Origin of the sequence: Paraburkholderia ultramafica, from assembly GCF_902859915.1 — a bacterium.
GTDB classification, from domain to species: Bacteria; Pseudomonadota; Gammaproteobacteria; order Burkholderiales; family Burkholderiaceae; genus Paraburkholderia; species Paraburkholderia ultramafica.
On sequence record NZ_CADIKK010000003.1, the window covers coordinates 287,412 to 341,358 of the forward strand.

Consider the following 53,947-nt stretch of genomic DNA (forward strand, 5'->3'; position numbering starts at 1 on the left):
CGAAGAAGCGAACCGCGTGCGTCTGCGCATTCACGAACACTTCCAGGGCCCGTTCGGTTTCGGCAGCCCCGACGACGCCGAAGCCTGGGAGCGCGTGCAGCGCGGCTCGCACGCCGGCCCCGATCTGCCGATCCTCGTGAACCGCGGCCTGAATCGCGAGAGCACCGCGCCGAACGGCGAGAAGACCGCCCACGCCACCGACGAAACCGGCATGCGTGAAGCGTACGCGCAATGGCGCACGATGATGGAGCAAGCATGATGGACGACCGCAACACACTGTTCTCTCAGAAGACCTTTGCCGACGCGATCGAACTCATCTGCGTTGAGTTTGCCACTGCCGATCGAGGGTTCACCGCTGAAGGCGGGTTTGCAGATCATCGGACGCAAGGGGCAGGACGAACAGGTGTGCGCGATCGCGGCGCGCTTCGAAGCCGCCCTCGCCGCTTAGACAAGCTTGGGTCTTTGGCAACATCGGGCAACCCCAGGCAACGCATGCAGCCGCGTCCGTAGCGGCCGCTTGCCGCTTTCTCACGGAGTTGAAGTCATGCAGAAAAGAGTCGTACTCGTCACCGGCGCGGCGCGCGGCCTGGGCGCTGCGATTGCCGCGCGCTTTCATGCGGCGGGTTACGCGGTCGCCATCGGCGACATCGCGTTCGATGCCGCGCAAGCGCTCGCGCGCGATCTGAGCGCCGACGGGTCCAGCGCATTCGCGCTGAATCTCGACGTCACCGCGAAAACCGCGTTCGAAACCGCACGCGATGCGATCCTTAAGCGTTGGGGGCGCGTGGACGCGCTGGTCAACAACGCGGGCGCATCCAAAGTCATACCCGTGATGGAGATTACCGCCGAGCAGTTCGATCAGGTCATCAATGTCAATCTGCGCAGCATTTCGCGGGCGGTCAGCGACTCGATCCGCTTGCGCAGCTCGCGCTGCTTCTGGCCGGCAACATGCCGTTGCGCGGCGAGCTTCAACGCACGCTGCACGCGATCGAGCATCTGCTGCGAGTTATACGGCTTCTCGACAAAATCGATCGCGCCGTTCTGCAATGCACGCACGGACATCGGAATATCGCCGTGTCCGCTGACGAAAAGGATCGGCAAGGTTGCGCCACGCTGGTTCAATTCCGCTTGCGCGATGCGCTCGCGAGTCTGCAAGGCGAGATCGTCGATCTGAAGGAAGTCGGCTCGCACTCGGTGATGTTCGTGAAGACCACCCACATCGGCGTGCGTACCGATGGCGATGAGCTGATCTACTTCGACCGCAATTTCCATCGCATCAAGCGGGTCGCGTCGTGCTGAACGCGGGGAATGAGCAACCGGGCCCCTCGGCGCAAATTCCGTCAAACGCCCCGCATTAACGCTCCTTCTGCATCTGAAGCCAGCTATACCACGCGTCCATCCCTTCCCCGCTTTGCGCCGATACCTGGAGGATCCGCATCTGGGGATTGACAAGCTTCGCGTAGCCGATGCACCGATCGACGTCGAACCGCAAATAGGGCAGCAAGTCGATCTTGTTCAGCAACAACAAAGAGCAAGCCCTGAACATATGTGGATACTTGATCGGCTTGTCCTCGCCCTCGGTCACCGACAGAATCAGCACCTTGGCCGCTTCACCGAGATCGAATAGCGCCGGACACACCAGGTTGCCGACGTTCTCGATCATCACCACCGAATGCAGCGGCGGATCGAGTTGCGTCAGCGCCCGCGACGCCATCTCCGCGTCCAGATGACATCCGGTGCCGGTATTGATCTGCACCACCCGCGCGCCGGTCGCGCGAATTCGCTCGGCGTCGTTGAGCGTGGCCTGATCGCCTTCGATCACCGTCAGCGGCAACGTCTCGCCCAGATCGCGGATCGTGCGTTCGAGCAACGTGGTCTTGCCCGCGCCTGGCGAACTCATCAGGTTCAGCGCGAGGATCGAGCGGCCGGCCAGCCAGCCGCGATTGCGTTCGGCCAGTAGCTGGTTTTTTGCGAGGATGTCCCGTTCCAATGTGATCGACGTGCCTGATGTTTCGTGGCCGCTGTCGTGGCGATGGTCATGTCCGTGGTCGTGCTGGTGCGCGTGATCGGCTGCATGCAAGTGCGAGTGCGGATGCGAATGGCCATGCGAGTGCGTGTGAAAATGCGCGTGGTCGTGCGCATGCTCAGCCACTCGCCGATACGCGGTCTCCCGCGAGCCCACTGCTCCCGCGTCCTGCGACTGCCCCTCCTGCGCATCCGGATCGACCACCGCCGCGCTCCGCTTATTCCCGCATCCGCATGTCGTGCACATCACCCCACCTCCATCTGCCGGATCTTCAACTGCTGCCCGGAAATCAGTTCGAGATTCTCGCTGCCGCAAGCGCATTGCCCGAACGGCACCGCGACGTCGAGCGTCGCGCCGCAAGCGAGGCAGCGTGCCTGCCCGGGCATCTCGACGATCTCCAGCGCCGCGCCCTCCACGACCGTATCCTTCGCGCACACGTCGAAGCAGAAACGGATCGCCTCCGGCATCACCGCCGACAACTGGCCGATCTCCAGCGTCACGCGTCGCACGCGCGCGCCGTGCGCCTGCTCCGCGCAAATCTCGACGACGCTATTGGCAATACTCAGCTCATGCATCGCGCGCCTCTGTCGTCCACCTAGCAGATCCGTGGCAATTGCTCGCCCACCAGCATATCGACGATGCGCTCGCCGCCGAACACCGTCTGCATCACCACGAGCCCGCCAGCGTCGCCCGGTTCGACCGTGCCGATCGCCGCCGCCTCGCGTCCCGCCGGATGCGCGCGCATCACCGCGAGCACGCGTTCGGCGGCGTCGGCGGGCACGACGGCCACCAGCTTGCCCTCATTGGCCAGATACAGCGGATCGAGGCCGAGAATCTCGCACGCGCCCTGCACCTGCTCGCGCAACGGCAGCGCCGCTTCGCGCAGCCGTATCGTCACGTTCGAACTCTGCGCGAACTCGTTGAGCACGGTCGCGACGCCGCCGCGCGTCGCATCGCGCAGACAGTGAATCCGCGGACACGCGTCGAGCATCGCGGCGATCAGGCCGTTGAGCGGACCGCAATCGCTCTCGATATCGGCTTCGAGTGCAAGCTGCTGACGTGCGACCAGAATCGCCGCGCCGTGATCGCCGAGATAGCCGTTCACGATCACCACGTCGCCAGCACGCGCGTTGCGCGCCGCAATCGCAACGCCGCTGCGCACCACGCCGATGCCGGCGGTGTTGATGAACAGCTTGTCGGCACAGCCGCGCTCCACCACCTTGGTGTCACCAGTGACGATCGCAACGCCGGCTTCGCGCGCGATCCGCTGCATACTCGCCGCGACGCGTCGCAAGAGGTCGACCGCCAGCCCCTCCTCGATCACCACCGCGCACGACAGATACAGCGGCGTCGCCCCGCAAACGGCCAGATCGTTGACCGTACCCGACACCGCCAGCGTGCCGATGTCGCCGCCGGGAAAGAACAGCGGGTCGACCACATAGCTGTCGGTGGTAAAAGCCAGACGGTCGCCGTGCGCGGCAAGATCGGCGAGCCCGAACACGGCCTGATCTTCGAGCGCTGCGAGCGTGGGGTTGTCGAAGGCCGGGACGAACACGTCTTCGATCAGATCGCGCATCGCCCGGCCGCCGCTGCCGTGCGCGAGATTGACTGAAGCATCGCGCACGCGGCCCACGCGTGGCGGCACACCGGGTTCTTCGATCGGAGAGGGAGCGCGGTCGTTCATGTAACGCCTCGCGCGGTGGATGCGGCAACGGTATTGGCGATCAAAGGTGGCGCAGCGGCCGTTGCACCAGCGGCCCCCAGACATCCCGCAACAGCCTCGGCGTTCGCCGCACCGGCCGCTTGCCGCGCGCTGCGCCGCGCGTCGATCCGCGACGTGTCGATGCGCCCATAGTGGTAGTACGCGGCGCACGCGCCTTCGCTCGACACCATCAGCGAACCGAGCGGCGACTCCGGCGTGCAGGCGGTGCCGAACACCTTGCATTGATGCGGCTTGATCACCCCCTTGAGCACCTCGCCGCACTGACACGCCTTCGGGTCCGCGATCTTCACGTTCGGCACCGCGAACTTGCGCTCCGCATCGAACGCGGCAAACGCCTCGCGCACCCGCACGCCCGAATGATCGATCGAGCCTAGCCCGCGCCATTCGAAGAACTCGCGCATCTCGAACACCCGCGTCACCGCCGACAAGGCCTGCGCATTGCCGTCCTCGGGCACGATCCGGCCATACTGATTCTCGACTTCACAGCGGCCCTCGGCGATCTGCCGCAACACCATCCACATTGATTGCAGCACGTCGAGCGGCTCGAAGCCGGCCACCGTGACCGGTTTGCGATAATGCCGCGCGATGAAGTCATAAGGCCGCGTGCCGATCACCATGCTCACATGCCCCGGCCCGAGAAAGCCGTCGAGGTGCAGGTCCGGTGAATCGAGAATCGCCTTGATGGTCGGAATGATCGTGATGTGATTGCAGAACAGCGAGAAATTCCCGACGTTCTGCGCGCGCGCCTGCAACACCGTCATCGCGGTGCTCGGCATGGTGGTCTCGAAGCCGAGCCCGAAGAAGATCACCTCGCGATCCGGATTGAGTCGGGCGATTTTCAGCGCGTCGAGCGGCGAGTAAACCATTCGCACGTCGGCGCCATCGGCTTTCGCTTTGAGCAGGCTCTTCTTCGAGCCGGGCACGCGCATCGCGTCGCCGAACGTCGTGAAGATCACGTCGTCCCGCTCGGCGAGCGCCACGCAATCGTCGACGCGGCCCATCGGCAGCACGCATACCGGGCACCCTGGCCCGTGCACGAACTCCACCGCATCGGGCAGCAACTGCTGGATACCGTAGCGGAAAATCGTATGCGTGTGGCCGCCACACACTTCCATGATTTGCAGCGGCCGCTGTTTCGCGCGTTCGATGCGCGACACCAACTGGCGAATTTCCTTCGCCAGCGTTTGCGCTTTCTCCGGGTCGCGGAATTCGTCGACGTATTTCATTGCTCGTCGGCCCCGGACAAGCCGCCGCGATCGTCGGCGAGCAGCGTGTGCACGAGGTCCCACAGGATGTGATAGATCGCGACGTGGGTCTCCTGCACGCGATGGATGCTGTCGCTCCTCACCACGAGGCAATGGTCGACCGTCGCGCTCGCGGCCATGCGTCCGCCATCGTGACCGGACAGGCCGATGGTGAGCAGGCCCAGCTCTTTCGCTTTCGCAAAAGCGCTCAGCAGGTTCTCCGAATTGCCGCTCGTCGACACGCCGATCAGCGCGTCGCCATGCCGGGCCTGCGCAACGAGTTGCCGCACGAAAACATGATTGAAGCCGACGTCGTTGCCGACCGCCGTCAGCATCGCCATGTCGGCCACCAGATTGAGCGCGGTCAGCGCGGGGCGTCCGGTGGTCACGGGGTGCAGGAACTCGACGGCGATATGCGCGGCGTCGCAACTCGAACCGCCGTTGCCCATCGTGAAGAGCCGGCCGTCGCGGCGATAGACGTCGGCGAGCGCATGCGCGACCCGTACGAGAGCGGCAGCGTTTTCGTCGAAGAAACGCGCTTTGACGTCGACGCTGTCGCGCGCCTTGAGCTGTACCGATTCGAGTAAGGCCGCGTCGAGCCGGTCCGCGTCCTGGCGGGCGCCATGCAGGAACGGATATAGCGTCTGTAGCGGTTCATCTTCGGGCATGGCGGTCTCCGTTGGTTTCCGGGCGCGCGTTCACGGCGCGCTGCGCAGTGCATCGCGCGGCTGAGCGTGCGGCTTTTCGGGCCACGGTTCGTCGCGCATTTCGGCCATCTCGCCCTGCGCGACGCCCAGCTCATGCAGCAACGCGAGCGTGCGCGCCGCTTCCTGTTCGTCGAGCCGGCTCATCGCGAAGCCCACATGCACCAGCACCCATTCGCCGACGCACGCACTCGTCGGCCGTGTCGCGTCGATCACGAAGGCGATGTTGATCACGCGCCGCACACCGCCCACGTTCACGAGCGCAAGATCGTTCGCCGCGTCCGTGATTTCGACGATCTGCCCTGGGATGCCCAGACACATGCTGCTCTCCCCTTTATCCCTGTTACCCCGGTTACCCGGTTATGTGTTGCATGGCGCGGCTATCGGATCGGCCGCTCACACGGCGTCGCTCCGCTGCGCTGCCGCCACAACCGCCTGTCCAATCGACAAACCGCCGTCATTGGCCGGCACCTGACGATGCGTCAGCACACGAAAGCCCACCAACTCCAGCCGGGTCACAACCTGTTCGAACAGCACGCGGTTCTGAAACACGCCGCCCGAGAGCGCGACACTGCGCGCGTCGGCAGGCTCCGTCAGCAGATCGGCAAGGCACTCGACCATGCGTACGATCGCGATCGCGAGCCCCTTGTGAAAGCGCGCCGCGACCACGGGCACCGAGGTGCCGCGCAACAGATCGTCGAGCAACGCTTCCCACATTGGCCGCGGTTCGATCGAGCGCAAACCGTCGGGCATCACGCTGGTAATTTCAAACGGGTACGCGTGGGCGTCGCTATCGTCGCGCAGCGTGTGCGGATCGACCAGCGCTTCCAGTTCGATCGCGGCCTGTCCCTCGTACAGCACGCGCTCGCGGCACACGTCGAGCGTGGCCGCGACGGCGTCGAACAGACGGCCCGCGGAACTTGTGAGCGGACTGTTCACGCGCTGCGCGATCATCGTGTCGAGCGTCGCGCGCGGTCGGCTCTTCAAAAAATGCTGCACGTCGAGGCCGCCGTAATGCCGCGTGAACGCGTGCCAGTCGAATGCCGCGCGCAGCTGCGCGTACGCGTTGCGCCACGGTTCGTCGATCGCGCGCGTGCCGCCCGGCATCGCCACTGGCTTGAACCGGCCGAGCCGCGTATAGCCGCGATAATCGGCGAGCATGAATTCGCCGCCCCACAAGGTGCCGTCGACGCCGTAGCCGAGCCCGTCGAGCGCGACGCCGAGCATTGGCGGCGCGTCGAATGCGACGCCGTTTTCGGCCATGCAGGCCGCCAGATGCGCGTGATGATGCTGTACCTCGACCACCGGAATCTGCATGCTTTGCGCGAGGTCGTAGCCGATCTTGCGCGACAGGTACTCGGGATGGAAGTCGAGCGCGACGAGCTGCGGTTCATGTTCGAACAGACGCAGATACTGCGCCACCGCGCGGCGATAGTCCGCATAAGTCAATGCGTCTTCGAGATCACCGATGTGATGAGACACGATCGCCTGAGCGTCGCGGGCAATGCAGAACGTGTTCTTGAGTTCGCCGCCCATCGCCAGCACCGCCGGGGTGTCGGCGAAACCCTCGGGCAACAGCAGCGGCGCGGGCGCATAGCCGCGCGCGCGCCTCACCATGCGCGCGTCGTCCTGCACCACGCGCATCACCGAGTCGTCGACCCGGCGCGCGATGTCGCGATCGTGCATCAGAAAGACATCGGCGATCCGGCCAAGACGCGCACGCGCATCCGTGTTGTCGATGCACGGCGGTTCGTTGCTCGTGTTGCCGCTCGTCACGACGAGCGCGGAGTCGATCGATTCGATCAACAGACGATGCAGCGGCGTGGACGGCAGCATGAAGCCGAGCGTGCCGACACCCGGCGCCACGCTCGCCGCGACGCATTCAGGGCCGTCGGCGCGCAGGATCAAGATCGGTCCGCCCGCGCTCGCGAGCAGCGCGCATTCGGCTTCGTTGGGCGCGCAATAGCGGCGCAGCGCTTGCAGATCGCGCGCCATCAGCGCGAAGGGTTTGCGCTCACGCCGCTTCAGACGCCGCAAGCGCGCGACCGCGACTTCGTCGCCGGCATCGCAGGCGAGCTGAAACCCGCCCACCCCTTTGAGCGCGACGATCGCACCGTGCTGCAACAACAGGCTTGCCGCGCGGCACGGGTCGTCGCCTGCGACGCGCGCGCCATCGCGGCTTTCCAGCCAGACGCGCGGGCCGCATGCGGGGCATGCGACGGGTTGCGCGTGAAAGCGCCGGTCAGCGGGATCGTCGTACTCGGCGCGGCACGCGTCGCACATCGAGAACTCGGCCATCGTCGTGTTCTCGCGATCGTACGGAATTGCTCGGACGATCGACAGACGCGGTCCGCAATGCGTGCAGTTCGTGAACGGATAACGATAGCGGCGATTCGCCGGATCGGCGATCTCGGCGGCGCACTCGGCGCAGATCACCGCATCGGGCGTGACGCCCGTCTGCACCGGGCCGCTCACGCTCGGCACGATACGAAAGTCGCTCCCCTCGGCCGCCTCGTTCAGTTGATGCCGCTCGATCGCGTCGATACGCGCAAGCGGCGGACACTCGGCGCTCAAACTGTCGATGAAGTGCTGCAGCGTCCACGCGTCGCCCCACGCATGAATCAGCACACCGTCGCTGTCGTTGCGCACGTCGCCGATCACGCCCCACTCATGTGCAACCCGCCACACGGTCGGCCGGAAGCCGACGCCCTGCACCAGTCCGCGCACGCGGATTTCCTCGCCGACCGCTCCCGGCACGACCGGATGCGAGGTCGAACCCGGCCCCGCAGGCTGTGAATGGATGCCCATCGCCCCCTCCCTCGCAGCGCTCGCCTACATGTTGCGAATGCGGATATAGCGCTTGATGTCCTTCATATTTGCCAATACACCGACCACCAGCACGGGCACGAACAGGAACTTCAGCAATCCTTTCATGACGTCTCCCACTTCTGTCATTTCACCGGAACCGCCCGGTCTTCCACGCGTGTCTTCTGTCGGCATGACTGATCAAAAACGCCAGGCATGTCAGGCCGACAATGCGGAGAGCCGCTCCAACCTGGCGGTCACGAGCCGCACCACCACGTCTGCCGCCGGCTCCACGGCGGCTTCCACCGCACGGCTCAAACCCATCCGCCCTTCGTTGCCGTCCTCGCAACCGAAATCCTGCGGCTCGCAGCCGAGCACGACCACGTTCTCACAACCGCCGCCGAGCATCCGCAGCGTTTGCAACACCTTGAGCGGATCCATCTCATGCGGCGACATCAGGACCGGCACCGCATAGGGATCGTTTTGCTCCGCGCCGGCCGGCTCTTGCAGCGACGGCTCGATCACGTACAGCGTGCCGGGCGCGCCACCGCGCTGCGTCGCGTCGATCAGGATCGCGCTGTCCACGCCGTCGAGGAGCGCGTAGCACAGGTCGATGCCGCGAATGCCGAAGTCCGCGATGCTCACGCCCGCGGCGAGCGCCGGCAATTCGCCCGCCGCGAGCCGTGTTTGCAAACGACGCACTACTTCGACGCCGAAGCCGTCGTCGCCGAGAAACACATTGCCGATGCCAGCCACGAGAATCGTGTTCATTGCAGGCCTCGCCGACTGCGGGCAGGCCGATCGAGCGGCTCGATCTCGTCCGGTCCGAAAAAGAAGCGATGACCGGGCATGCGCTGCATGCCGAAGTCCTTGCCGGGATCGTCGTCGATCGTCACGGCAACGTGCACGTGGTCGTCGAAATCGCGTTCGATCGATTCGATCGTCGCGATCATGCCGCTCAGCGCGATGTCGAAGATGTCCGCGCGTCCGCGTGGGTGCAAGCGCACCTGATCGCCGACCCGGATCTCCACGCCCGCCACCCGCACGCATGCAAGATGCGGCCGCGCATCGAGTTCGGCCCACGGCGAAACGGGCCGCGCGGCTTGGTCCGGCGATGCCGATGTGAACGTGGACGCGCCCGCAGCGGCCGCGTCGAACCCGCGCCCCTGCCGCAACGTGCCGTGCAGCTTGCCCATCTGCTCGGCGCCGAGCCCCTCGGTGCGCGCGAGCAACGCACGGGCGCGCTCGTCGATGGCGATCATTTCGCGCTTCTCGTCGTCGGTCATCGTCAGAATGCGCAGCGTGAGGATCTCGTCGATCTCGGTCGCGTCGAACAGATCGCCGGCGCTTTCCGGCGCGATCTGCGGAAAATCGTAGAGGATGATCGGCGACGCGAGCATCGTGTCGGGCCGCTGTTCGTCGCCGACCAGCACCGGCCACACGCCGATATTGCGGCACGCGGCACAGGCCGCCGCCAGTTCGTCGGGCGGATCGATCGACGAGAGCCACGTGCCGCGCTCGATGGTCAGCACCGTATGGCACGACACCAACGCATACAGCGATGCGGCATCGCGCGTCAGGCTGCGCGCATGGTCGAGCGGCGTCTCGTTGACGATGCGCGTTTTCAGCCGGTAGACGCCACTTGCCACGCTCGCCGCGCTGATTTCGACCCGCCCTTGCAGCGCGGCGCGAGTCCGGCGCAGTGCGCCGCGCAGCGTGCCGAGCCGGTCCGCGAGCGGTTCGAGTTCGCTGCCGGCGTCGAATGAAAATGCAATCTCGCGCGGCGCTTGCAGCAATTCACCCAGCACCAGCACGGGCAACGCGATGTGCCGCTCGGCCGCTTCCTGCCACGGCGTATAGCGCCGTTCGTCGATGTCGAGCACCGGCACGCTGCGCCACGCGGGTTCGCCCGACTCGGGCCGCACCGCGGCGTCCGGCGCGACATCCAGCACCAGCCGCTCGATCACTTGCAGAAAGCCGGGCCGCACCGCCACGCGCGTGCGCTCGTCGCCGCGCAGCAGACATTCACTCTGCGTGACCCACGGGTCGCTGCCGGACGCCTCCGCATAGGCGCGCGGATAAACGCCGCCGAAGGTCCAGCGTTGCCGGTTCTTCACCGAAGTCGGCCGGTACGGATACAGCATGTAGCCCTCGTACAGCACCGCCTGCACCACCCTCTCGACCGGGTTCACGATGTATCCTCCTCGAGGCCGTCGAGCAGGCTCGTCACCGCCTGCTCCCAACTCGTGAGACCGCGCCGGGTCTTGAAACGCGCGAGGCGGTCGAGCACGTCCCGCTGCAGACAGAGCCACGAGCCGTTCGGATAGTAGCGAGCCATCATGTCGCGCCACAGCGCCACCGGCAGACGGTACGCCGCTTCGTTGTGCCACGGAATCGGCGCGACCTGCAACGCGTGATCGGCGTCGCGATAGAACGCCGTGCCGCTGAATTGCAGCATCAGCGGAATCTCGCCTTCTTCCAGGCCATGGAAATATTTGGTGGCGGCCACGTTGAAGTCGTAGCAGCACGGCACCGGCAGATTGAGCCGGCATTCGCCGGCAAACGGTGGCGCGACCGCCGACGCATGCGTCCACAGCATCGTGCGCAACGTTTCGCCCCAGCGTGGCGGCACGCCGAACAGGTCTTCGAGCCGGTATTGCTCGGCGGGCGCGTAGCGGCGTTGCGTGGCTTCGATCTGAATCTGGCATTGCAGCGTGATGCTCGCAATCTCCTCCTGCGCCGGGGTGTTCACGATGCGCAGTTTGAACATCAGCAGCGGCGCGGCGGCGAACGGCACCACCTCCACCGATTCGACAGTGAACGCGAGATCAGGCATGGAGCAGGCCCTCCGGCACACGGCCCTGTGTCTTCAATGCGGCGAAGAAGCGATGAATCGAATCCCACGCCTGCCGTCCGCCCGACACGCCGCGCCAACGCGCGCGAATCACGCCGGTCAGCGCATAGCATTGATCGATCGGCACGCGGAAATACTCACGCGCGCCTTCGCTGCGATTGACGAGCAGCGCTTCGACGTCGGGCGCTAGGTGCGTGAGCCACGGATTGTCGGCGACGAGTTCGTCCCACGCGTGCAGGTCGAGCAGCGATTGCGTGCCGCCGGCCGGTCCGGGATACAGCGCGACGACGCGTTGCGCGGCGCTGTCATAAAAGAAGAACGCAATGTCGATCGGAAGCGCCAGCGCGTCCCACTGCGCGTCGCTCATCCGGAAGCCGTCGAGATAATGCGCATCGCGCGGCACCGGGCGATAGCGCGCGTTCTGCTGACTACCGAACAGCAGCGCACACGCACGGCAGCAGCAATACAACTGCCGCTTCGCGGTTTCGAACAGATGCGGATGATCGGACAGCAGCGTCGCGCCGCACAACTCGCAATGCGTGTCGTCGGCCTGGCGCACGAAATGGCGCACGCTCGCGACCCAGCCGCGCGTGCTGGTAGCGGCGGCGGTCATTGCGCGCCGGCCTCGGTCCGGCTGGCTATCTCGGTGTGATGCGGCACAAAGCGCAATTCGTGCACGTTGACGTCGGCGAGACCCGCGATGTCGATGCGCATCGCTTCCGGCGCGGCGTCAAAGATGGCGCGCTCGATTTCCTGCTGCAGTTCGCTCACCGAGTTGTGCTTGCCCTGCAAGCGGCCGGCCACCCGCACGCGCACCGCTTCCTCGGCGGCGTCGAGCAATTCGATCCGAATGCCCTGCACACCGAGCAGCGGCCGCAGTATCTCGACCGCACGCGACACGCGCGTCGCCAGGTCTTGCGGATGCAGACCGTGCAGCAGCAGCAAGGCCGACACGCCGGCGTCGCGCTCGAACGCTTCGATCAGCGCGTCGTCCATCGCACCGGACGCCGCGACGATCTCCATCAGACGCGTGAGCCCATTCGTATGCAGATCGAGCACGACCTGCAGCAACTGCTGGGCGCTCTCGCGCGCATGCGGATCGTCGAGCGCTTCCAGCGCCGCGATCAGTTCGTCGATGCGGCGTTGCTGGGCGTCGACCGCGCGTTGGTCGCTGCCTTGTGCGCTCACGTGTGCGCTCCCTGCATCACCCCGAAGGTCGGCGAATGCGATACATCAATGGTCTTGCCGTCGCCGACATACATGTGCACGCCGCACGGCAGGCACGGATCGAAGCTGCGCACCGCGCGCATGATGTCGATGCCCTTGAACTTGTCGGGTCCGTTGTCTTCGAAGATCGGCGTGTTCTGCACCGCGTCCTCATAGGGTCCGGGCGTGCCGTAGATATCGCGCGGATTGGCGTTCCAGGGCGTGGGCGGATATGGGTGATAGTTGGCGATCTTGCCGTCGCGAATCACGAGGTGATGCGAGAGCACGCCGCGTACCGCTTCATGGAAGCCGCAGCCGATGCCTTCTTCCGGCACCGTGAAGTCGCTGAACGTGCGGGTGCGGCCCGCGTGCAATTCGGCGAGCGCCTGCTCGGCGAAGTACAAGGCCGCCGCCGCCGAATACGCCTGAAAATACGTGCGCGCGCGATCGCGTTCAAGCGCATTGCTCCACTTCGGAATCTTCCATTCGAATTCGACTTCGGGCTTGAGCGCGGTCTTCGGCAGATAGATCTTCACGCTGTGACCGGTCGCCTTGATATAGCCGATATCGACGAGCCCCGCCAGCGCCGTGGTCCACAGGCGCGCAATCGGACCACCGCCGGTATCGAGCGCGAGGTGGTCGCCGCTGCGCTTGTCGAGCCAGCGCGGCGACATCACCCACGTGTAGTTGCCGTCGAATTTGCGCTTCTGCGGATGCGGCAGCGTGGTCTGATTCCACGGATGCTTGCGGTCCACCGGATTGCCGAGCGGATCATTCTTGACGAAGGTTTCTTCGTGATCCCAATCATCGTAATAGGAACTGCCGAGCAGAATGCGAATGTTCAGGTTGATGTCGACCAGATCGGTCGTCACCAGTTCGCCGTCCACCACCACACCCGGCGTGACGAACATGCCGCGGCCCCATTGCGACATTGTGTTGTAGTTGTAGTCGCATACGTTCGGATCCTGGAACGAGCCCCAGCAGCCGAGCAGAACGCGGCGCCGACCCACTTCCTCGTAACCGGGCAGCGCTTCGTAGAAGAAGTCGAACAGATCGTCGTGCAGCGGCACGACCTTCTTCATGAACTCGACATACTTCATCAACCGCGTGAGGTAGTCGGTGAAAAGCTGAATGGTCGGCACCGTGCCCACGCCGCCGGGATACAAGGTCGACGGATGCACGTGGCGCCCTTCCATCAGGCAGAACATTTCGCGCGTATAGCGGCTCACCATCAGCGTCTCGCGGTAGAACTCGCCGGTAAACGGATTGAGCGCGGTCATGATGTCCGCGATGGTTTTATAGCCGTGTTTGTCCGCGTGCGGCGCGGCTGTTTTCTGCGCCTTCGCCCACACGCCGGGGTTGGTCTCCTTGACCATCGTCTCGCAGAAATCCACGCCGACCAGATTGTCCTGGAAGATGTTGTGATCGAACATGTACTCGGCCGCTTCGCCGAGGTTGACGATCCACTCGGCGATCGCCGGCGGCTTCACGCCGTAGGCCATGTTCTGCGCGTAGACCGAACAGGTCGCGTGATTGTCGCCACAGATGCCGCAGATGCGGCTCGTGATGAAATGCGCGTCGCGCGGGTCCTTGCCCTTCATGAAAATGCTGTAGCCGCGAAAGATCGACGACGTGCTATAGCACTCCGCGACACGCCGGTTCGCGAAATCGATCTTCGTGTAAATCCCCAGACTGCCGACGATCCGCGTAATCGGATCCCAGTTCATTTCCACCAGCTTGCCGGGCGTTGCCTCGGTGCGGGTGGTCGCTTCAGGTGCGGTGCTGACGGCCATGACCTTCTCCTGCTGACGATACTGACGATGCCGACGATAGCGATAACGCGCGGCTAACGCGCATGCCGCCCGCTCAACGACGGTAACCGGTGGTGAGTTCCGAACGGTTGTGACGCCATTTGGGCTCGTCGTTGAGCGTGTTGTTGGTCAGCTTGCGCAGGCCGCGAATCAGCGGGCCATAGCTCTTGATCAGATTCGACGACAGCACCGCACCGGGCGGCTCGTCCATGAACGGCATGAACTTGTCCGGAAAGCCCGGCATCGTGCAGCCGATGCAGATGCCGCCCACATTCGGACAGCCGCCGACGCCCGCGATCCAGCCGCGCTTCGGCACGTTGCATTGCACGACCGGCCCCCAGCAGCCGAGCTTGACGATGCAGTTCGGGCTGCCGTATTCGGTCGCGAAGATCGCCTGCTCATACGAGCCCGCCCGGTCGCAACCGTCGTGCACGGTGCGCGTAAAGAGCCACTTCGGACGTAGCGCGTCGTCGAGCGGAATCATCGGCGCGAGGCCCGCGAGTTGATACAGCAGGTACAGCAGCGTCTCCATGAAATTGTCCGGCTGCACCGGACACCCAGGCACGTTGACGATCGGCAGGCCCGCTTTCGACTTCCAGTCCCAGCCGAGATAATCGGCGAGACCCATGCAGCCGGTCGGATTGCCTTGCATCGCGTGGATGCCGCCGTAGGTCGCGCACGTGCCCGCGCCGATCACCGCGAGCGCGTGCGGCGTGAGCCGGTCGAGCCATTGCGGAATCGTAATCGGCTCCTGCGTATCGGGGTCGGTGCCGAGCGCGGCCCAATAGCCTTCGCGATTGATACGCTCGTTGGGAATCGAGCCTTCCATCACCAGCACGAAGTTGTCCAGTTCGCCGCGCGCGGCCTGATGAAACGGCCTGAGAAACTCGTCGCCGTTTTCATACGCGAGTACGGGATTATGCAAATGCACCTTCGGCAAGCCGGGAATCGCGCCGAGAACCACGTCCTCGATGCTGGGCTGGGTCGCGGCGGTAATCGATACCGAATCGCCGTCGCAGCCGAGGCCCGCGGTGATCCAGATGATGTGCACTTCCTTGAGAGCCGGCGCGTGCTGAGTCTTGCGCCCATAGGGGACGTTTTCTGCTTCTGCCATGATGTGTCTCCACTGCGGTCCACGTTCTTTTTAGACAGGCAAAGAGATGTGGCGAGTGCCGCACGGCAGTCACGTGTCCAGCAATCGATCGAATTTTTTACCGTGGGGAGCGGTTAAAAGGACCGGATTTGCTGCGTGTTTTAGTTCGAATGTGCCCACCGTGATGAGCCCAAAAACTTGTTCGAGTATAGTTCAGCGAGGCGGAATAGCCAGTTTTCGCAGCTTGCTCACGAACCGTGGACTATTACGCGCTCGCTGCAAACGCTCCGCAATTCTCTGACGATAACCGTCCTTTTAAGGGTTCGGGCCATCGTCTCATGCGAGAACATCGCGTGTCAGGAATGGATCTCCAGTTCTTCGAAGCGCTTCCCTTTGTAAACCGCTGCAGACAATAACCAGTTGGCCAGAAACACGCCGATGATCGCGTAGCCGATCATGCCGAAGTTGTCGTTGAGCGTGCCCGCGGCCTGCCAGAATCCGCCACTCAAGCCCAGCTTGTCGGCCAGCAGTCCGAGTCCTTCGATACTGCCGACCAGCAACGCCATGCGCCGCGTCAACGCTTGCACGGATCACGCGGCGCATCACGGCGTCGCGCTACTTCACGTCGAACCCATAGTCGCCATGCGTGCGATGACCGTCCGACGCCACGGCCACCCAATGCACCGTGTAATGCCCCGCTGCGAGGGATGGCAATGGCACTGTCATCGTGGTCGACTGATGCTGGTCGACCGTGGCCTTTTGCGTGGAGACCTGCTTGCCGCTCGCATCGGTCACCGTCAGCGAGCTGAATGCCGGTTCGAGCGGCCCGTCGAAGATCACGCGCACCTGAGCAGGCGACGCCACCGTTGTGCCCGCGCCCGGCTCCTGCTTCTGTGGAAACACATGCGCAAAGGCAGCGCTCGCAAGCGTGAAGCCGGCGACCAGCGTGGTCAGTTTCGTGGCCGCACACAGCGCGCCTGCCCCAGCTTTTTTCAGTACGTGGTTCATCGTGCCTCTCCTTTTGCGTTACTGAAACAGTGGCTTGCCGATCGTGGTCGGTGCAATGTCGTCGAAGAACACATGCGCCTGCACCAGAATGCCGACGTGCGAACCGCTCGCATGATTGATCGGGATTTGCGCCTCCACGCCGAACTGCCCATAGCGGTTGATCCAGATAAAGCCCGGATTGACCGTGCCGGTCGTCTGCCCCTGGCTTCTCGACAACGGAATTTCCACCAGTGGAATCAGGTTCGCCAACGGCAGCGGCAAACCGGCGTCGTGCACGTGCTGCTGCAGATACGGCAGGCTGTATTGCACCGTGAAGCCGTAGTTGAACGCGTTCGGTTGTCCCGCGCCGGTGGTCAGCGCGGGGGCCGCTTCGGCGGTGATCGCAATGGGCCGCAGATAAGCCAGCGACGCCGGCAGATCGCCCATGCCCTTGCCGACGTAGACGGTCGGCGAGATCGTCGAAAAGTTATCGGCGATCGCACGGCTTCCGGTACCGCCGAGTTCGGCGGTCACGCCGATCGACGTCATCAATTCGTGCGCATCGTTGACGTACAGCAGGTACTTCAAGCCGACGCCGAAATTGTTGAAGCCGCGCGCCGTCGGATTGTTTTGCACGACATAGCTGCCGTCGACTGACACCGCGAGGCGCGACGTGATCAGCTTGTCGTATTCGAAGCTGAAGGTATTGATGCTCTGGTCGCCGTCGTCGCCCGGCACGCGTTGATGGCCGTACTCGAAGTTGGCTTCGTCGCCGACGCCGGGGTCGTCGACCGCCAGCGTCGACGGAAAGATGCGGTTGCCCGCAATCGAATGGGCACTGACGGGTGACGGCGTGCAGAGCACGACGCTGGCGGCGGCCGCGACAAGCGACGCCGCGCGTAGCGGCCGGATGCTGCGCGTTGTTCGGGTTGGCATGATTGATCCTGTTTGATAGGTCGTGACGATGCCGGCGCGCACAATCGAATGGATGTGCGGCGGCAGCCGCGATGCGGGTCAGCGAATCGCGCCGTAGTGACTCGAATCAGGATGCGAACGGAGGCGCGCGGGGCCGCGCGAAGGTAAGCGGTTCGACGCGGCGAACGCTCTCGAAGCGGGTGGCGACGGTGTGCTGGCGCGCCCGCACGGCGACGACGAACAACGCTTCGACACTCGGCACCGCGGGCAGATAGGCCAGCAGGCTGCAATAGCGGCAGGCATCGCCGCCGGCCATCTGCGCGTGCTTGCTGGCGGCGTCGTCCCGCATCAATGAGATGCCGTTCATCGACGTTATCGAGCAATGCTCGCCCGACATCGCATCGTCATTCGCGCGTGCGGCGAGCGTATGCGAGATCGTCGGTGCGAGCGTGGCCATCAGGATCGCGAACAATCCCAGCCAACTGTCGATCTTGCGAAGGAAACGACTCAAGATCCGCCCGGCGATACGATGAAAAGCTGTGGCGGATTATGCCACGCTCATTCACGCATGCCGGTCGCCGGCACGTCCGTTAAGCGGGGCACGCACTAACGCGCCGCAACTGCACGGCAACTGCACGGCAACGCGCAACGCCGCGCGTCATCCTCCACAGCCGGCTCAGCACGTTTGCCACGCTCGCACGCAGCGCCCCACCGCGCGCAATTCGCCGCGCCGGGTCAATAGAGCAAACTGCCAACGGCAAACCCGCCGCGTACAGTGGACAATGGGTCATCCCGGCTTGCGGCACGGAGTGTTCATGAAAGCGCTGCGTCAGCGTCCCCCGCACTTTCCCGGCGACCATACGCATGCCGAATGGCGCGATCACACACTGCCGTACGTCATCGTGGCGGCGCTCATCGTGCTGGTGATCACACTGATGGTCTGGGTGGCCGATCCGGCGCCGCCGAAAACCATCACGATCAGCGCGGGCCCACGCGACAGCTCATTTCTCATCACCGCGAATCAGTACAGGAAAATCCTCGCGCGCAATGGCATCCGGCTGAACGTGCTGGAGTCCGACGGTTCGGTGCAGAACCTGCATCGTCTGCTGGACCCGAAACAGCATGTCGATATTGCGCTGGTGCAAGGCGGCGTCGCCGATGGGCTCGACATCTCGTCGCTGATGTCGCTCGGCAGCGTGGCCTATATCCCGGTGGTGGTGTTCTATCGCGGCACCGGCGTGACCCAGCTTTCACAACTGGAAGGTAAAAGGATCGCGATAGGCCGCGAAGGCAGCGGCACGCGTATGCTGGCGCTCAAGCTGCTGGAGGTGAACGGCATCGGGCCGGGCGGCGACACCGTGCTGGTGCCGAGCGACGGCTTGCAGGCCGCCACCCAACTGGTCGCGGGCGAGGTGGACGCAGCAATCCTGAACGGCGACTCGGCCACGCGCGATCTGATGCTGCGCCTGCTCAAGGTGCCCGGCATCTCGGTGATCAACTTCGAAGAAGCGAGCGCGTATACGCGGCTGTTCCCATACCTGGACCAGATTGACCTGCCGCCCGGCGTGCTGGATCTGAAGTACCGGATTCCGCCGGAAACGGTGCATCTGATCAGCCCAACGGTCGAACTCGTCGCGCGGACGAATCTGCATCCGGCCATCTCCGACCTGCTGATCGAAGCGGCGCAGGAAGTGCATGGCATGCCGGGCTTGTTGCAGCACGCGGGAGAGTTCCCGAATCCGACCGCCCGGGAATATCAGATCAGCGAGGACGCGCAGCGCTACTACAAGACGGGCAAAAGTTTTCTCTACCGCACGCTGCCGTTCTGGCTCGCGAGTATTGGCGACCGCACGCTGGTGCTGTTGCTGCCGGTGGCGGTGCTGCTGTTCCCGGCCATGCGCCTGATCCCCGCGCTGTACCGGTGGCGTGTGCGCTCGCGCATCTACCGCTATTACGGTTCGCTGATTGCGATCGAGCGCGACGCGCTCGCCCATTCCACCGACGAGGAGCGTAAGCTGCTCGTGGCGAAACTGGATCAGATCGAGGCGTCGTTGAACCGGCTGCGCATGCCGCTGGCCTATGCCGACGCGTTCTACGTGCTGCGCGAGCACGTCGGCTTCGTGCGCAGCCGGCTGGCGGCTGCGGAGCGGCAAGGCAGCACCCCGTAGACGGGGTGGCGAGGGTTTTATGCTTCGGGGGCGGCGGCGGGGGTGACGGGCGAGCTTGCGGGTTCTGCAACCACCGCTTCGCTATTCGCGAACGGTCCCGTAGCGCTGGCCTGCGGTTTGCTGCCGGACTCGTCCGGCGCACTCGCGGCCACGTCGGCCGACGCGCTCGCCGCTTCAGCCGCCGGCGCATCCGCTGCTGCGGCGGCGGTCGCCTTCGGTGCGCCCTTGCCCGCGCGATGCGCCTGCAGGCGCTGCGCGCCCGCCGCTTCCTGCGCGGTGACCAAGCCTGCCTCGGCGCCCGTCAGATCGACGCGTGCCGCGCCTTCGACGAGACACTTCCAGTAGCGGCTGCCACGGCACCACGTTTTGATCGCGTCGCGCAGCTCGGCTTCGCTCAGCGACAGCTCCTTCGCGTGCACGACCAGGTCTTCGAAGATGCCGACCTTCAGCGGCAGCTTGGGCGCCGGATTCTTCGGGAAGGCAATCGGGAAGCGCTTTTGCAGACGCCCGATCGACTTCACCACCGGGTCCACCGGCTTGGCATCCACCGCCGGCTTCGCTTGCGCGGCCGCCGCGGGCGCGGCGCGGTTCGGCTGCGCGGGCTTGCGGGCAGGCCTCGCGTCCGGCCTGGAAGCTGCCTTGGAATCCGCCTTGGAAGCAGGCTTGGAATCCGCCTTGGAAGCCGGTTTGCCACCGGACTTGGCGGCAGGCGCAGCCCCGGCGCGTGCAGCGGCCAGTTGCTTCTTCAGTTCAGCGAGTTGTTCGAAACCCATAGCGCACAATCGATCGAGAAAGAACAGATTGTAGCAGCGTGTGGAAATGCGCTTGTGACAACCCGGCAACGCCGGATTCGCGTGCCGCCGCGACGGCGCCCCCAGATACGCCGACAGGCGATGTTCCCGGCCTGCACGCCCCGCCGGAACATCGTCAAATTCTGAGCGCGACGGGCGCCTCGGCATCATGCGCCTTCAGTCCGAACACCGCGACGCACAAGCCGGGCCGGCCCTCGTTATTGCGCAACGACAGTCCAAGCTGATGCCGCTCGGCGATCCGCGACACGATCGCGAGGCCGAGGCCGCTGCCCTCGCCCTGCGCTTGCTCGCCGCGATAGAAGCGGTCGAACACGCGTTCGAGTTCGGCCTCCGGGATGCCCGAGCCGCTATCGACGACATCGAACCCGACCCGCGCGCCCGCGCGCTTGAGGATCACATCGACACGGCCGCCGCGTGGCGTATGCCGGATCGCATTATTGATCAGGTTGCCTAACAGAACGCTCATCCCGTGCGGCTCGGCCAGCACCGTGTAAGCGTCGTTGGGCGTGCGCGCGCCTTCGCATTCGAGGCCGAGATCGATCTCTCTCGTCTCCGCCAGCAGCGACAGATCACCCACCGCCTGCTCGCCGATCCGGCGCAAGCTGACCGGCACCGTCGACGTCACCGGATGCGCGTCTTCGCGCGCCAGCGTCAACAATTGCTGCACCAGGTGAATGATCCGGTTGACGCGTCCCTCGACGCGTTCGAGCGTCTGCCCCTCGCCCTTCAACGAGCCGTCGCGTGAAGCCGCCTGCAATTGCAGCTTGAGCGCGGCGAGCGGCGAGCGCAGCTCGTGCGCGGCATCGGCGATGAAGGTGCGCTGCGCTTGCGACGCGGTGTGCAGCCGTTGCAGCAGATCGTTGAGCGCTTCCACCAGCGGCTTGATTTCGACCGGCACGGTGCCGTCCAGACGCAGCGGCTCGAGCGAATCGATCGAACGGGTCGACAGCGCGCGTGACAGGCCGCCGATCGGCGCGAGCCCGCGCGCCACCACCAGCAGCACCAGCACGATCGTCACCGGGACCAGCACGGCAAGCGGCCACAGCGTGTGCAGCGCCAGTTGCAATGCGAGGTCCTCGCGCACCGAGATCGGCTGCGCCACCTGCACATAACGGTCCTTCTGATCCACGCCGAACGTGCCCCAGTGGTAGTCGCCGCGCTCGACCGTGCTGAAGCCAGCCGGCAAGCGCGCGAACACCGGCGCCTGCATCGAGTGATAGATCAGCTCGCCGCCACGGTCCCAGATTTCGATGACGACCCGGTCGTCGGCCAAGCCGCCCAGGTCGGGGTTGCGATGCTCGCCGTCGCCCGCGCCGGCCAGGTTCGACGGCAACGACAACGCTATCGTGCGCAGCTCGTAGTCGAACAGCTCGCTGGCTTCGTCGCGCGCCGTGTGAAAGATCGCGAAGCCGGCCACGGCCGAGGCCGCGGCCATGCCAAAGATCAGCCAGCCCAGCAGCCAGCGGCGAATCGACGTCATCAACACCTCTTCAGACGGTAGCCCACGCCGCGCACGGTCACGACCTGCTCCGCGCCGATCTTGCGCCGCAAGCTGTGCACGTGGACCTCGATCGTGTTGCTGCCTACTTCCTCGCCCCAGCCATACAGCTTTTCCTCCAGCTCGGCCTTGGTGAACACGCGCGTGGGTTCTTCGATCAGCGCCTGCAGCAGTGCGAATTCGCGCGGCACGAGCGGCAATGGCGCGCCGTCCCTGGTGACTTCGTGCGCCGCGGGGTCGAGCGTGAGTTCGCCGTGCGCATACACGGGCTGCTTCTGGCCGGTGCGCCGGCGCAACAGCGCACGCGCGCGCGCGGCCAGTTCGTCGAGATCGAACGGCTTGATCAGGTAGTCGTCGGCGCCGGCGTCGAGGCCGCGGATGCGTTCGTCGACGGCGTCGCGCGCGGTCAGGATGATGACCGGCGCAGCGCCGCCGCTCTTGCGATAGGCATTGAGCACGTCGATGCCGTCTTTCTTCGGCAAGCCGAGATCGAGCAGCACGAGGTCGTATACGCCGTTGCCCAGCGACAACTCCGCCGCGCGGCCGTCTTCGGCCCAATCGATCGCATAGCCGGCGCGGCGCATCGCGCCCAGCACCGTTTCCGCAATCATCTCGTCGTCTTCGACCAATAGCAGCCGCATGTGCTCTCCTCCGTCCAGTTTTGCCCGCATTGTCCGGGCCGCCAGCTTAACGCTGCCTTATGGCTGCCTGATGGTTAGCTGATGGCTACCCGAGCGGGTTACTGAAGGGACGCTTAGGCGACGCTGAACGCTGAAATTCATGTTAAGCGTTACTTAAGCACCTCATCCGCAAAATCGCCCCAGTTTCGAGGCGTCCGCTCGCGGTTGCGTCATCTCTTCATTCAGGAGCCGGATTTTGCCCGTTTTCGATGCCGCTATGGCGGCTGTCCGCCTGTCGCCACAGTTGCGCGCGCTCGTGCCCCTCGGCGCGCTGCTGCTGGGCGGCTGCACGTGGTACCACCGCGAGCCGCTCGCGCCGCAGAACACGGCCACCTCCGCCCATTCGCTCGAACGCATCCAGATCGACGCGTCGCGCATGCCGCTGCCCGAGCTGGCCGCGCATCGCTTCGATCCATCCGACGGACTCGACATCGACGAAGTCGCGATGCTCGCAGTGGCCAACAATCCCGAGCTCAAGCTGGCCCGCGACGATCTCGGCATCGCCCGCGCGCAAGCTTACTCGGCGGGCCTGCTGCCCGATCCGCAACTGAGCGTGTCGAGCGATTATCCGGGCGCTGCCGGCGCCACGCGCGCGTTCAATTATGGCCTGAGCGTCGACGTGATGGCGATCGTGCTGCGCAGCGCGAACCGGCAATCCGCCGACGCGACCGTCGCGAAGACCGATCTCGGCCTGCTATGGCAGGAATGGCAGATCGTCGCGCAAGCGCGGCAGTTGTTCATCAAGACGCGCTTCCAGCAGGACACGCTGCCGCTGCTGCAACAACAGCGCGAGCTCGCGCGCACGCGCTACGAACGGATGGCCGAAGCGCGCCGCGACGGCAACCTCACCGACGACACGCTGAGCGCCGCGCTCACCGCATATAGCGACGCGCGCAAGCAATACGCCGACGCCGAACGCGCCGCGCAGCAGACGCATCACGATCTGAACGCATTGCTCGGCCTCGCACCCGAAGTTCAACTGCAACTGACCGGTAGCGAAGACATCGCCCCGCTGACCGATCCCACGCTCGACGCGGCGCTCGCCTCACTTGCGCAACGCCGTCCCGATCTCATCGCGCTGCAAGCAGGCTACGAAGCGCAGGAACAGAAATATCGCGCGGCGATTCTGAGCCAGTTTCCGAGCCTGTCGGTGGGCTTCGTGCGGGCGCGCGACACGTCGAACATCTACACCAGCGGTTTCCAGATCAACCTGAGCCTGCCGATCTTCAACCGCAACCAGGGCAACGTCGCGATCGAAAAAGCCACGCGCCAGCGGCTGCGCGACGAATATCAAACGCGCCTGAACCAGGCCTACGCGGACGTCGCGCAGATGCGCGCGGACCAGACCATCCTCACGCGGCAATTGCAGCAGACCGAGGCCGCGTTGCCCGATGTCGACATCGCCGCGCAGCATGCGGCGGCCGCCTACGCCGAACACAACCTCGCGCTCGGCGCATACACCGACGCGCAAAGCGCCGCGCTCAGCAAACGTGTCGACGTCGCGACGTTGCGCGAGTCGCTCGCCGAACAACGCGTCGGCTTGCAGGCGCTGCTGGGCAGCGCGATTCCCGACGCCTTCTCCTGCGCTCAGAACTTCATCGATACTCATGCGAAATAGCCCACTCCCAACGCCACGGCCACGCGTCGTTGCTGTTGCGCTCGCGCTCGCCTGCGCCGCACTGCTGGGCGCGGCCGTTCATGCTGCTAGCGCGGCCAGTGCCGCCGATAGCCCCGCCGCAGCCGACACCGCCAACCAACCCGCCGTCTCCGTGCAAACCGTTCGCGTGCAGCGCGCCGAGATCGCGCAGCCGGTGCGCGGCTTCGGCATCGTCGCGGCATCCGCAGCCAGTCTCACGACGATCAATCTGCCGTACCTCGCGCGCATCGTGCAGATGCGCGTGCAGTCCGGCCAGACCGTCACGCGCGGCACGCCGCTGTTCGTCGTGCAGGCCGATCCGGCCGCCGTGCTCGCCGCGACCCAGGCGAAGAGCGCGGTGACGCTCGCGCAAGGCGAGCTCGCGCGCACCCAGTCGCTGTACGACAAGGGACTCGCCACGCAGTCGCAACTCGCGAGCGCCCGCAAGGCCGCCGACGACGCGCAGCAGGCGCTCGCCGCGCAGAATCAGACCGGCGTCGCGAGCGGCAACAAGGTCGTGACCGCGCCGCTCGACGGCGTGGTGCTGCTACTGTCGGCAGCTCAGGGCGACCAGGTGCAGGCCGGCGCCGCGATCCTGCAACTGGCCGCCGGCAATGGCCGCGATGCGCGCGCGAACCTGATGCTCGGCGTCGAGCCGTCGGACGCCGGCGCGATTCACGCGGGCGACGCGCTCACAGTGCGCGGCCTGTCCACCGCGCTCGCGAACACGCTGGTCAATGGCCGCGTGGCGCTGGTCGGCGCCGCCGTCAATCCGCAGAGCCAGTTAGTGGACGTCGGCGCGAACGTGCCGCTCGGCCAGAGCCCGTTCATTCCAGGCACGCGCGTGCGCGCCGAGATCGCGACCCGCCCCGGCACGCACTGGATCGTGCCGCGCGCGGCCGTGCTGAAGGACGACCAAGGCGCGTACGTATTCCAGATCACGCCGCAGACCAAGGCGCGCCGCGTCGCGGTGACCATCCAGGTCGAGAACGGCGGCCAATACGGCGTGGACGGTCGGCTCGACGCTGCCCAAGGGCTCGTGATCAGCGGCAACTATGAGTTGAAGGACGGCATGGCGGTGCGACTCAGCGGAGGCGCGCCGCGATGAATTTCGGTCAATGGATGCAGGCGCACCGGCGCTCGCTGCTGTTCGTGATCGCGTTGCTGGCGATCGCGGGCGCACTGACCGCGTTCCGTCTGCCGATCTCGCTGTTCCCGAACGTCGCGTTTCCGCGCGCGGTGGTCTCGCTCGACGCGGGCGACCGCCCCGCCGAACAGATGGCCACGCTCGTCACGATGCCGGTCGAGGAAGCGCTGCGCCGCGTGCCGAACGTGCGCGACGTCCAGTCGAGGACCAGCCGCGGCGCGGCGGAAATCTCGCTGAACTTCGACTGGGGCACCGACATGGCGCAAGCCACGTTGCAGGCGCAGTCGGCCATCAGCGAGATTCTCGCGACGCTGCCGCAAGGCACCTCGATGCAGGTGCGGCGCATGGACCCGACCGTGTTTCCGGTGCTCGCCTATAGCCTCACGTCGAGGCAGCAGTCGCTGTCCGCGCTGCGCGATCTCGCGCAGTTCCAGATGCGGCCGTTGCTGTCGTCGGTGGAAGGCGTCGCGCGGGTCGACGTGACCGGCGGCGCACAGGACGAGTTCGAAGTCGCGATCGATCCGGCGCGCCTCGCCGCGTACAAGCTGTCGCTCGCCGACGTCTCGAAGGCGATCGGCGCGAGCAACGTGCTGATGGCCAACGGCCGCATCGAGGATCACGACAAGCTGTACCTCGTGATCACCAACACCACCATCACGCAACTCGACGAACTGCGCGACGTGGTGGTGTCCGCCAACGGCGCGACGCAGATTCGTCTGGGCGACGTCGCGACGGTCCGCCAGGGGGTGGTGCCGCAATGGATGCGCGTTACCGCCGACGGCCAGGACGCGGTGCTGCTCAACGTCTTTCAGCAGCCCGGCGCGAACAGCGTGGCGATGGCCAAGGCGATTCGCGCGAGGCTGGCCAACTTCCAGCAGCAGATGCCGCCGGGCGTGCATCTGTCGAACTGGTACGACCAGAGCGAACTGGTGATCGCGTCGGCCACCAGCGTGCGCGACGCGATCATGATCGGCGTGGTGCTGGCGGCGCTGACGCTGTTCGCGTTCCTGCGCAACTGGAAGATCACCGCGATCGCCGTCGCACTGGTGCCGGTGGTGATGGCCGCGACGATCCTGCTGCTCGACGTGTTCGGCATGGGCTTCAACATCATGACGCTCGGCGGCATGGCCGCCGCGGTCGGCCTCGTGATCGACGACGCGATCGTGATGATCGAGCACATCGTGCGGCGCATGCGCGAAGCCGGCGCGCGCGCGTTTCACGGCCGCGTGATGGCGGCGGCGCTCGAATTCACGCGGCCGCTGGCCGGTTCGTCGGCGGCGACGCTGATCATCTTCGTGCCGCTCGCGTTTCTGTCGGGCGTGACCGGCGCGTTCTTCAAGGCGCTCTCGGTGACGATGGCCAGCGCGCTGTTCATTTCGTTTCTCGTCACGTGGCTCGCGGTGCCGATTCTGTGCGACCGCTGGCTGAAACCGAAAGACGCCGAGGAGCATCAGGAAACCCGCTTCGCCGCGTGGATGAACCGGCGTTACGCGACGCTGGTCGAGCGTGTCACCACGCGGCCGGTGCTGGTGCTGCTCGGCCTCGTGCCGCTGATCGTGGTGGCCGCGTTCGCGTTCACGCGGGTCGGCAGCGGCTTCATGCCGAGCATGGACGAAGGCGGCTTCGTGCTCGACTATCACACCGAGCCTGGCACCTCGGTGACCGAGACCGACCGGCTGATGAAGCAGATCGAGAGCATCATCCGCGCGAATCCGAATGTGTCGACCTATTCGCGCCGCACCGGCGCGGGCCTCGGCGGCGATCTGAACGAGCCCAACAAGGGCGACTTCTTCGTGCGGCTGAAGTCCGGCCAGCGCGAGCCGATCGACACCGTGATGGAAGAAATCCGCTCGCAGGTCGAAGCGCAGGTGCCCGGCGTGAGTATCGAACTCGCGCAGTTGATGGAGGATCTGATCGGCGACCTGACCGCGGTGCCGCAACCGGTCCAGATCAAGATCTTTTCCGACGACGCCAACACGCTCGACACCACCGCGCGCAAGGTCGCCGCGCGGATCGGCAAGATTCAGGGCGTGGTGGACGTGAACGACGGCATCAACCCGGCCGGCGACGCGCTCGAATTGCACATCCTGCCGGCCGCGGCTGCCGCTGAAGGCATGGACCCGCGAGCGATCGCGCAGGCCGTGTCCGACATGGTCGAAGGCAATGTGGCGACGCAGTTCCAGAGCGGGCCGAAAACGGTCGGCGTGCGCGTGCGGGCGGCCGGCGCGATGAAGCTGACCGATACGCAACTGGGCCAGTTACAGATGCGCGCGCCGGACGGGCATCTGTTCGCGCTGAATCGCGTCGCCGATCAGGTGACGGTGACAGGCCAGCCGGAAATCAGCCGCGACAACCTGAAGCGGATGGTCGCGGTGACCGCGCGTATCGACGGCCGCGATCTGGGCTCGACCATCGCCGACGTGCAGAAGGCGCTCGGCGACGGCAGCTTGCTGCCGACGGGCGTCTACTACGAGCTGGGCGGCTTGTACCAGCAACAGCAGATCGCGTTCAAGGGCTTGCTGACCGTGTTCGGCGCGGCGATTGCGCTGGTGTTCGGCTTGCTGCTGTTTCTGTACGAGCGCTTTCGCGTCGCGCTGGCGGTGATGGCGATGCCGTTGCTGGCGGCGGGCGCGGTATTCATCGGTCTGTGGATCACCGGCATCGAGTTGAACATCTCCGCGATGATGGGGATGACGATGATCATCGGTATCGTCACCGAAGTGGCGATCTTCTATGTGTCGGAGTTGCAGGGGCTGGCGCGCGATGAAGAGATGCCGTTCGACGAGGCGTTGCTGAGCGCCGGCCGCAATCGCCTGCGTCCGATCGCGATGACGACGATCGCCGCGATCCTCGCGCTGCTGCCGTTGGCGTTCGCGCTGGGGCAAGGCTCGGCGATGCAGCAGCCGCTCGCGATTGCGATCATTTCAGGGTTGATCGTTCAGTTGCCGCTGGTGCTGTTGTTGTTGCCGGTGCTGCTGAAGTTGCTGATGAAGAAGCAGGCTATCTAGCGCAGACCAAACCCGCTACGTCAGCACATCGGCAAATCCGCCGACCCTCGCGCCCAACGCGCGAATCGCGGCGGCCACCTTCGGCGACAGCAGCGCCCGCAACTCATCGGCATGCCGATAATCGCGCATGCCGTGACTCAACGCGGACTCGCCGGCCAGCGCCGGATGGCAATAGATCTCGGCCACGCCGTGTGGCAGGTCGGCAAGCGCCGCGAGCCACGCCGCCTCGTCCATGCGTCCGCTGCCGGCGATCCCGACCACGTAATCGTTGTGCGCGATGCCCGCGCGGTCGAGCCGCGCCCTCACCTGCGCGATCCACGGCTTCAACCACCACGGTGCGTTCGGCTCGAACGGCAGACGCATCGCTTTCATGCCGTATTCGCGGCCGATCGCCAGGATCAATCCGAGCACGGTCGGATGCAGATGAAAATGCTTGTGTGTGTTGACGTGGTCGAGCGTCAGCCCGGTTTGCGCAAAGGCGTCGAACTGTGCGCGAATCTCCCGCGCGAGCTGTTTGCGCACATGCGGCAGAAAGAAAAACCGTACGCCGTCGCGCACCATGTTGTCGCCGAAACGGCCATGCTCGTCGAGCAATGCGCGAATCGCCGCGCGCGGCATGAGCGCCGCGCCGTCGGCCAGCACCAGATGCAGACCGACCCGCAATTGCGGAAGCTCGCGAGCACGCGCCACCGCGTCGCTGGCGGCCGGCGCGCCGATCATCAGGCTCGCCGCGCTCAGCACGCCATCGCGATGCGCCCACTCGACCGCCTGGTTCACGCGCTGATGCAGGCCGAAATCGTCGGCGGTGACAATCAGCCCGCGTGGCTTAGCCGCCATCCGACGTCTCCATCGCATCCATCACGTTCAGGCGAGAACTGCGCGCCCCCGCCGACGTCTCGACCGGCACACGCACGCCGCGCCACATCACATGCGAGCCGAACGCGCCGGCTAGCCATTGCAGCGCCAGCAGCATATCGCGTAACGGCACGAGCGGCAGGTCGCGCCAGAACGTGCGCTGATGACGCGCGGCGCGCCAATGCAGCAACAGGCGCGCGCCCAGGATGGCCGCCGTGCCGGCCGCGCTCGCGAGCGAGGCGACAGCATGCGAGTGATCGCCTGAACCCGTCGCGAACGAGCTGGTCAGCCACGCGCCGGTCAGCAGCCACGGCGTCGCGAACGTGATGACGAGCGACGCGAAGCCCAACGGGTTCACCGAGCGGATCGTGCGCAGCCAGCGCGTTTCACGCAGCCACAGCGCGGCGAAAGTCGGCTCGATCACATCGGTGGCCACCATCACGCGCGAGAGCACCGTTTGCAGTCCCAACGCGCGCACGTGTTCGGCTAGCCAGTAATCGTCCGCGAGACAGTTTTTCAGCGCGGCGAAACCGCCGATGCGCTCGAGCGTCGCGCGGTGCAACGCGAGCGTTGCACCGAAGCCGAAGCGGCGCGAGCCCGCCGCGTGAGCGACCCGCACCGACGGCGCGAACCACTCGTTGATGAACAGCGCGCCCACACGCGGCCAGAACCCGCCGACGCCCCGCGCGGTGTACAGACAGGTGACGACGCCCACGCGCGGATCCGAGAGCGGCGCGGCGACGCTGTCGAGATAATCGGCTTCGACGGCGATGTCGCTATCGGCGATCACGATCACGTCGTGACGGGCCCGCTCCGCCATGTTGATCAGATTGCTGACCTTCAGGTTGCTGCCGTGCACGCGCGTATCGATCGCGAGCTCGATGTCGCGCGCCGGATACGCGGCCTGCAGACGGCGCACCACCGCAATCGCGGGATCGTCCGGCGACGACACGCCGAGCACCAGTTGAAAATGTCCATGGCGCTGATCGCAGAAGGTCCGCAGATTTTCGTAGAGACGCGGCTCCGCGCCGCACAGCGGTTTGAGCACGCTGACGCCGACCTGCACAAACGGATGCGGCGGCTGCGCCACGCACGCGGCGGCATCAGGGGATTGAGAGGAATGGCCTGGATGAGCCGCCGCCTTGCGACGCGCGCTGAAGAACGGCATCGCCACCGCCGCCAGCGTCGCGTAGAGCGAGGCGCCGGTGCAGCCGGCCAGCAGGATCCATAGGCATGCTGTCAACGCGTGCGCCGCCATCGCCCGTATCCGTCAGTGCCCGGCCAGCACGAACGGTTTGCCCGCCAGGCGCAGATGAAGGATGACAAGCCAGCGCCGCGGACAATCCGGCGTCACCGCAAACTCGACCGGCAACGCGGACCGGTTGACAGGCAGCGCGTGGTGCCGGTCGATGGCAAGCGCGAAAGCCGCCTGCGCGAACTCGCGCGCGACGATCACGCCGCCGACGATCAGCGCGATCGCGAGCAGACGGAACGATGCGGACTCGAAGAATTGCTGCGACACTGGCAACACCGGCAGCGCGACGCAGACCACCGCCTCGGTGCCCACGGCCGTGAGCGAGGCGACCAGCAGATGGGCTCGCAACATGTCGATGGTGACTGGCTTCATAACGTGGTCTCGTGACCTGACGGGATGCAGTGCGCGCTTCATTGGCGTGATCCATCGACGCAATCCGCCGGCATAAAAACGCCGGCAGCGCATTCCGTCGATGTGCTTACGATCAGGCTGCGATGCCCTGACAAAACGCATGTGCCGCATGCTCATCATGGCCGCGCGACCGGGGTCTGTTGAGGGGCGATAGTATCGATTCAAGCTGAAGGAATCCTTAAGCATCGGCACGGTATAAAGCCCTTAATGAACAGCATGGTTAAACTTCGGATGCCCGAAGCGGCGCTTGCATAATAACGCTTGCCATTATGCAATGAACACCCCAATGGAACCCCTACATTAATGCGCATACTACTCGTAGACGACGACGACCTGATCGGCTGCGGTGTCGAAGCGGGCTTGCGTCAAGCCGGTTTCACGGTCGACTGGGCACGCGACGGCCACAAGGCCAGCCTCGCGCTCGACACCACTGAGTACGCGCTGGTGATACTCGATCTCGGTTTGCCGCGCGTATCCGGCATGGAACTGCTCAGGCGGCTGCGCGACGCCGGCAAGGACGTGCCGGTGCTGGTGCTGACCGCGAAAGGCACGGTGGTCGACCGGGTCGGCGGTCTCGAAGCGGGCGCCGACGACTACCTCGGCAAGCCCTTCGACCTGACCGAACTGATCGCGCGTTGCCGCGCTTTGCTGCGCCGCGCGCAAGGCCGCAGCGTCGAGTTGATCCGCTATCAGGGCCTGACGGTCAATCCGGCCGCGCAGACGGTCGAAGTGGGCACGACGCGCGTGCCGCTCACGTCGCGCGAATGGGCGATCCTGTTGCAGTTGCTGATCAATCAGGGAATTCCGCAGTCGCGCTCGCGGCTCGAAGAAAGCCTGTATGGCTGGCAGGAAGAAATCGAAAGCAACGCGATCGAGGTGCACGTGTCCAACCTGCGCAAGAAACTCGGCGCGGGGCTGATCAAGACCGTGCGCAATATCGGCTACGTGGTGGAGAAAGAATGATGGGCGCGTCGATTCGCCGGCGCCTCGTGCTGCTGGTGCTCGCCAGCATCGTGCTGATGTGGGGCATCGCGCTGGTGTCGAGCTATCGTCAGGCCACGCGCGAAGTCGGCGAATGGGAAGAGGCGCGCCTCGCGGAACTCGCGCAGATTCTCGCGCTGCTCGATCAGCCCAATCTGACCACGCTCGCCAACGCGCGCATCGACGTGCGCGAAGAAGAAAAAGGCGGCGACCCCGGCGCCAACGATCTCGATGACGATGACTCGCTGCCGCGGGACGCCCTCTTCCAGGTGCGTAACGCAAACGGCGAAGTGCTCGCGGGCAGCCCGCAACTGCGCACGCTCGACGCGTGGGACCTGCCGGTGCCGGCCGTCAGCGGCGCGCAGGACATCACGCTGGGCGGCCAGAGGTATCACTCGTTCACGCTGCGCGACACCGCGCTCGGCCACACGGTGCGCGTGTTCGAACCGGCCAATACGCGCAGCGACCTGGTGAGCGGCGTCGCCAGCCGGATCGCGCGCCCCACCCTGATCGCGTTGCCGGTGCTGGCGCTGCTGGTGTGGTTCAGCATCGGCTGGAGTCTGGCGCCGCTGCAGGTGCTGTCGGGCGCGATCCGCTCGCGCGACATCAACCGGATGGAGCCGGTCGACATCGGCCGCGCGCCGCTCGAAGTGCGGCCGCTCGTCGATGCGATCAATCTGATGCTGTCGCGTTTGCTGAATTCGCTGGAGCGTGAACGCGCGTTTACCGCCGACGCCGCCCATGAGCTGAAGACGCCGCTCGCCGCGATCAAGGTGCAGGCGCAAGTCGCGCTGGCCGAACCGGACATGGCGTTGCAGCGGCTCGCGATGGAACGCGTCGTCCAAGGCGTGGATCGCAGTGCGCGGCTCGCGGAGCAGTTACTGCTGCTCGCACGGCTGGACGTGCATGAGAAATTGTCGACGGCGCCGCTCAAGCCCGCGACCGTGGCGAAGAACACGCTGCTCGCGAACGAACGCAACGCGCAGCAGAAGAACATCAGCGTGATGCTGGTCGGCGACATGCGCGCCGAGATCAATGCGGAGCCGGTGCTGATCGGCATCCTGCTCGACAATCTGCTCGATAACGCGATCAAGTACGGGCGCACCGGAGGCAGCATCGAAGTCGCGGTCAAGCATGCCGACGACCGCGTGCAGGTGACCGTGCGCGACGACGGCCCCGGCGTCGCGGCGGACGATCTTGCGCGTCTGACGAACCGCTTTTTCCGCGCAACCGGCAATCAGGCCACCGGCAGCGGCTTGGGCCTGTCGATCGTCGCGCGCATCGCCGAGCATTTCGGCGCGCGGTTGCGTCTTGGCGCGGGGATCGGCGAACGGGGTCTTGCGGTCGAGGTATCGTTTCCCGCCTATGCGCAGGCACCAGCGCACTGACGCGCTGGCAAGCCGGCCTAGTGCCGGCTCGTCTCGCCCACGGCGGAGCGTGCTTCGGCACGTTCCACGCGCGCGCCCCGTGGCGCAGGCTCGGGCACGCGATTCGACGACTCGGCGAACTGCCATGCGATCAGCCCGGGCACGAACATCAGCAGGTCGCGAATCCGCCGCGCGGCGGCCAGCGCCAGACAGGTGGACGGATCGAGGCCGAGCGCGCCGCCGATCAGAATGAAGCCGCCTTCCTGCACGCCCAGCCCGCCGGGCACGAAGAAAGCCGCGCTGCTGATCGCCTGGATCAATGATTCGATCACGACCGCTTCGACCAGCGTGACCTGCACGCCGAGGAAATGCAGCGCGAGCCAGATTTCGAGCGACGTCAGGAAGCATTGCAGCGGCTGCCAGAAGAACAGATAGCGCAGCACCACGGCGCGCCGCCGCCAGATCAGCTTGATCGACTGATCGATCTGCGCCGACTGGCCGACCAGCGTCGCGAGCTTGCCGCTCGTCATGTGATTGAGTGCGCGCGTGACGCGCTCGAACGGATTCGCGTGCTGCACCAGCGCGAACAACAGCAGCAGCGGCGCCAGCACCACCACGCCCCACGCCAGTTGCCCGGCGAGCCGCAGCGTGTCGGAGTGCGCGTGGGCGAACAGGAAACCGATGCCGACCATCGTGAACAGCAGTTGGCTGATCACCGTGAGCTGCATGTCGACGATGATGCTGCCCATCGCTGTCGGCGGCCGCACGCCCCAACGTTTGAGCATGCGGAACGCCACCACTTCGCCGCCGATCCGCGCGACCGGCAGCATGCTATTGACCGATTCGCGCACCCAGACCACGTGCAGCATCTGCAGCAGGCTGGGGCGATTCGCGCCGCGAATCAGCGAGCGCCAGTCGCACGCGTTGGCGAGCATCGGCAGCACGTGCGCGAGCGCCGCCACCACCAGGCCCGCGCCGGCGGCCCGCAGCGCGCCGAGCACGGCGCCGGGATTGTCCCGCCAGACGAGCCACAGCGACAGCAGCAACCCAACCAGCGCGGCCACACGGCCGAAGTGCTTCATCACGCGGCCACCTCGCGCGTACGCTGCACCGCCGCGCTCAGAGCCGCGCTCACTACGTCCGTGTTGCCCTCACCCCGCTGTTCGAAAAAACCGTGCATTATTGCCAACCCAACTTGCCGTTCATCCATCATTCATCCTGTGCCGCCGACAACAGACCGTCGCCGTCCACCTTGAAGCTGAAGCCCCGCCAGGTCACCCGCGATGACCGGAAGCTCGCAACGAAAATCGCAAACGATACGATATCCCATAACGGCAGCAGCCACAGATCGCGGCACGGTTGCCGCAACGCGCGGTCGGACAGCAACTTCAGCGCGAGCCGCGCGAGCATCGCGGCCAGCGCGAGCGACCATGCCCAGATCGCGCCGGCCGAGAACGCGATGGCGAGCAGCGCGAACGCCAGCGGATGAACCAGCGCCGAACCGAGATGGCCGAGCGGATCGATCCGGCGAATCGTGCGGCTCCAGCGCAGCTCATGTACGACCAGTTGCGTCGCGCTCGACTCGACGCACGCATGCGAAATCGTGAACGGCGGAATCACCACCTTCTCGCCGTTCATGCGCACCGCCTCGCCGATCGCGTGATCCTCGGCCAGATGATGGACGAACGGCATGAAGCCGCCGATCTTTTCGAGCGTGGCGCGCCGCATCGCGATGGTCTGCCCGAAGCACGGCCGCGCCAGCCCGAGCGCGAGGCCGGTCACGACGCCGGGCAGGAACTGGTAGTTGGTGGCCTTGGCCGACAGGCGCGGCCAGAAACCCGGATCGGGTTGTCCGCGATACGCGCAGGTGACGAGCCCCACGCCGGGCTTCTGTAATTCGCCGATCACGTTGCTCAGGTAGCTGGGCCCGACGCTCACGTCGCTGTCGGCGAACACCAGCACGTCGTGCCGCGCATGCGGCAGCATATTGAGGATGTTGCTGATCTTGCGGTTCGGGCCGTACAGCCGCGCATCGGCCACCACGGTAATGTCCGCTTCCGGATGCAGCCGCCGCAGTTCGTCGACGGTTTGCAGCGCGGGGTCGGCCGAGTCGTGCACGCCGAATACGAATTGCACGGGCCCCGGATAGTCCTGCTTACAGAAACTCGCCAGATTGGCGAGCAGCGCCCACTCCTTGCCGTGCAGCGGTTTGACGATCGTCACCGGCGGAAAGCTGGTCGGCTCGGACACTGGCCGGGCGAAGAAGCGCCCGATCAGCACGCCGGCCAGCACCGTGTAGCCGATGCCGAACACCGCCGCCGCCGCGCACGCGCAGGCCAGCGTGACGGCGAGCAGGTGCGTGGCGCTCACGCCTGGTGGGCGCGCAGGAAGCGGAAGAACTCGACGCCTTCACGCAAGCGCCGTTTCATCATGTCCCAGCTCGTCAGCATCTCGCGCAGGATTTCCCAGATCTTCGACGGGCGGAAATAGAAGCGCTTGTAGAAGTTTTCGAGCTGGTGGTACATCTCGTCGCGCGACAGGTGCGGATAGCCGATCGCCGCCAGTTGCACCCCTTCCTTGCTGACGAGATTGATGACCTTGTTCTCCGCGAGCCAGCCGTTCTCGACCGCCTGGTTGTAAAGCGTGGTGCCGGGATACGGTGCGGCGAGCGACACCTGGATCGTCAGCGGATTGATCTCTTTCGCGTACTCGATGGTCTTCTGAATCGTTTCCGGCGTCTCGCCCGGCAAGCCCAGAATGAAGGTGCCGTGAACCTTGATGCCGAGCGTGCGGCAGTCTTTCGCGAAGCGCCGCGCGATGTCGGTGCGCAAGCCCTTCTTGACGTTCAGCAGGATCTGGTCGTCGCCGGACTCATAGCCGACGAGCAGCAGGCGCAAGCCGTTTTCCTTCATGATCTTCAGCGTCGCGAAAGGCACGTTCGCCTTCGCGTTGCACGACCACGTCACCCCCAGCTTGCCCATGCCTCGCGCAATTTCTTCCGCGCGCGGCTTGAAGTCGGTGAACGTGTCGTCGTCGAACATGATCTCCTTGACTTCCGGCATGTTGTCGCGAATCCATTTGACCTCTTCGAGCACGTTCTCGACCGAACGCACCCGATAGCGGTGACCGCCGACGGTTTGCGGCCACAGGCAGAACGTGCACTTCGAGCGACAGCCGCGGCCCGTGTAGAGCGAGACGTACGGATGCTTCAGGTAGCCGTTGAAGTAGTTTTCGATCGTCAGATCGCGCTTGTAGACCGGCGCGACGAACGGCAGCTCGTCCATGTTTTCGAGGATCGGGCGTGCCTCGTTGTGTTCGATCGAGCCGTCCGCCGCGCGATAGCTCAAGCCCTTGATCTGCGCGAACGGAACGCCTTCGGAGATTTCCTTGCAGGTGAAATCGAATTCTTCGCGGCAGACAAAATCGATCGCCTCGGTCGCGGCGAGCGAGTTGTGCGGATCGACCGCCACCTTGGCGCCGACCATGCCGAGCAGGATCGACGGCTTGCGTTGCTTCAACTCCTGCGCAAACAGCGCGTCGGTGGGAAAGGACGGTGTGCTGGTGTGAATGACGACGAGATCATATTGCTGCGCGAGCTCGAGCGTGTCGTTCACCGACGCGCCGTTGGCAGTTGCGTCGAACACGCGGCTGTCGGGGATGAGTGCGGCCGGCTGCGCGAGCCACGTCGGATACCAGAACGAGCGGACTTCACGCTTGGCCTGATAGCGCGAACCCGCGCCGCCATCGAAACCGTCGTATGACGGAGCCTGCAAGAACAGAGTTTTCATGGGGACTCCAGCAAGCCTGAGCGGCGTTTTCAATTTTCTGTCGGGAAACTATCGGAACCATTGCTCGCGGCGTGGCGAGTAAGTGGCGCAAATGGTACGGAGCAAAGCTGAAGGAAACCTGAAGGATAATACTGCGTTCCCGCTGCCAGCGGCATTGTTCTTATCTTTAGTTTCGAGCGGCGAGCGCTTGTCTTTCAGATATGTTAGATGGATTGGAATGCGCGGTGATACGCGTGCTGTCTCTGGCTCAGCGGACAATATGTCTTGCCCAATCGAGCCAGCCAAGATTGAGGGCAGCGTTTACCACTACGCCGAGTGCCGAGGCGATCGCCGCGATCATGGTCCAGAACGCCGAGCGCCGTGCGCTCAGCGCCGACGTATGCGCGGCCGTGGCCGCATCGCGCGATGCGCTCGCCGCCGCTTGCGCGAGATGCGACGACGACTCCATCTGCGCGAGCGACTTCAGCGCGAAGCCGCGCTCTTCGTCGTGCGCGGCCGTTCGCGCCTGGAGATCCTTTTCGAACAGATAGCGATGGCAGAACGGCGTGAGCGGATGATCGGGGTTCTGCGCGGCGAAGAACCTCGCATAAGGTTCGCCACCGTTATCGGTTATCTCCTTGTATGCGCTGTCCTTGTTCACTAATTCCTCGCTTTTCGGCAGGCCGCGCCGCGCCGGCGCTTGACATGATCGTGCCACATTCGCGGTACAGGACGCCCGAGTCAAGAGCGGGACCCGTGGTTGTAGAATGGCCGGACTCACCTCGACCCAGCGCGTGACCCATGGGCAAACATAAATACGCGGTTGTGGGGCTCGGCGCCTTTGGCAGCACGGTGGCCCGAGAGCTCGAAAGTCTGGGCAACGAAGTCCTCGGCATCGACGAAGACGAGGCCCGGGTCAATCCTGTCGCCGATGAGATATCGCACGCTGTCATCGGCGACGGTCGCGACGAACGGACCCTTCGCAATCTCGGGCTCGCCGAATATGACGGCGTGGTCGTCGCAATCGGCGAGGATCTTGAATCCAGCATTCTCTGTACGCTGGCGCTGAAGAACCTCGGGGTGCAGCAGGTCTGGGTCAAAGCCACCTCACCGGCACACCACCTCATTCTCGAGAAGCTGGGCGCCGATCGCATCGTCAACCCCGAGCACCATGTCGGCGTGCATGTCGCCCGCACCATGATCTACCCGCATGTACTCGACTACATAGCGCTGGGTGACGATGATTACGTGGTGGAATTCGAAGTTCCCGAGCAGCTCGACAGGCATTCGGTGAGCGAATTGCAGTTACAGGAACGCTACGGCATCGAGGTGCTGGCTTTCAAGCGTGCAGGCAGCGTGTCGACCCGTGCCGGGGCGGATCTTCTGTTGTCGCGCGACGACCGGCTAGTGTTGCTCGGACGCATAGCCGCGCTGCGGCGTTTCTCACGGGAGAAGCTTTGAAGCATTGGTCTTTTCATTCGCCATGGGGGACCCGCGCGTCATCGATCCTTCGTCTGCCACCGACCGTGGTATTAGCCCTGGTGTTCGCTGGGCTCATCATTGCCGGCGCGGCGATCCTGAGTTTGCCGATCTCGGCCACACAGCCCCTGCGCTGGATTGACGCGTTGTTTATGGCGACATCCGCCGTGACGGTAACAGGACTTAGTGTCATCGATGTCGGAACGGGGCTCACCCGTTTCGGGCAGGTGGTTCTGCTGGTCCTGATCCAGCTCGGCGGGCTTGGCATGATGACCTTTACCGTGATGGTCCTGTCGTTGCTGGGGTTGCGCCTGAGCATCCGCCAGCAGATGCTGCTTAAAGAGGATCTGAATCAAACCTCGCTGGGGGACCTGATGCGGCTGGTGCGAATGATCGCCGGCGTCGTGGCCATCATGGAAGCCATCGGGACCGTGTTGCTTGCGGCGCGCTTCGTGCCGCCATTCGGCTGGTCCGAGGGCTTGTTTTGCGCGTTGTTTCACGCGATTTCCGCATTCAATAACGCCGGCTTTTCTCTGTTCCCGGATAGTTGGACACGCTGGGCGACCGACTGGTGGAGCAATCTGGTGATTACCGCGCTGGTCATCGTCGGCGGTCTTGGCTTCAGCGTTCTGGATGATCTGCGCGCGCGTCGCCGCTGGACCTACCTCAGCCTGCACAGCCGGCTCACGCTGGCCGGTACGGCAGTGCTGCTGGCTCTGGGGTTCGTCGGCTTCGCGCTACTGGAGTGGCACAACCCGAAGACGCTGGGTTTGCAGGCGAGCGTCGCCAATCGGCTGCTGGCGTCTTTTTTTCAATCGGCGATGACGCGCTCGGGCGGGTTCAATACGATCGACATCGCATCGCTCCATGACAGCACAACGCTACTGTTTGTCGGCCTGATGTTTATCGGCGGCGGAAGCACGTCGAATGCCGGCGGCATCAAGGTCAGCTCTTTCATGGTGCTCGCAATCGTGACGTGGGCGTTCCTGCGAAAATCGGACTCCCCGAGCGCCTTCGGCCGGACGATCCCCACGGCCGACGTTCTCAAAGTTCTAGCCTTGTGTTTTATCAGTTCAAGCATCGTTGTATTTGGCACCTTCGCACTCACCGTGATTCAGACCCAGCCATTTCTCGATCTGCTATTCGAAACCGTCTCCGCACTTGCGACGGTAGGGTTATCCCGAGGCATCACTGGCGAACTGCATGACCCCGCAAGAATGATCGTGACTGTGATGATGTTCATTGGACGCATTGGCCCGCTCACACTGGGTCTGACGCTGGCGCGCAACATGGCAAGCCGCTTGCGCTATCCTGAAGGCCGGGTGTACCTGGGCTGAGGCGATTGGCCTCGCCGCGTCGACCCGACGCAGCCGGCCCCACGCCACGCGGCGTACGAACCGGCCACCCTGCTCCTTCAAACCGGCTTGATATCCGCCGCTTGCTTACCCTTCGGCCCCTGCTTGATTTCAAAGCTGACCTTCTGGTTTTCCTGCAACGACTTGAAGCCCTCGGAGCGAATCTCCGAGAAATGGGCGAACAGATCTTCGCCACCGTCATCGGGTGTGATGAAGCCGAAGCCCTTCGCGTCGTTAAACCACTTCACTGTACCGGTTGGCATGTCGATTCCTCGTGCATCTGGGTTGATCAGGCTGTATTCACCGTCTTTGGCCTGCCGCTTGCGAACCTTGCCGCGCGCTGATTTTGCCGGCGTCAGCACAGTTCACGGCGGCTGGCCCGCGCCGGTTCCTGCCACTGCTGCTTGACTTTACGCCTGTTTGCGCGTCGCCGCTTCGACAGATTTTGTGTCGCCGCGACTGCCGCGCCGCAAGCCGCGTGCCGCGCGCCGGAGTCGGGCGGAGACCGGGCCGGCCGCCGATGCGATCGCGCGCAATCAGATAAGATGATTGCTATCGGCAGTCCATCCATGGCTGCGCAGGTCCGGATTCGTTGCTCCGCGACCGCGCGGCCTGTCGTTTATTCCACTTACAGGAACCCAGCATGGCCACTTCGAGCTATACCGATACCCGTCTTCTGATTAACGGCGAATGGTGCGACGCCGCCAGCGGCAAGACCCTCGACGTCATCAACCCGGCCACCGGCCAGGCCATCGGCAAAGTGGCCCACGCCGGCATCGCCGATCTCGACCGCGCGCTCGAAGCCGCGCAACGCGGCTTCGAAGCATGGCGCAAGATCCCGGCCAACGAACGCGCGACGACCATGCGCAAAGCCGCCGCGCTGGTGCGCGAGCGCGCCTCCGACATCGCCCGCCTGATGACGCAGGAACAGGGCAAGCCGTTCGCCGAAGCGCGCGGCGAAGCGCTGGCCGCCGCGGACATCATCGAATGGTTCGCCGACGAAGGCCGCCGCGTGTACGGCCGGATCGTGCCGTCGCGCAACCTCGCCGCGCAGCAACTGGTGCTCAAGGAGCCGATCGGCCCGGTCGCGGCGTTCACGCCGTGGAATTTCCCGGTCAACCAGGTGGTGCGCAAGCTCAGCGCGGCGCTCGCCTGCGGCTGCTCGTTCCTCGTCAAGGCGCCGGAAGAGACCCCGGCGTCGCCGGCCGCGCTGCTGCAGGCGTTCGTCGAAGCCGGCGTGCCGGCCGGCACGGTCGGCCTCGTGTTCGGTGACCCGGCCGAAATCTCCAGCTACCTGATCCCGCATCCGGTGATCCGCAAGGTCACGTTCACCGGCTCGACGCCGGTCGGCAAGCAACTGGCCGCCCTGGCCGGCGCGCACATGAAGCGCGCGACGATGGAACTGGGCGGTCATGCTCCGGTGATCGTCGCTGAAGACGCCGACGTGGCGCTCGCTGTGAAGGCAGCCGGCGCCGCGAAATTCCGCAACGCAGGCCAGGTCTGCATCTCGCCGACCCGCTTCCTGGTGCACAACAGCATCCGCGAAGAATTCGCCGCGGCGCTGGTCAAGCACGCTGAAAGCCTGAAGCTCGGCGACGGTCTCGCGGAAGGCACGACCCTCGGGCCGCTCGCCAACGCGCGGCGCCTCAGCGCAATGAGCAAGGTGCTCGACGACGCGCGCAAGACCGGCGCCAAGGTCGAGACGGGCGGCGAACGGGTGGGCTCCGAAGGCAACTTCTTCGCGCCGACCGTGCTGACCAACGTGTCGCTCGAAGCGGATGTGTTCAACAACGAACCGTTCGGCCCGGTCGCCGCGATTCGCGGCTTCGACAAGCTCGAAGAAGCGATCGCCGAAGCCAACCGTCTGCCGTTCGGCCTCGCCGGCTATGCGTACACGAAGTCGTTCAGCAACGTGCATCTGCTGTCGCAGCAGATGGAAGTCGGCATGCTGTGGATCAACCAGCCGGCCACGCCGTCGCCGGAAATGCCGTTCGGCGGCGTGAAGGATTCGGGCTACGGTTCGGAAGGCGGTCCGGAAGCGATGGAAGGTTATCTGGTCACCAAGGCGGTGTCGGTGATGGCCGTTTAAGGCCGACAAGGGCGGGCCAAGGCAAGCTAAGGCAAATTGACGCGAGCCTGTTAGCCCGCACTGTTTCGAATCACTGTACCGGGTCCGCGAGTCAACGCTCGCGGACCTTTTTTATTGCCATGGACAAAGCCACGCTTGAACTCATGCAGCCCACGCTGACCGGCACGACCGTCGAACTCCGGCCGCTTCAACGGGAGCACGCGCAAGCGCTGCCCGACGCCGCCGCGCACGGGCAACTCTGGAACATGAAGCTGACCGTGGTGCCGGGACCGGACACCATCGACGGCTACCTCGCGACCGCACTCGCTGGATGCGAGGCCGGCACCATCATCGATGACGAATGGCCTGGCGTGAAGGCGATGCTCGAAGAGAAGCTGAAGCGCTAATCAGCGCACCGTCATAGATGGCCCGTTCACGCCGCAATCGACCGCGAACGGACCATCCCGGCCAACAAGCTCAAACGCGCGCGTCCCGCTCATTGAGCGGCGCAGCCTGCGCCGCCGCCACGAACTCCTCACGCAACGCATCGCTCGCCTGATGCCGGCGCACCCACAGCGCGGTGAGAATCGGCACGAGAATCGCGGTCACCAGACAGGCCGTCGCGACCATCGCGGTAGCTCGCGAACGAATGGGCCGCGCAACGCATCAACGTGAACGCGATCGCGCCCGGCTACATGGCGACCGCGAACACGGCGGCGTTGCGCGACGACGCGCAGCGCAACGAAGAGATTGTCGGCCGCATTCCGGCGGGCCGCTGGGGAACGCCTGACGATCTCGCGGGGCCTGCCGTATTTCTCGCCTCGTGCGCGTCGGACTACGTGCATGGGCATACACTGGCGGTGGATGGCGGCTGGCTGGCACGCTAGCTCGGCAGAAGCGCGCACGACGCGGTATGCTCTCGCGCCTGGCAGCGTGATTGACGGTGTGTGCCGGCAATGCACGTGAGCAGCGCAGGTTGGCAGCGCAAGGTAGCAGCGCGGGTTCGCATAGATAGGGATGACGGACATGGCAGCAACAGGCAAACAGCGCAAAGACGACGTCGCCGCGCAGATGCAGGACGCGGAGAGAGTCGACTGCGGCGGCGGCGAACGGGGCGAATCGGCGTCGTCGATCGGCCGCGTATTCGCGATTCTGGGCACGATCGGCGACAGCGGACAGATCGGCATCAGCGAACTGTCGCAACGGCTCGCGATGTCGAAGACCACCGTGCACCGCGTGACCCAGACGCTGAAGGCGCTCGGCTATGTGACCCAGGAAGTCGAAACCGAACGCTACCGGCTGACGATCCGTCTGTTCGAACTCAGCGCGAAGGCGCTGGAAAGCGTCGATCTCGTGCGCGAGGCCGACGTCGAGATGCGGCGCATCGGCCAGGTGACGCGCGAAGCGGTCCACCTCGGCGCATTCGACGAAGACGCGATCATCTACATCCACAAGATCGACGCCGACTACGGGTTGCGCATGCAGTCGCGGATCGGCCGACGCAATCCGCTGCACAGCACGGCGATCGGCAAGGTGCTGCTCGCGTGGATGGACCCGCTTGATGCGCGCGACGTGCTCTCGCACGTCGAATTCCGCAAGTCGACCCAGAAGACGCTCACCTGCGCCGAAGCGGTGCTCAGCATCCTGCCGCACGTGCGCGAGCAAGGTTATGGCGAGGACAACGAGGAACAGGAAGAAGGACTGCAGTGTATTGCGGTGCCGGTGTTCGATCGCTTCGGCCGCGTGATTGCCGGCCTGTCGATTTCGTTTCCGACCATGCGCTGCGGCGCCGACACGAAGTCGCACTACGTCGCGCTGCTCAAGCAGTCGGGTCTCGCGATCTCGACACGGCTCGGCTATCGCGAAGCGACGGCGCACGCCGCCGCTGGATAGCGGCGCGCGGCTAGCGGTGAGTGGCTAGTCGCGAGTGGCCATCAAGGCAACATCCGCTGCAACACGCGATCCTTCAGGATGAAGCGGTGAAACAGCGCCCCTGCGATATGCAGCGCGATCAAAGCGAACAACACCCACGCCAGATAGCCGTGAATGTCGCCCATTGCATAGCCGACCGACGAACCGACAGGCGCAATCGCCGGATAGGGCAACAGCCCGAACAGCTTGACCGACCAGCCGCGCGACGACGCGTTGGCCCACCCCAGCAAAGGCACAGCCAATAGCGCGAGATAGAGCAGCCCATGCGTGATATGCGACACCACGCGGAGAAACGGCGACACTTGCGCCGGCGCCGGCGAATGTACGAGACGCCAGATGATCCGCAGCAGCACCACGGCGATCAGCGCTGCACCCACGCCGAGATGCCAGGCGATCAGTCCTTCCGGGCGCGTGTCCTTTTGGATATCCGGCATGGTCCAGCCGATCACGAACTGCGCGGCGATCAATATGACCACCAGCCAGTGAAAAAACTTCGCCAGGCCGTTATAGCCCGCTGTGTAGTAGCGCAAGGTGCTTTCGTCGGATCGCATAATCAGAGTTGTTTGACCATCGTATCGCTATCGGTTGAAGACAGCCTCCTCGCATCGGTATGCGGGAATGCTGGGCGAAAGTATTACGAATGCTACAGATCGAACCTTAACAGAAGCTGATGGCGCCCCGCCCCGTCCTGTCTTGAAAATAGAGATGGGCACGCAGGACAAGCGAGCGGTCGTCCACGATGCCGCCTCACGTCCCCAGTCTGCAACTGAATGTATCCGCCCGACCTATCCGCGGCGAAACGCGATGTCGTCCACTTACCGGCTGTTGATGCGTCAATCGTTCAACACGTCCAACCACGCGCAATGCCCGAAGGCGGCGTTTTTTTCATAGCGTGCTCAATAGCTTGCCACCGGTCCCGCGATCTCCCAACGGCTCGATATGGCGCGCCGACATCGCTGCGCTTGCGCCCGGCACCTGTGACCAACACGCGAGCGCATCGACACGTCCTGTTACACACAAACACAACGGAAATACCGCCGCTCAGTAGAGTTCGGGTCACAAGCAATAGGGAGCAACGTCATGAAAAGAATATTTGCACTGGCCATCCTGGCGGCAACGCTCGATGGCGCGTTGAGCGGCTGCATCGTGGTCCCCGATGGCGGCTATCACGATCATGACCACCATTACGACCACGATCGCGATCGCGACCATTACTAAGCGCATCACGCGCAACAACCCCCACTCTCAATCGTAGAACCCGAGAATAAAACATGAGCAATTCACGAACCCGCTGGTTGTCGTTGGGGATCGTTGCAGGCTTGGGAATCGGTGCATCGTCGGCCGCGCTGGCCCACATCGATGTCGGTGTGAACATCGGCGTTCCGGGTGTCGCTTACGCGCCCGAGCCGGTGTATGCGCCGCCACCGCCGGTATACGTGCCTGCGCCGCCAGTGGTCGTGGTGAGCCCGGGCTGGTACGGCGAGCGCTATTACGACGGCCACCGCTACTGGGAACGACGCGAGTGGGAAGAGCATCATCACGACCGGCGCGAGTGGCATGACGCCCGCGGTCCGTACGGCGACCCGCGCGGCCACGACAACGGTTGGCATGGCCATGGCCATGGCGACGACCACGACCACGGGCACGGCGATCACTGATGCACGGGCGACGGCCGCGTCGATGACGCAGCCGTACCGCGCTGGCATTCGCGCCCCCCCTTTTGCAGGAGCGACGATTTGCTACGCAACGATCCAAGACGAGTAACGGCGCACATCGATGGCACGCTCATCAGCGCCGAATACAGCGAACAGACCGGCCAATTGTGTTTGCGCCAGGACGGCACACTGTTGCGCGAATGGTTTCCGCCTCATTCGTGGATGGCGATTGCGTCGGTGGCGGGTGCGCGGCATTGGGGCACGCGGCCTAGCGACGACGATCTGCTCGCGCTGCTGCGCAACGAGATGGCGTTGCTGAACACGCCCTAGCGCGCGTTGTAGATCGGCGGCGAGTAGGAGCTGACCGTCGTGTCGGTGCCGCGGCCGGCTTGCCACGTACCGTGGTTGCCCGCGCCATATCCGCTGTTATCGGTTTGATCCGCGTGCTGCTGACCCGCGGCTTGCGTCTGCGCAGCCTGCGGGTCCTGCGAAACAGGCTGACTGGCCGACTGCGCGAACGACGCAACCGGCGCGGCGAGAACGACAGCGAGAGCAACGGCGTGAATGAACGACTTCATGAACCACCTCCGGGGATTGTCTCCGCATGCGCTGCTGACGTGACTCTTATTGCAGCGGTGGAGCCAGTGTAGGTGCCTGGCGTGACCGGATAAATCCGCTAATCCTGAATTCACTGTTGTGTTTCAGATCACAATGGAAGCCGCTGCTCATCGAGAAGTCATCGCGCCCGGGTGCGGCGGCACGTTATCGAATTCCCGCCGACAGGATTGAGCAGCCGGTCTCCCATGGCGCGACGCCCTTTTACAACGCAGCTGTCATTTGACCGCGACAGCAGCCACGGCCCCGTCAGACGACGCTTCGTCGGACGTCGCGCGCCGCATCATCAGATACACGCCGCTCGCCGCGATGACCGCCGGCACGGCCAGCAGGCTAAACACCGCGCCGAACTGCCAGCCGAGCCCCATCAGCGCGGCGCCGACCAGCGCGCCCGCCACGCCGCCGACGCGGCCGATCCCCAGCATCCACGCGACGCCGGTCGCCCGCGCACGCGTCGGGTAGAAATTCGCGGCCAGCGCCGACATCGACGTGACTGCACTGGTGGCCACCGTGCCGGTGAGGAAGATCAGGGTGCCGAGCCAGACCTGATGGCCGACGCCGCGTCCGACCAGCAGGACCAGCACGCCCACCAGCACATAGGTCAGCGCGACGACGCGATGGCCGGCGAAGCGGTCCATGATCCAGCCGACACACAGATTGCCGAGCACGCCGCCGAGCGGAAAGAGCGACGTCATCAACGCGGCCTTTTCGCCCGAGAAGCCGGTGTCCTTGAACAGCGTCGGCAGCCAGTTGGTGAGCAGGTAGTAGATCAGCAGCCCCATGAAATACGCGAGCCACAGCATCAGCGTGCCGAAGCGGTAGCGTGACGAGAGCACGATGGCGAGCGCCCATTGGCCACGCGCGCCTGGCTTGCCGCGCTCATTCGCGCTATTCGCACTGCCCGCCGTGGATTCACGGCCTGCGCGCGCATCCACCGCCACGAAGCGGCATCCGTCGAAGCGATTCTGCCGCGCAATGCGTTGCAAGATCCGCGCGATGCGCTGATCCGCCTGCCTGCGCACGGCGAGAAACTGCACCGACTCCGGCAGCATCAGAACCAGCAGCACGGTCAGCACGATCGGGCCGACGCCGCCCGCCACCAGCACGCTGGGCCAGCCGAAATGCGGAATCAGCCATGCGGAAGCGAGGCCACCGATCGCGAGTCCGCAGGAAAAACCGCAGAACATCGCGTTGACCGCGACCGCGCGGATTCGCGCGGGTGCGTATTCGGACATCAGCGTGACGGCGTTCGGCATCGCCGCGCCGAGACCGAGTCCGGTGAAAAAGCGCAGCAGCGTCAGCGCTTCGATCGACGTCGCGCGAGCCGCCGCGAGACTCCACACGCCGAAGAAGAACACCGACAACACCAGCACCGTCTTGCGCCCGAGACGATCCGCGCAAGGACCGGCCGCGAGCGCGCCGATACCCAGCCCGACCAGTGCCGCGCTCATCACCGGGCCGAGCGAGCTGCGCGCGATGCCCCACTGCTGCACCAGCGACGGCGCGATGAAGCCGACCGCGGCCGTATCGAAACCATCCGCCGCGACGACCAGAAAGCACAGCACGAGAATCGTCCATTGAAATGGCGAGAAGCGCTGTTCGTCGATGAAGGCCTGAACATCCACACTGCGGTTGGCGCTTGTCATTTGACGTCTCCTTGCGCGTGGGCAAAACGTGTTTCAGGGTCGTACGGGTGCAGGACTTCCGCCCTGCCTGGTTGGGGCTTCTTCATTGCGATGTCTCCGTGACAGGACAAGGTGATGTTTTTTATTGTTCGGAATACTATGGATAATGCGGTTGCCGGTGCCTGACCCGCATCCGGCTCGCGTGGGCTGTCAGCCGTCGGCTGCGCCGTACGCATGCCAGCGGCCATCCACGCTCAGCACCGTGCCGGTGATGTAGCTCGCGGCGTCCGACGCGAGGAAGCTGATGGCCCGCGCGATTTCCTCCGGCCGCGCGAGCCGGCCCATCGGCGTGCGCCGCGCCCAGCTGCTGCGCGCGTTCGCGAGCACGCTCCGCCTCCTGGTCGGCGACGGCCACGCTATAGCCCTGCTGCGCGAAGCGTTGCGCGGTGGCCCAGCCGATGCCGTTCGCGCCGCCTGTCACGAGCGCGACGCGTCGTGTTTGATCGATCATGTTGTGTCTCCTCCTGAATGACGCGCATACCGCTAGCGAAGCATCGCCAGACTCCTGAAATCGACGCGCCTGATGATCCGGCTTTCCTGCGCGACGATCAGATGCGCCGATGCCTGCAGATACGCGGGCCATTCGGGATCGGCGTCGCGCGCGGTGCGGCGCTGGTCGTAATCGGCGATGCTCTCGTAGCCCCACAGATGCACCACCTGATTCAACGCGCCGATGTCGCTCATATAGAAGCCGACCGGCGCACCGAGATACTTCAGCTGGATCGGCATGGCCAGCCGGTCGAAGACGTCGATGAATCCCGCCATGCCGCGCGGCCGGATCGTATAGATGCGGTGATCGACGAAAGGTTTGCCGCTGCTCATGTGCCAGTCCTCAATACCGTGATGGTTGCGTCGGCGCGCTTGCCGGTGTTCGCATCGGTTTCACTGACGCCCGCCAGATGGCGGCCGGTGATATAGCCGAAGGTCATGATCGGGCCGAGCGTGATGCCCGCGCCCGGATAGTTGCCGCCCATCACGCTCGCGCGATCGTTGCCGACCGCGTAGAGGCCGGAAATCGGCGCACCCGCTTCGTCGAGCACCTCGCCTGTCACCTTGGTCGAAATGCCGTCGAACGTGCCGAGGTCGCCCATCACCACCTTCAGCGCGTAATACGGCCCGTCGCCGATCGGCGCGACGCATGGGTTCGGCCGATGCTCCGGGTCCGCGAGGTAGCGGTTGAACGAGGTCGTGCCGCGGCCGAATTCGGGGTCTTCGCCGCGCATCGCATCGGCGTTGTAGCGTTTCACCGTCGCTTCCAGCGCGGCGCCGTCCAGTCCCGCGTTGCGCGCGAGTTCAGCGAGCGTGCGGCCGGTATTCAGATAGCCGTTGCGCAGCAGCGGCCCGAGCGGGACCGGCGCGGGCTTCGCGAAACCGAGCCCGTATTTGCGGATCGTCGCGTGATCGCAGATCAGCCACATCGCGGTTTCACGCTCGTTCGCGCACGCTTCGATCATCGCCGCGCCGACGTCATGGTAAGAATTCGCTTCGTTCGTGAAGCGTTTGCCCGCGCGCGTCACGCCGATGATCCCTGGCTTGTAACGATCCAGCAGATGCGGAAACACGCCAACGCTGCCATCGCGCATCGGCACGCGCGAGACCGGCATCCAGGCCGCCGGCTGCGGGTAGCGGATCGCCACTTTCGCGCCGAGCCGTTCCGCCATGCCGACGCCATCGCCGGTATTGCCGGGCGGCACCGGCGACACGTGTTCGCCGCCGCGCCGCACGTGCGGGTACGCTTTGGCGATGCGCGCCACGTCATGCGAAAAGCCACCGCACGCGAGCACGACGCCGCGCCGCGCGGCAATGCGAATCGCGCCGTCCGGTCCGCTGACGAGCGCGCCCGTCACGCGTTGGCCCGCGACGGTCAACTCGCGCGCCGCGGTGTTCGTGTGAATCGGAATGCCGAGGTCGAGCGCGGACTTCGCCAGACGCGCGGCGAGCGCGTTGCCGCTCGTGATCTGCACGCCGCGCCGGTACAGCGCGAGATCCTTCAGATGGCTGGCGAGACGCTTCGCCACGTAGAGCGCGGAAGTCAGCGAACGCGTCGCGTTGAAGAAGTGCTTCAGGTCGGCGTTCGACGAGTTGAACATCATGCCGATGAACGTGATCGTTTTCAGCGGCGGCCGCAGACGCACGATGTCCTTGCCGAGCGCACGCGCATCGAACGGCGCGGCCACCACCGAGCGGCCGATATCAACACCGCCGCCCACGTTCGGGTGATAGTCGGGATACAGCGTCGGCACGAATTTGACGGTGGTCTCGCGCTCGAAGAAGTCGAGCATTCGCGGGCCGGTGTCGAGAAACGCGTCGACGGCGGCAGCGTCGAAAAATGCGCCGGTCTCGTTGCGCAGATAGGTGAGCGCCGCTTCGCGCGTATCGCTCACGTGGTTGCTGTTCGCGTGACGGTTGCCAGGAACCCACAGCACGCCGCCGGAAAACGCGGTCGTGCCGCCGAAGAACGGCTCCTTCTCGATCACGATCACATCGAGTCCCTGCCTGCGCGCGGTGATGGCCGTCGCGAGACCGCCCGCGCCCGAACCGATGACGAGCACGTCGCAGGTCAGCGCAGCTTTGCTTATAGCGTTAGTCATGATGTGCGTCCTTGTGCGAGGGCTTAGCGGGCAGCCGGTGTGGCTTCGAAGCCGGGGCGCGGCACGAGATCCATCAGCATGCTTTCGAGCCCGCCGTCGACGACGAGCTCCGCGCCGTTCACATACGCGGCGCGAGCGCTGGCGAGAAACGCGACGACGTCGGCGATGTCGCCGGGCTCGCCGATGCGGCGGCTTGCCGTCATCGCGCTGCGGCGGCGCTCGATATCACCATGCTCATAGAACGCAGCGGACAGCGGCGTGCGGATCATGCCCGGACACACCGTGTTGCTGCGGATGCCGCGCGGCCCCCACTCCGCCGCGAGCTGCTTCGACAGCATCGCCACGCCGGCTTTGCCGGGGCTATAGGCGCCGCTGTAGGTTTGCGGATGATGCGCGGCCACCGAAGCGACGTGCACGATCGCGCCCGCGCCCTGCTTCAACATGCCGTGGCCGAACTGTTGCGAGCACAGCATGTAGCCGGTCAGGTTCACGCGCAGCATCGCGTTCCAGGCGTCCAGCCCGATCTGTTCGATACCGCCCGGGCGCAGCAGTCCGGCATTGTTCACCAGCACATCGGCCACGCCGTACGCTGATTCGACGCCCGTCACCGCGCCGCGCACGCTGTAGATGTCACCGATATCGCAGGCCAGCGCGAGCGCCTCGATGCCCTTCGCGTTCAGCGTGTGCGCAAGCGCGCGGCACTTTTCTTCGTCGCGGTCGAGCAGCGCAACCCGCGCGCCGGCATGGCCCAGCACGTGAGCGATCGCGCTGCCGATGCCGCCGGCCGCGCCGCTCACCACGCAGACCTTGCCCTCCAGTTCGAGCCAGTGCTGCACGCCTGCATCGCCGTCGCTCCGATTTATTTGCTTAGTCATCCGAATCTCCATGATTTTGATCGCCGGTACGGTACGCGGGCTGGCATCGCCGCCGCGCTGTTAACTTAAACCGTGCCTTTCATGTAAAAAAGTATAGCGACGCGAGTGCGGCGGAGATTGGACAAAGACAGCGCATCGCAGGACAATTCGTACACCGCAACTATCGTGCATGGGACCAGAGTAAACGCTAAAGCGCCAACTCTGGTCGACAGGAGACAAAACGGCATGAGTAAAATCCCTAACTACGACTTGTACGGAGAGTCAGCGCGGCCGCCGTGGTACGACGCGTTCAATTTCGAATGGATTGTCGAGCGCAGCCGTCCTAACGACTGGCACATCGCCGCTCACCGGCACGACGCGCTGCTGCAGATTCTCTATATCCGCAGCGGCACCGGCCACGTGCTGATCGAAAACGAGAAGCTCGCGATCGAACCGCCGTGCCTCGTGCTGCTTCCCGCGCAGACCGTGCATGGTTTCGTGTTTTCGCCGGAGATCGACGGGCTCGTGATTACCGCTGCGCAACGGGCGCTGGAATCGATCTCGAAGGCGGTGTCGCCAGGGCTGTTACCGGTGCTGCAACGGCCCGCGCTGATCCCGGTGCGGCCCGAGGTCGGCGACGGCACGCTGATGCCGCTGTTCGGTTTGCTGGAGCAGGAATTTCGTGGCAGTGCGCGCGGCCATATCGCCGCGGGCATGTCGTTGATGATTGCACTTTTTGTGCAAGTGGCGCGTTTGACCGACGCCGCGTCGGCGGCCAGCACGACGGTCAACGACCGCCGCGCGGCGCAGATCAAACGGCTGCGCGAACTGGTCGCCGCGCACGTTCGCGAACATCAGCCGATCGAGTTCTATGCGGGGAAACTCGGCGTCACGGCCGCGCAGTTGGGGCGCATCTGCCGCGACGAACTCGGCCATTCACCGTTGTCGCTCGTCAACGATCATCTGATACGTGAAGCGCAGCGCGATCTGGTCTATTCCGGCTTGACCATCAAACAGATCGCGCATGCGCTCGGCTTCGAGGACGCGGCGTATTTCAGCCGCTATTTCCGCAAGCAGACCGGCGTCACGCCTACGGAGTTTCAGGCTGCGGCGCATCGGGATCTATCGCTCAACTAGCGCCCGTGCGCCGCGCGCTACCCGCTTACACGGCGGCGACACCCACGTAGTTCTCCGCCATCGCGGTGGCCGCCGCACGCGAGGTCGTCACGTATTCCAGTTCGGCCACCTGCAACTGCTGCTCGAACGGCGATGCGCCTTCAATGCGGTGCATCATGCTGGTCATCCAGTACGAGAAGTGCTCGGCGCGCCAGATGCGCTTGAGCGCGGTTTCGCTATAGCTGTCGAGCAGATCGGTGCGGTTTTCTACGTAGAACGCGTTCAGTGCCTGGGTCAGCACACGCACGTCGGCCACCGCGAGGTTCAAACCCTTGGCGCCGGTCGGGGGCACGATATGCGCGGCGTCGCCGGCCAGGAAGAGCCGGCCATGCTGCATCGTGGCCGACACGAAACTGCGCATGCCGACAATGTTCTTCTGAAAGATCTTGCCGTCGACGATCCGCTGGCCGTCGTGCGAATCGACCCGTGCATGCAGTTCTGCCCAGATGCAATCGTCGGACCAGTTCTCGACCGAGTCCTTCGGATCGCATTGGAAGTACATGCGTTGCACGTTCGGCGAACGCGTGCTGACCAACGCGAAGCCGCGTTCGTGACGCGCATAGATCAATTCGTCCGACGACGGCGGCCCTTCGCACAGGATACCGAACCAACCGAACGGGTAGACGCGTTCGTAGTCTTTGCGCAGCGCCTGCGGAATCGACGCGCGCGAAACGCCTTGCGAGCCGTCGCAGCCGATCACGAAGTCGCATTGCAGTTCGCAAGTTTCACCCTCGTGGCGATACCGGATCGACGGCTTGTCGGAATCGATGCCGTGAATCGACGTCTCCGACACGCCGAAACGCAGCGCCCCGTTCGCGGCCACGCGCGCCGCGACCAGATCCTTGAGCACTTCGTGCTGTGCGTAGACCGTGATCGAATGGCCGGTGAGTCCGGTCAGATCGATACGCCGGCGCTTGCCTTCGAAAGCCAGTTCGAAGCCGTGATGCAGCGCGCCTTCGGCCTTCATACGCGCGCCGACGCCGGCTTCGGTCAGCAGGTCCATCGTGCCCTGTTCGAGCACGCCGGCGCGGATGGTCGATTCGATCTGGTCGCGATTGCGCGTTTCGAGCACGACGGAGTCGATACCGCGCAAATGAAGAAGGTGGGAAAGTAGCAGGCCCGCAGGCCCGGCACCGATGATGCCAACTTGAGTGCGCATGAGTTGTCCCCTGAACGCGGCGATTGATTTGCGCTCAGTGTGACAATCCGACGCGGTATCGCGCAACGCGATATGGCGCATAGGCTGTATCGTTTATGGCGATAGACGGCGTACCCGCGACACTGGCGTTGACGGGTGTCAACGCGCGCTAACGCCGTCCAGGCGGAGCTTGTGGCGTATTTGGGAGATCGCCGCGCAATCACATTGTGTTGCGCGGCCTCAAGGTAAACCCCGATCTCTTCTGCTACGCAAGAAACAGCCGATACACCGGGTTTTGCGTCTCTTCCCAGTTCGGATAGCCGAGGGTCGCGAGGAAACGCTCGAACGCCTCGGTCTCGCTCGCGGGCACCTGGATGCCGACCAGGATCGAGCTGTAGTCCGCGCCCTGGTTGCGGTAGTGGAACAGGCTGATGTTCCAGTTCGGC

At 64.9% G+C, this 53,947-nt stretch carries 52 protein-coding genes and 10 pseudogenes (1 of these 62 running past the window's edge); 20 read left to right on the top strand and 42 right to left on the bottom strand.

The window, feature by feature from the left end; all coding sequences use genetic code 11:
* From HV744_RS05025 to HV744_RS05035, 3 pseudogenes are all read left to right on the top strand, one after another.
* Positions 1-259 (top strand): annotated as a pseudogene (locus HV744_RS05025) (RHO alpha subunit C-terminal catalytic domain-containing protein); its annotated part reaches 362 nt to the left of the window's first position; the annotation flags it as partial.
* Between the two features lie 54 nt (positions 260-313).
* A pseudogene (locus HV744_RS05030) lies at positions 314-448 on the top strand (amidase); the annotation flags it as partial.
* A 96-nt stretch (positions 449-544) separates the two neighbouring features.
* A pseudogene (locus HV744_RS05035) lies at positions 545-889 on the top strand (SDR family NAD(P)-dependent oxidoreductase); the annotation flags it as partial.
* Here HV744_RS05035 and HV744_RS05040 read toward each other — a convergent pair.
* A pseudogene (locus HV744_RS05040) lies at positions 889-1,131 on the bottom strand (response regulator transcription factor); the annotation flags it as partial. The pseudogenes HV744_RS05035 and HV744_RS05040 overlap by 1 nt on opposite strands.
* Here HV744_RS05040 and HV744_RS05045 point away from each other — a divergent pair.
* Positions 1,129-1,299, top strand: a pseudogene (locus tag HV744_RS05045) (flavin reductase); the annotation flags it as partial. The pseudogenes HV744_RS05040 and HV744_RS05045 overlap by 3 nt on opposite strands.
* Positions 1,300-1,354: 55 nt before the next feature.
* Here HV744_RS05045 and hypB read toward each other — a convergent pair.
* The 19 genes from hypB to HV744_RS05135 form a co-directional block, all read right to left on the bottom strand.
* Entirely contained in the window at positions 1,355-2,230 is an 876-nt protein-coding gene (gene hypB / locus HV744_RS05050; RefSeq protein ID WP_246278944.1) for a hydrogenase nickel incorporation protein HypB, read from the bottom strand.
* Positions 2,231-2,271: 41 nt separating this feature from the next.
* On the bottom strand, positions 2,272-2,601 hold the full coding sequence (gene hypA, locus HV744_RS05055; RefSeq protein ID WP_175148431.1) for a hydrogenase maturation nickel metallochaperone HypA: 330 nt from the start codon (positions 2,599-2,601) through the stop codon (positions 2,272-2,274).
* Between the two features lie 20 nt (positions 2,602-2,621).
* A complete protein-coding gene (gene hypE, locus HV744_RS05060; RefSeq protein WP_175148432.1) occupies positions 2,622-3,710 on the bottom strand; it encodes a hydrogenase expression/formation protein HypE in 1,089 nt (362 codons plus the stop codon).
* Positions 3,707-4,975 (bottom strand): hydrogenase formation protein HypD, encoded by a 1,269-nt coding sequence (hypD, locus tag HV744_RS05065; RefSeq protein WP_175148433.1) that lies wholly within the window; start codon positions 4,973-4,975, stop codon positions 3,707-3,709. The genes hypE and hypD overlap by 4 nt, the downstream gene beginning before the upstream one ends.
* Entirely contained in the window at positions 4,972-5,661 is a 690-nt protein-coding gene (locus HV744_RS05070) for a D-sedoheptulose-7-phosphate isomerase (RefSeq protein ID WP_175148434.1), read from the bottom strand. The genes hypD and HV744_RS05070 overlap by 4 nt, the downstream gene beginning before the upstream one ends.
* 30 nt (positions 5,662-5,691) lie before the next feature.
* Positions 5,692-6,018 (bottom strand): HypC/HybG/HupF family hydrogenase formation chaperone, encoded by a 327-nt coding sequence (locus HV744_RS05075; protein ID WP_175148435.1) that lies wholly within the window; start codon positions 6,016-6,018, stop codon positions 5,692-5,694.
* A gap of 75 nt (positions 6,019-6,093) precedes the next feature.
* Positions 6,094-8,505, bottom strand: a complete 2,412-nt coding sequence (gene hypF / locus HV744_RS05080; RefSeq protein ID WP_175148436.1) for a carbamoyltransferase HypF — start codon at positions 8,503-8,505, stop codon at positions 6,094-6,096.
* Positions 8,506-8,529: 24 nt separating this feature from the next.
* Positions 8,530-8,631, bottom strand: coding sequence for a DUF6893 family small protein (locus HV744_RS38405; RefSeq protein ID WP_425497675.1), 102 nt, complete (start codon positions 8,629-8,631; stop codon positions 8,530-8,532).
* A gap of 90 nt (positions 8,632-8,721) precedes the next feature.
* Positions 8,722-9,273, bottom strand: a complete 552-nt coding sequence (locus tag HV744_RS05085; RefSeq protein WP_175148437.1) for a hydrogenase maturation protease — start codon at positions 9,271-9,273, stop codon at positions 8,722-8,724.
* Positions 9,270-10,694 carry a hypothetical protein gene (locus HV744_RS05090; RefSeq protein ID WP_175148438.1) on the bottom strand — a complete coding sequence of 475 codons (1,425 nt, stop codon included), beginning with the start codon at positions 10,692-10,694 and terminating at the stop codon, positions 9,270-9,272. The genes HV744_RS05085 and HV744_RS05090 overlap by 4 nt, the downstream gene beginning before the upstream one ends.
* Positions 10,691-11,338: a DUF6084 family protein gene (locus HV744_RS05095; protein WP_175148439.1), complete on the bottom strand. Its 648-nt coding sequence runs from the start codon at positions 11,336-11,338 to the stop codon at positions 10,691-10,693. The genes HV744_RS05090 and HV744_RS05095 overlap by 4 nt, the downstream gene beginning before the upstream one ends.
* Complete coding sequence (locus HV744_RS05100) at positions 11,331-11,969, bottom strand: DUF5947 family protein (RefSeq protein WP_175148440.1); 639 nt, start codon at positions 11,967-11,969, stop codon at positions 11,331-11,333. Before HV744_RS05100 ends, HV744_RS05095 begins: the two co-directional genes overlap by 8 nt.
* Complete coding sequence (locus HV744_RS05105; protein WP_175148441.1) at positions 11,966-12,544, bottom strand: NifU family protein; 579 nt, start codon at positions 12,542-12,544, stop codon at positions 11,966-11,968. The genes HV744_RS05100 and HV744_RS05105 overlap by 4 nt, the downstream gene beginning before the upstream one ends.
* Positions 12,541-14,355 (bottom strand): nickel-dependent hydrogenase large subunit, encoded by a 1,815-nt coding sequence (locus HV744_RS05110; protein ID WP_175148442.1) that lies wholly within the window; start codon positions 14,353-14,355, stop codon positions 12,541-12,543. Before HV744_RS05110 ends, HV744_RS05105 begins: the two co-directional genes overlap by 4 nt.
* A 73-nt stretch (positions 14,356-14,428) precedes the next feature.
* A complete protein-coding gene (locus HV744_RS05115; RefSeq protein ID WP_175148443.1) occupies positions 14,429-15,487 on the bottom strand; it encodes an NADH-quinone oxidoreductase subunit B family protein in 1,059 nt (352 codons plus the stop codon).
* 335 nt (positions 15,488-15,822) lie between these two features.
* On the bottom strand, positions 15,823-16,032 hold the full coding sequence (locus HV744_RS05120; RefSeq protein WP_175148444.1) for a HoxN/HupN/NixA family nickel/cobalt transporter: 210 nt from the start codon (positions 16,030-16,032) through the stop codon (positions 15,823-15,825).
* Between the two features lie 49 nt (positions 16,033-16,081).
* Positions 16,082-16,474 (bottom strand): copper resistance CopC family protein, encoded by a 393-nt coding sequence (locus HV744_RS05125; RefSeq protein ID WP_175148445.1) that lies wholly within the window; start codon positions 16,472-16,474, stop codon positions 16,082-16,084.
* 18 nt (positions 16,475-16,492) lie between these two features.
* Complete coding sequence (locus HV744_RS05130) at positions 16,493-17,389, bottom strand: hypothetical protein (RefSeq protein WP_175148446.1); 897 nt, start codon at positions 17,387-17,389, stop codon at positions 16,493-16,495.
* 106 nt (positions 17,390-17,495) lie between these two features.
* Positions 17,496-17,882 (bottom strand): DUF2946 domain-containing protein, encoded by a 387-nt coding sequence (locus tag HV744_RS05135; protein ID WP_175148493.1) that lies wholly within the window; start codon positions 17,880-17,882, stop codon positions 17,496-17,498.
* Between the two features lie 301 nt (positions 17,883-18,183).
* Between HV744_RS05135 and HV744_RS05140 the strand changes: the two genes are divergently transcribed.
* Entirely contained in the window at positions 18,184-19,536 is a 1,353-nt protein-coding gene (locus tag HV744_RS05140; RefSeq protein ID WP_175148447.1) for a TAXI family TRAP transporter solute-binding subunit, read from the top strand.
* Between the two features lie 17 nt (positions 19,537-19,553).
* On the opposite strand, the gene HV744_RS05145 is transcribed toward HV744_RS05140, so the two are convergent.
* The 3 genes from HV744_RS05145 to HV744_RS05155 form a co-directional block, all read right to left on the bottom strand.
* Positions 19,554-20,309 (bottom strand): ProQ/FinO family protein, encoded by a 756-nt coding sequence (locus HV744_RS05145; RefSeq protein WP_175148448.1) that lies wholly within the window; start codon positions 20,307-20,309, stop codon positions 19,554-19,556.
* Between the two features lie 154 nt (positions 20,310-20,463).
* Complete coding sequence (locus HV744_RS05150) at positions 20,464-21,828, bottom strand: ATP-binding protein (RefSeq protein WP_175148449.1); 1,365 nt, start codon at positions 21,826-21,828, stop codon at positions 20,464-20,466.
* Positions 21,828-22,487 (bottom strand): response regulator, encoded by a 660-nt coding sequence (locus tag HV744_RS05155; protein ID WP_175148450.1) that lies wholly within the window; start codon positions 22,485-22,487, stop codon positions 21,828-21,830. The genes HV744_RS05150 and HV744_RS05155 overlap by 1 nt, the downstream gene beginning before the upstream one ends.
* Before the next feature lie 256 nt (positions 22,488-22,743).
* On the opposite strand from HV744_RS05155, the gene HV744_RS05160 reads away from it, so the two are divergent.
* From HV744_RS05160 to HV744_RS05170, 3 genes are read left to right on the top strand one after another with little or no spacing between them, the layout of a single operon-like run.
* The gene (locus HV744_RS05160) at positions 22,744-24,144 is read left to right on the top strand and encodes a TolC family protein (protein ID WP_175148451.1); all 1,401 of its coding nucleotides are present in this window, start codon (positions 22,744-22,746) and stop codon (positions 24,142-24,144) included.
* A complete protein-coding gene (locus HV744_RS05165; RefSeq protein WP_175148452.1) occupies positions 24,134-25,270 on the top strand; it encodes an efflux RND transporter periplasmic adaptor subunit in 1,137 nt (378 codons plus the stop codon). Before HV744_RS05160 ends, HV744_RS05165 begins: the two co-directional genes overlap by 11 nt.
* The gene (locus tag HV744_RS05170; RefSeq protein ID WP_175148453.1) at positions 25,267-28,317 is read left to right on the top strand and encodes an efflux RND transporter permease subunit; all 3,051 of its coding nucleotides are present in this window, start codon (positions 25,267-25,269) and stop codon (positions 28,315-28,317) included. Before HV744_RS05165 ends, HV744_RS05170 begins: the two co-directional genes overlap by 4 nt.
* 15 nt (positions 28,318-28,332) lie before the next feature.
* On the opposite strand, the gene hpnK is transcribed toward HV744_RS05170, so the two are convergent.
* The 3 genes from hpnK to HV744_RS05185 are packed head-to-tail and all read right to left on the bottom strand — an operon-like array spanning position 28,333 to position 30,799.
* The gene (gene hpnK, locus HV744_RS05175) at positions 28,333-29,154 is read right to left on the bottom strand and encodes a hopanoid biosynthesis-associated protein HpnK (protein ID WP_175148454.1); all 822 of its coding nucleotides are present in this window, start codon (positions 29,152-29,154) and stop codon (positions 28,333-28,335) included.
* Positions 29,144-30,430 (bottom strand): bacteriohopanetetrol glucosamine biosynthesis glycosyltransferase HpnI, encoded by a 1,287-nt coding sequence (gene hpnI, locus HV744_RS05180; RefSeq protein ID WP_175148455.1) that lies wholly within the window; start codon positions 30,428-30,430, stop codon positions 29,144-29,146. The genes hpnK and hpnI (HV744_RS05180) overlap by 11 nt, the downstream gene beginning before the upstream one ends.
* 12 nt (positions 30,431-30,442) lie before the next feature.
* Complete coding sequence (locus HV744_RS05185) at positions 30,443-30,799, bottom strand: hypothetical protein (protein ID WP_175148456.1); 357 nt, start codon at positions 30,797-30,799, stop codon at positions 30,443-30,445.
* Positions 30,800-31,141: 342 nt separating this feature from the next.
* Here HV744_RS05185 and HV744_RS05190 point away from each other — a divergent pair, with 342 nt between their 5' ends.
* Together HV744_RS05190 and HV744_RS05195 are read left to right on the top strand one after the other, a co-directional pair.
* Positions 31,142-31,801: a response regulator gene (locus tag HV744_RS05190; protein WP_175148457.1), complete on the top strand. Its 660-nt coding sequence runs from the start codon at positions 31,142-31,144 to the stop codon at positions 31,799-31,801.
* Positions 31,798-33,207, top strand: coding sequence for an ATP-binding protein (locus HV744_RS05195; RefSeq protein ID WP_175148458.1), 1,410 nt, complete (start codon positions 31,798-31,800; stop codon positions 33,205-33,207). Before HV744_RS05190 ends, HV744_RS05195 begins: the two co-directional genes overlap by 4 nt.
* Positions 33,208-33,224: 17 nt before the next feature.
* Here HV744_RS05195 and HV744_RS05200 read toward each other — a convergent pair whose 3' ends face one another.
* From HV744_RS05200 to HV744_RS05215, 4 genes are all read right to left on the bottom strand, one after another.
* On the bottom strand, positions 33,225-34,268 hold the full coding sequence (locus tag HV744_RS05200) for a flippase-like domain-containing protein (protein ID WP_246278948.1): 1,044 nt from the start codon (positions 34,266-34,268) through the stop codon (positions 33,225-33,227).
* A 127-nt stretch (positions 34,269-34,395) separates the two neighbouring features.
* On the bottom strand, positions 34,396-35,556 hold the full coding sequence (hpnI, locus tag HV744_RS05205; protein WP_175148460.1) for a bacteriohopanetetrol glucosamine biosynthesis glycosyltransferase HpnI: 1,161 nt from the start codon (positions 35,554-35,556) through the stop codon (positions 34,396-34,398).
* Positions 35,553-36,974, bottom strand: a complete 1,422-nt coding sequence (hpnJ, locus tag HV744_RS05210; protein WP_175148461.1) for a hopanoid biosynthesis associated radical SAM protein HpnJ — start codon at positions 36,972-36,974, stop codon at positions 35,553-35,555. Before hpnJ ends, hpnI (HV744_RS05205) begins: the two co-directional genes overlap by 4 nt.
* Before the next feature lie 247 nt (positions 36,975-37,221).
* Positions 37,222-37,614, bottom strand: a complete 393-nt coding sequence (locus HV744_RS05215; RefSeq protein ID WP_175148462.1) for a hypothetical protein — start codon at positions 37,612-37,614, stop codon at positions 37,222-37,224.
* Between the two features lie 140 nt (positions 37,615-37,754).
* Here HV744_RS05215 and HV744_RS05220 point away from each other — a divergent pair, with 140 nt between their 5' ends.
* Together HV744_RS05220 and HV744_RS05225 are read left to right on the top strand one after the other, a co-directional pair.
* Entirely contained in the window at positions 37,755-38,414 is a 660-nt protein-coding gene (locus HV744_RS05220; protein ID WP_175148463.1) for a potassium channel family protein, read from the top strand.
* Positions 38,411-39,769 carry a TrkH family potassium uptake protein gene (locus HV744_RS05225; RefSeq protein WP_217469093.1) on the top strand — a complete coding sequence of 453 codons (1,359 nt, stop codon included), beginning with the start codon at positions 38,411-38,413 and terminating at the stop codon, positions 39,767-39,769. Before HV744_RS05220 ends, HV744_RS05225 begins: the two co-directional genes overlap by 4 nt.
* Before the next feature lie 77 nt (positions 39,770-39,846).
* Here HV744_RS05225 and HV744_RS05230 read toward each other — a convergent pair whose 3' ends face one another.
* Positions 39,847-40,050 (bottom strand): cold-shock protein, encoded by a 204-nt coding sequence (locus HV744_RS05230; protein WP_007181784.1) that lies wholly within the window; start codon positions 40,048-40,050, stop codon positions 39,847-39,849.
* A 380-nt stretch (positions 40,051-40,430) separates the two neighbouring features.
* Between HV744_RS05230 and HV744_RS05235 the strand changes: the two genes are divergently transcribed.
* Both HV744_RS05235 and HV744_RS05240 read left to right on the top strand, forming a co-directional pair.
* Positions 40,431-41,876, top strand: coding sequence for an NAD-dependent succinate-semialdehyde dehydrogenase (locus HV744_RS05235; protein WP_175148464.1), 1,446 nt, complete (start codon positions 40,431-40,433; stop codon positions 41,874-41,876).
* Positions 41,877-41,995: 119 nt separating this feature from the next.
* A pseudogene (locus tag HV744_RS05240) lies at positions 41,996-42,208 on the top strand (GNAT family N-acetyltransferase); the annotation flags it as partial.
* A gap of 124 nt (positions 42,209-42,332) precedes the next feature.
* Here HV744_RS05240 and HV744_RS05245 read toward each other — a convergent pair.
* A pseudogene (locus HV744_RS05245) lies at positions 42,333-42,500 on the bottom strand (2-keto-3-deoxygluconate permease); the annotation flags it as partial.
* On the opposite strand from HV744_RS05245, the pseudogene HV744_RS05250 reads away from it, so the two are divergent.
* Together HV744_RS05250 and kdgR are read left to right on the top strand one after the other, a co-directional pair.
* Positions 42,494-42,742: pseudogene (locus tag HV744_RS05250) on the top strand (SDR family oxidoreductase); the annotation flags it as partial. The pseudogenes HV744_RS05245 and HV744_RS05250 overlap by 7 nt on opposite strands.
* A gap of 139 nt (positions 42,743-42,881) precedes the next feature.
* Positions 42,882-43,748 carry a DNA-binding transcriptional regulator KdgR gene (kdgR, locus tag HV744_RS05255; protein ID WP_175148465.1) on the top strand — a complete coding sequence of 289 codons (867 nt, stop codon included), beginning with the start codon at positions 42,882-42,884 and terminating at the stop codon, positions 43,746-43,748.
* Positions 43,749-43,789: 41 nt separating this feature from the next.
* On the opposite strand, the gene HV744_RS05260 is transcribed toward kdgR, so the two are convergent.
* Entirely contained in the window at positions 43,790-44,338 is a 549-nt protein-coding gene (locus HV744_RS05260) for a cytochrome b (protein ID WP_175148466.1), read from the bottom strand.
* Between the two features lie 529 nt (positions 44,339-44,867).
* Here HV744_RS05260 and HV744_RS05265 point away from each other — a divergent pair.
* The 3 genes from HV744_RS05265 to HV744_RS05275 all read left to right on the top strand — a co-directional run bounded on the left by HV744_RS05265 (position 44,868) and on the right by HV744_RS05275 (position 45,772).
* The gene (locus HV744_RS05265; protein WP_175148467.1) at positions 44,868-45,005 is read left to right on the top strand and encodes a hypothetical protein; all 138 of its coding nucleotides are present in this window, start codon (positions 44,868-44,870) and stop codon (positions 45,003-45,005) included.
* Between the two features lie 53 nt (positions 45,006-45,058).
* A complete protein-coding gene (locus tag HV744_RS05270) occupies positions 45,059-45,445 on the top strand; it encodes a hypothetical protein (protein ID WP_175148468.1) in 387 nt (128 codons plus the stop codon).
* Between the two features lie 78 nt (positions 45,446-45,523).
* Entirely contained in the window at positions 45,524-45,772 is a 249-nt protein-coding gene (locus HV744_RS05275; RefSeq protein WP_175148469.1) for a hypothetical protein, read from the top strand.
* Here HV744_RS05275 and HV744_RS05280 read toward each other — a convergent pair.
* From HV744_RS05280 to HV744_RS05305, 7 genes and pseudogenes are all read right to left on the bottom strand, one after another.
* A complete protein-coding gene (locus HV744_RS05280; RefSeq protein WP_175148470.1) occupies positions 45,769-46,020 on the bottom strand; it encodes a hypothetical protein in 252 nt (83 codons plus the stop codon). The genes HV744_RS05275 and HV744_RS05280 overlap by 4 nt on opposite strands.
* A gap of 255 nt (positions 46,021-46,275) precedes the next feature.
* Complete coding sequence (locus HV744_RS05285) at positions 46,276-47,703, bottom strand: MFS transporter (protein ID WP_175148471.1); 1,428 nt, start codon at positions 47,701-47,703, stop codon at positions 46,276-46,278.
* 189 nt (positions 47,704-47,892) lie between these two features.
* Positions 47,893-48,069: an SDR family oxidoreductase gene (locus HV744_RS37125; RefSeq protein ID WP_281363628.1), complete on the bottom strand. Its 177-nt coding sequence runs from the start codon at positions 48,067-48,069 to the stop codon at positions 47,893-47,895.
* Between the two features lie 25 nt (positions 48,070-48,094).
* Positions 48,095-48,325 (bottom strand): annotated as a pseudogene (locus HV744_RS38410) (hypothetical protein); the annotation flags it as partial.
* A complete protein-coding gene (locus HV744_RS05295) occupies positions 48,226-48,564 on the bottom strand; it encodes an NIPSNAP family protein (protein WP_175148473.1) in 339 nt (112 codons plus the stop codon). The pseudogene HV744_RS38410 and the gene HV744_RS05295, both read right to left, overlap by 100 nt.
* Positions 48,561-50,333, bottom strand: coding sequence for an FAD-dependent oxidoreductase (locus HV744_RS05300; RefSeq protein WP_175148474.1), 1,773 nt, complete (start codon positions 50,331-50,333; stop codon positions 48,561-48,563). The genes HV744_RS05295 and HV744_RS05300 overlap by 4 nt, the downstream gene beginning before the upstream one ends.
* A 23-nt stretch (positions 50,334-50,356) precedes the next feature.
* Positions 50,357-51,208 (bottom strand): SDR family NAD(P)-dependent oxidoreductase, encoded by an 852-nt coding sequence (locus HV744_RS05305; RefSeq protein WP_175148475.1) that lies wholly within the window; start codon positions 51,206-51,208, stop codon positions 50,357-50,359.
* Between the two features lie 225 nt (positions 51,209-51,433).
* Between HV744_RS05305 and HV744_RS05310 the strand changes: the two genes are divergently transcribed.
* The gene (locus HV744_RS05310; protein ID WP_175148476.1) at positions 51,434-52,324 is read left to right on the top strand and encodes a helix-turn-helix domain-containing protein; all 891 of its coding nucleotides are present in this window, start codon (positions 51,434-51,436) and stop codon (positions 52,322-52,324) included.
* 25 nt (positions 52,325-52,349) lie between these two features.
* Here HV744_RS05310 and HV744_RS05315 read toward each other — a convergent pair whose 3' ends face one another.
* Positions 52,350-53,522: a 4-hydroxybenzoate 3-monooxygenase gene (locus tag HV744_RS05315; protein WP_175148477.1), complete on the bottom strand. Its 1,173-nt coding sequence runs from the start codon at positions 53,520-53,522 to the stop codon at positions 52,350-52,352.
* 244 nt (positions 53,523-53,766) lie between these two features.
* Positions 53,767-53,947: pseudogene (locus tag HV744_RS05320) on the bottom strand (threonine ammonia-lyase, biosynthetic); the annotation flags it as partial.

Bases quoted from the DNA above. Each gene is read 5' to 3' on its own strand.
- HV744_RS05100 (WP_175148440.1), bottom strand. From the start codon at position 11,969: ATGACCGCCGCCGCTACCAGCACGCGCGGCTGGGTCGCGAGCGTGCGC.
- HV744_RS05230 (WP_007181784.1), bottom strand. From the start codon at position 40,050: ATGCCAACCGGTACAGTGAAGTGGTTTAACGACGCGAAGGGCTTCGGC.
- HV744_RS05280 (WP_175148470.1), bottom strand. From the start codon at position 46,020: ATGAAGTCGTTCATTCACGCCGTTGCTCTCGCTGTCGTTCTCGCCGCG.
- HV744_RS05270 (WP_175148468.1), top strand. From the start codon at position 45,059: ATGAGCAATTCACGAACCCGCTGGTTGTCGTTGGGGATCGTTGCAGGC.
- HV744_RS05125 (WP_175148445.1), bottom strand. From the start codon at position 16,474: ATGAACCACGTACTGAAAAAAGCTGGGGCAGGCGCGCTGTGTGCGGCC.
- HV744_RS05300 (WP_175148474.1), bottom strand. From the start codon at position 50,333: ATGACTAACGCTATAAGCAAAGCTGCGCTGACCTGCGACGTGCTCGTC.
- hypA (WP_175148431.1), bottom strand. From the start codon at position 2,601: ATGCATGAGCTGAGTATTGCCAATAGCGTCGTCGAGATTTGCGCGGAG.
- HV744_RS05120 (WP_175148444.1), bottom strand. From the start codon at position 16,032: ATGGCGTTGCTGGTCGGCAGTATCGAAGGACTCGGACTGCTGGCCGAC.
- HV744_RS05220 (WP_175148463.1), top strand. From the start codon at position 37,755: ATGGGCAAACATAAATACGCGGTTGTGGGGCTCGGCGCCTTTGGCAGC.
- HV744_RS05150 (WP_175148449.1), bottom strand. From the start codon at position 21,828: ATGACGTCGATTCGCCGCTGGCTGCTGGGCTGGCTGATCTTTGGCATG.
- HV744_RS38405 (WP_425497675.1), bottom strand. From the start codon at position 8,631: ATGAAAGGATTGCTGAAGTTCCTGTTCGTGCCCGTGCTGGTGGTCGGT.
- HV744_RS05070 (WP_175148434.1), bottom strand. From the start codon at position 5,661: ATGCCCGAAGATGAACCGCTACAGACGCTATATCCGTTCCTGCATGGC.
- HV744_RS05310 (WP_175148476.1), top strand. From the start codon at position 51,434: ATGAGTAAAATCCCTAACTACGACTTGTACGGAGAGTCAGCGCGGCCG.
- HV744_RS05190 (WP_175148457.1), top strand. From the start codon at position 31,142: ATGCGCATACTACTCGTAGACGACGACGACCTGATCGGCTGCGGTGTC.
- hpnK (WP_175148454.1), bottom strand. From the start codon at position 29,154: ATGGCGGCTAAGCCACGCGGGCTGATTGTCACCGCCGACGATTTCGGC.
- HV744_RS05155 (WP_175148450.1), bottom strand. From the start codon at position 22,487: ATGCGGCTGCTATTGGTCGAAGACGACGAGATGATTGCGGAAACGGTG.
- hypF (WP_175148436.1), bottom strand. From the start codon at position 8,505: ATGGGCATCCATTCACAGCCTGCGGGGCCGGGTTCGACCTCGCATCCG.
- HV744_RS05315 (WP_175148477.1), bottom strand. From the start codon at position 53,522: ATGCGCACTCAAGTTGGCATCATCGGTGCCGGGCCTGCGGGCCTGCTA.
- hpnJ (WP_175148461.1), bottom strand. From the start codon at position 36,974: ATGAAAACTCTGTTCTTGCAGGCTCCGTCATACGACGGTTTCGATGGC.
- HV744_RS05295 (WP_175148473.1), bottom strand. From the start codon at position 48,564: ATGAGCAGCGGCAAACCTTTCGTCGATCACCGCATCTATACGATCCGG.
- HV744_RS05260 (WP_175148466.1), bottom strand. From the start codon at position 44,338: ATGCGATCCGACGAAAGCACCTTGCGCTACTACACAGCGGGCTATAAC.
- HV744_RS05235 (WP_175148464.1), top strand. From the start codon at position 40,431: ATGGCCACTTCGAGCTATACCGATACCCGTCTTCTGATTAACGGCGAA.
- HV744_RS05115 (WP_175148443.1), bottom strand. From the start codon at position 15,487: ATGGCAGAAGCAGAAAACGTCCCCTATGGGCGCAAGACTCAGCACGCG.
- HV744_RS05130 (WP_175148446.1), bottom strand. From the start codon at position 17,389: ATGCCAACCCGAACAACGCGCAGCATCCGGCCGCTACGCGCGGCGTCG.
- HV744_RS05095 (WP_175148439.1), bottom strand. From the start codon at position 11,338: ATGCCTGATCTCGCGTTCACTGTCGAATCGGTGGAGGTGGTGCCGTTC.
- kdgR (WP_175148465.1), top strand. From the start codon at position 42,882: ATGGCAGCAACAGGCAAACAGCGCAAAGACGACGTCGCCGCGCAGATG.
- HV744_RS05165 (WP_175148452.1), top strand. From the start codon at position 24,134: ATGCGAAATAGCCCACTCCCAACGCCACGGCCACGCGTCGTTGCTGTT.
- HV744_RS05185 (WP_175148456.1), bottom strand. From the start codon at position 30,799: ATGAAGCCAGTCACCATCGACATGTTGCGAGCCCATCTGCTGGTCGCC.
- HV744_RS05195 (WP_175148458.1), top strand. From the start codon at position 31,798: ATGATGGGCGCGTCGATTCGCCGGCGCCTCGTGCTGCTGGTGCTCGCC.
- HV744_RS05085 (WP_175148437.1), bottom strand. From the start codon at position 9,273: ATGAACACGATTCTCGTGGCTGGCATCGGCAATGTGTTTCTCGGCGAC.
- HV744_RS05110 (WP_175148442.1), bottom strand. From the start codon at position 14,355: ATGGCCGTCAGCACCGCACCTGAAGCGACCACCCGCACCGAGGCAACG.
- HV744_RS05075 (WP_175148435.1), bottom strand. From the start codon at position 6,018: ATGTGTCTGGGCATCCCAGGGCAGATCGTCGAAATCACGGACGCGGCG.
- HV744_RS05285 (WP_175148471.1), bottom strand. From the start codon at position 47,703: ATGACAAGCGCCAACCGCAGTGTGGATGTTCAGGCCTTCATCGACGAA.
- HV744_RS05160 (WP_175148451.1), top strand. From the start codon at position 22,744: ATGGCGGCTGTCCGCCTGTCGCCACAGTTGCGCGCGCTCGTGCCCCTC.
- hpnI (WP_175148455.1), bottom strand. From the start codon at position 30,430: ATGGCGGCGCACGCGTTGACAGCATGCCTATGGATCCTGCTGGCCGGC.
- HV744_RS05305 (WP_175148475.1), bottom strand. From the start codon at position 51,208: ATGACTAAGCAAATAAATCGGAGCGACGGCGATGCAGGCGTGCAGCAC.
- hypE (WP_175148432.1), bottom strand. From the start codon at position 3,710: ATGAACGACCGCGCTCCCTCTCCGATCGAAGAACCCGGTGTGCCGCCA.
- hypD (WP_175148433.1), bottom strand. From the start codon at position 4,975: ATGAAATACGTCGACGAATTCCGCGACCCGGAGAAAGCGCAAACGCTG.
- HV744_RS05170 (WP_175148453.1), top strand. From the start codon at position 25,267: ATGAATTTCGGTCAATGGATGCAGGCGCACCGGCGCTCGCTGCTGTTC.
- HV744_RS05145 (WP_175148448.1), bottom strand. From the start codon at position 20,309: ATGGGTTTCGAACAACTCGCTGAACTGAAGAAGCAACTGGCCGCTGCA.
- HV744_RS05140 (WP_175148447.1), top strand. From the start codon at position 18,184: ATGAAAGCGCTGCGTCAGCGTCCCCCGCACTTTCCCGGCGACCATACG.
- HV744_RS05200 (WP_246278948.1), bottom strand. From the start codon at position 34,268: ATGAAGCACTTCGGCCGTGTGGCCGCGCTGGTTGGGTTGCTGCTGTCG.
- HV744_RS05265 (WP_175148467.1), top strand. From the start codon at position 44,868: ATGAAAAGAATATTTGCACTGGCCATCCTGGCGGCAACGCTCGATGGC.